At 71.1% G+C, this 56,713-nt stretch carries 48 protein-coding genes and 1 tRNA gene (2 of these 49 cut by a window edge); 27 read left to right on the plus strand and 22 right to left on the minus strand.

Annotated features, from left to right (window positions below):
- From pbpC to ACFO6Q_RS14035, 6 genes are all read right to left on the minus strand, one after another.
- Positions 1–74: the start of a penicillin-binding protein 1C gene (gene pbpC / locus ACFO6Q_RS14010; RefSeq protein WP_380021725.1), read on the minus strand. 2,335 nt of this gene lie to the left of the window's left edge; only the first 74 of its 2,409 coding nucleotides appear in the window; it begins with the start codon at positions 72–74; its stop codon lies off the left edge, out of view.
- A gap of 79 nt (positions 75–153) precedes the next feature.
- Positions 154–5,133: an alpha-2-macroglobulin family protein gene (locus ACFO6Q_RS14015; RefSeq protein WP_380021726.1), complete on the minus strand. Its 4,980-nt coding sequence runs from the start codon at positions 5,131–5,133 to the stop codon at positions 154–156.
- A 113-nt stretch (positions 5,134–5,246) separates the two neighbouring features.
- On the minus strand, positions 5,247–5,861 hold the full coding sequence (locus ACFO6Q_RS14020) for an NUDIX hydrolase (RefSeq protein WP_380021727.1): 615 nt from the start codon (positions 5,859–5,861) through the stop codon (positions 5,247–5,249).
- A gap of 147 nt (positions 5,862–6,008) precedes the next feature.
- The gene (locus ACFO6Q_RS14025) at positions 6,009–8,270 is read right to left on the minus strand and encodes a YncE family protein (RefSeq protein WP_380021728.1); all 2,262 of its coding nucleotides are present in this window, start codon (positions 8,268–8,270) and stop codon (positions 6,009–6,011) included.
- Between the two features lie 166 nt (positions 8,271–8,436).
- Positions 8,437–9,258 (minus strand): ferritin-like domain-containing protein, encoded by an 822-nt coding sequence (locus tag ACFO6Q_RS14030; RefSeq protein ID WP_380021729.1) that lies wholly within the window; start codon positions 9,256–9,258, stop codon positions 8,437–8,439.
- 86 nt (positions 9,259–9,344) lie between these two features.
- The gene (locus ACFO6Q_RS14035) at positions 9,345–10,190 is read right to left on the minus strand and encodes a 23S rRNA (adenine(2030)-N(6))-methyltransferase RlmJ (RefSeq protein ID WP_380021730.1); all 846 of its coding nucleotides are present in this window, start codon (positions 10,188–10,190) and stop codon (positions 9,345–9,347) included.
- Between the two features lie 114 nt (positions 10,191–10,304).
- Here ACFO6Q_RS14035 and ACFO6Q_RS14040 point away from each other — a divergent pair, with 114 nt between their 5' ends.
- The 9 genes from ACFO6Q_RS14040 to ACFO6Q_RS14080 all read left to right on the plus strand — a co-directional run bounded on the left by ACFO6Q_RS14040 (position 10,305) and on the right by ACFO6Q_RS14080 (position 21,587).
- Positions 10,305–12,131: a DUF885 domain-containing protein gene (locus ACFO6Q_RS14040; protein ID WP_380021731.1), complete on the plus strand. Its 1,827-nt coding sequence runs from the start codon at positions 10,305–10,307 to the stop codon at positions 12,129–12,131.
- A gap of 220 nt (positions 12,132–12,351) precedes the next feature.
- Positions 12,352–12,534, plus strand: a complete 183-nt coding sequence (locus ACFO6Q_RS14045; RefSeq protein ID WP_380021732.1) for a hypothetical protein — start codon at positions 12,352–12,354, stop codon at positions 12,532–12,534.
- A 97-nt stretch (positions 12,535–12,631) separates the two neighbouring features.
- Entirely contained in the window at positions 12,632–13,042 is a 411-nt protein-coding gene (locus tag ACFO6Q_RS14050; protein WP_380021733.1) for a ketosteroid isomerase-related protein, read from the plus strand.
- Between the two features lie 26 nt (positions 13,043–13,068).
- Positions 13,069–15,444, plus strand: a complete 2,376-nt coding sequence (locus ACFO6Q_RS14055) for a winged helix-turn-helix domain-containing protein (protein WP_380021734.1) — start codon at positions 13,069–13,071, stop codon at positions 15,442–15,444.
- A 192-nt stretch (positions 15,445–15,636) separates the two neighbouring features.
- Positions 15,637–17,355, plus strand: a complete 1,719-nt coding sequence (locus ACFO6Q_RS14060) for a hypothetical protein (RefSeq protein WP_380021735.1) — start codon at positions 15,637–15,639, stop codon at positions 17,353–17,355.
- 84 nt (positions 17,356–17,439) lie between these two features.
- Entirely contained in the window at positions 17,440–18,711 is a 1,272-nt protein-coding gene (locus tag ACFO6Q_RS14065) for a TIGR03862 family flavoprotein (RefSeq protein WP_380021736.1), read from the plus strand.
- Positions 18,712–18,720: 9 nt separating this feature from the next.
- Positions 18,721–19,317, plus strand: a complete 597-nt coding sequence (locus ACFO6Q_RS14070; RefSeq protein WP_380021737.1) for a GNAT family N-acetyltransferase — start codon at positions 18,721–18,723, stop codon at positions 19,315–19,317.
- A gap of 2 nt (positions 19,318–19,319) precedes the next feature.
- Positions 19,320–20,201: a carbon-nitrogen hydrolase family protein gene (locus ACFO6Q_RS14075; protein WP_380022210.1), complete on the plus strand. Its 882-nt coding sequence runs from the start codon at positions 19,320–19,322 to the stop codon at positions 20,199–20,201.
- Positions 20,202–20,516: 315 nt separating this feature from the next.
- Positions 20,517–21,587, plus strand: a complete 1,071-nt coding sequence (locus ACFO6Q_RS14080; protein WP_380021738.1) for a hypothetical protein — start codon at positions 20,517–20,519, stop codon at positions 21,585–21,587.
- A gap of 42 nt (positions 21,588–21,629) precedes the next feature.
- On the opposite strand, the gene ACFO6Q_RS14085 is transcribed toward ACFO6Q_RS14080, so the two are convergent.
- On the minus strand, positions 21,630–22,175 hold the full coding sequence (locus ACFO6Q_RS14085; RefSeq protein WP_380021739.1) for a phosphatase PAP2 family protein: 546 nt from the start codon (positions 22,173–22,175) through the stop codon (positions 21,630–21,632).
- Positions 22,172–23,314 (minus strand): glycosyltransferase family 4 protein, encoded by a 1,143-nt coding sequence (locus ACFO6Q_RS14090; protein WP_380021740.1) that lies wholly within the window; start codon positions 23,312–23,314, stop codon positions 22,172–22,174. Before ACFO6Q_RS14090 ends, ACFO6Q_RS14085 begins: the two co-directional genes overlap by 4 nt.
- A gap of 135 nt (positions 23,315–23,449) precedes the next feature.
- Here ACFO6Q_RS14090 and ACFO6Q_RS14095 point away from each other — a divergent pair, with 135 nt between their 5' ends.
- The 4 genes from ACFO6Q_RS14095 (at position 23,450) to phoU (ending at position 27,519) form a co-directional block, all read left to right on the plus strand.
- Positions 23,450–24,538, plus strand: a complete 1,089-nt coding sequence (locus tag ACFO6Q_RS14095; RefSeq protein ID WP_380021741.1) for an ABC transporter permease subunit — start codon at positions 23,450–23,452, stop codon at positions 24,536–24,538.
- Complete coding sequence (locus tag ACFO6Q_RS14100) at positions 24,535–25,791, plus strand: PstA family ABC transporter permease (RefSeq protein ID WP_380021742.1); 1,257 nt, start codon at positions 24,535–24,537, stop codon at positions 25,789–25,791. Before ACFO6Q_RS14095 ends, ACFO6Q_RS14100 begins: the two co-directional genes overlap by 4 nt.
- A gap of 10 nt (positions 25,792–25,801) precedes the next feature.
- Positions 25,802–26,608, plus strand: coding sequence for a phosphate ABC transporter ATP-binding protein PstB (pstB, locus tag ACFO6Q_RS14105; RefSeq protein WP_417323385.1), 807 nt, complete (start codon positions 25,802–25,804; stop codon positions 26,606–26,608).
- A 200-nt stretch (positions 26,609–26,808) separates the two neighbouring features.
- Positions 26,809–27,519, plus strand: a complete 711-nt coding sequence (phoU, locus tag ACFO6Q_RS14110) for a phosphate signaling complex protein PhoU (protein WP_380021743.1) — start codon at positions 26,809–26,811, stop codon at positions 27,517–27,519.
- A 64-nt stretch (positions 27,520–27,583) separates the two neighbouring features.
- Here the strand turns inward: phoU and ACFO6Q_RS14115 are convergent, their stop codons facing one another.
- The 3 genes from ACFO6Q_RS14115 to ACFO6Q_RS14125 form a co-directional block, all read right to left on the minus strand.
- Positions 27,584–28,051 (minus strand): phasin family protein, encoded by a 468-nt coding sequence (locus tag ACFO6Q_RS14115; RefSeq protein ID WP_380021744.1) that lies wholly within the window; start codon positions 28,049–28,051, stop codon positions 27,584–27,586.
- 76 nt (positions 28,052–28,127) lie between these two features.
- A complete protein-coding gene (locus tag ACFO6Q_RS14120) occupies positions 28,128–29,393 on the minus strand; it encodes a patatin-like phospholipase family protein (protein ID WP_380021745.1) in 1,266 nt (421 codons plus the stop codon).
- A gap of 19 nt (positions 29,394–29,412) precedes the next feature.
- Positions 29,413–29,847, minus strand: a complete 435-nt coding sequence (locus ACFO6Q_RS14125; RefSeq protein ID WP_380021746.1) for a polyhydroxyalkanoic acid system family protein — start codon at positions 29,845–29,847, stop codon at positions 29,413–29,415.
- Between ACFO6Q_RS14125 and ACFO6Q_RS14130 the strand changes: the two genes are divergently transcribed.
- On the plus strand, positions 29,818–30,630 hold the full coding sequence (locus ACFO6Q_RS14130) for an FHA domain-containing protein (RefSeq protein WP_380021747.1): 813 nt from the start codon (positions 29,818–29,820) through the stop codon (positions 30,628–30,630). The two genes, ACFO6Q_RS14125 and ACFO6Q_RS14130, sit on opposite strands and share 30 nt — an antisense overlap.
- On the opposite strand, the gene ACFO6Q_RS14135 is transcribed toward ACFO6Q_RS14130, so the two are convergent.
- Positions 30,627–31,277: a protein-methionine-sulfoxide reductase heme-binding subunit MsrQ gene (locus tag ACFO6Q_RS14135; RefSeq protein ID WP_380021748.1), complete on the minus strand. Its 651-nt coding sequence runs from the start codon at positions 31,275–31,277 to the stop codon at positions 30,627–30,629. The genes ACFO6Q_RS14130 and ACFO6Q_RS14135 overlap by 4 nt on opposite strands.
- Entirely contained in the window at positions 31,277–32,272 is a 996-nt protein-coding gene (msrP, locus tag ACFO6Q_RS14140) for a protein-methionine-sulfoxide reductase catalytic subunit MsrP (protein WP_380021749.1), read from the minus strand. Before msrP ends, ACFO6Q_RS14135 begins: the two co-directional genes overlap by 1 nt.
- Positions 32,273–32,470: 198 nt before the next feature.
- Here msrP and serC point away from each other — a divergent pair, with 198 nt between their 5' ends.
- The 7 genes from serC (at position 32,471) to ACFO6Q_RS14175 (ending at position 41,681) form a co-directional block, all read left to right on the plus strand.
- Entirely contained in the window at positions 32,471–33,553 is a 1,083-nt protein-coding gene (gene serC / locus ACFO6Q_RS14145; protein WP_380021750.1) for a 3-phosphoserine/phosphohydroxythreonine transaminase, read from the plus strand.
- A 101-nt stretch (positions 33,554–33,654) separates the two neighbouring features.
- Positions 33,655–34,821, plus strand: coding sequence for a phosphoglycerate dehydrogenase (locus tag ACFO6Q_RS14150; RefSeq protein ID WP_380021751.1), 1,167 nt, complete (start codon positions 33,655–33,657; stop codon positions 34,819–34,821).
- 7 nt (positions 34,822–34,828) lie between these two features.
- Entirely contained in the window at positions 34,829–35,947 is a 1,119-nt protein-coding gene (gene pheA, locus ACFO6Q_RS14155; protein WP_380021752.1) for a prephenate dehydratase, read from the plus strand.
- On the plus strand, positions 35,944–37,077 hold the full coding sequence (gene hisC, locus ACFO6Q_RS14160; protein WP_380021753.1) for a histidinol-phosphate transaminase: 1,134 nt from the start codon (positions 35,944–35,946) through the stop codon (positions 37,075–37,077). The genes pheA and hisC overlap by 4 nt, the downstream gene beginning before the upstream one ends.
- Positions 37,074–37,616 carry a hypothetical protein gene (locus ACFO6Q_RS14165; protein ID WP_380021754.1) on the plus strand — a complete coding sequence of 181 codons (543 nt, stop codon included), beginning with the start codon at positions 37,074–37,076 and terminating at the stop codon, positions 37,614–37,616. The genes hisC and ACFO6Q_RS14165 overlap by 4 nt, the downstream gene beginning before the upstream one ends.
- A 7-nt stretch (positions 37,617–37,623) precedes the next feature.
- Positions 37,624–38,931 (plus strand): 3-phosphoshikimate 1-carboxyvinyltransferase, encoded by a 1,308-nt coding sequence (gene aroA / locus ACFO6Q_RS14170; RefSeq protein ID WP_380021755.1) that lies wholly within the window; start codon positions 37,624–37,626, stop codon positions 38,929–38,931.
- Positions 38,932–38,939: 8 nt separating this feature from the next.
- On the plus strand, positions 38,940–41,681 hold the full coding sequence (locus ACFO6Q_RS14175) for a M16 family metallopeptidase (RefSeq protein ID WP_380021756.1): 2,742 nt from the start codon (positions 38,940–38,942) through the stop codon (positions 41,679–41,681).
- 70 nt (positions 41,682–41,751) lie between these two features.
- On the opposite strand, the gene ACFO6Q_RS14180 is transcribed toward ACFO6Q_RS14175, so the two are convergent.
- Positions 41,752–41,838, minus strand: a tRNA-Leu gene (locus ACFO6Q_RS14180).
- A gap of 320 nt (positions 41,839–42,158) precedes the next feature.
- On the opposite strand from ACFO6Q_RS14180, the gene ACFO6Q_RS14185 reads away from it, so the two are divergent.
- The 4 genes from ACFO6Q_RS14185 to ACFO6Q_RS14200 are packed head-to-tail and all read left to right on the plus strand — an operon-like array spanning position 42,159 to position 43,806.
- Positions 42,159–42,521, plus strand: a complete 363-nt coding sequence (locus ACFO6Q_RS14185; protein ID WP_380021757.1) for a hypothetical protein — start codon at positions 42,159–42,161, stop codon at positions 42,519–42,521.
- A 59-nt stretch (positions 42,522–42,580) separates the two neighbouring features.
- On the plus strand, positions 42,581–42,727 hold the full coding sequence (locus ACFO6Q_RS14190) for a DUF3309 family protein (RefSeq protein WP_380021758.1): 147 nt from the start codon (positions 42,581–42,583) through the stop codon (positions 42,725–42,727).
- 26 nt (positions 42,728–42,753) lie between these two features.
- Positions 42,754–43,314: a cysteine hydrolase family protein gene (locus ACFO6Q_RS14195; protein WP_380021759.1), complete on the plus strand. Its 561-nt coding sequence runs from the start codon at positions 42,754–42,756 to the stop codon at positions 43,312–43,314.
- A gap of 18 nt (positions 43,315–43,332) precedes the next feature.
- Positions 43,333–43,806: a DUF421 domain-containing protein gene (locus tag ACFO6Q_RS14200; RefSeq protein ID WP_380021760.1), complete on the plus strand. Its 474-nt coding sequence runs from the start codon at positions 43,333–43,335 to the stop codon at positions 43,804–43,806.
- Between the two features lie 19 nt (positions 43,807–43,825).
- Here ACFO6Q_RS14200 and ACFO6Q_RS14205 read toward each other — a convergent pair whose 3' ends face one another.
- Entirely contained in the window at positions 43,826–45,940 is a 2,115-nt protein-coding gene (locus ACFO6Q_RS14205) for a TonB-dependent copper receptor (protein WP_380021761.1), read from the minus strand.
- A gap of 269 nt (positions 45,941–46,209) precedes the next feature.
- On the opposite strand from ACFO6Q_RS14205, the gene ACFO6Q_RS14210 reads away from it, so the two are divergent.
- On the plus strand, positions 46,210–46,752 hold the full coding sequence (locus tag ACFO6Q_RS14210; protein ID WP_380021762.1) for a DUF1232 domain-containing protein: 543 nt from the start codon (positions 46,210–46,212) through the stop codon (positions 46,750–46,752).
- On the opposite strand, the gene ACFO6Q_RS14215 is transcribed toward ACFO6Q_RS14210, so the two are convergent.
- Positions 46,749–47,423, minus strand: a complete 675-nt coding sequence (locus ACFO6Q_RS14215) for a class I SAM-dependent methyltransferase (RefSeq protein WP_380021763.1) — start codon at positions 47,421–47,423, stop codon at positions 46,749–46,751. The two genes, ACFO6Q_RS14210 and ACFO6Q_RS14215, sit on opposite strands and share 4 nt — an antisense overlap.
- A gap of 146 nt (positions 47,424–47,569) precedes the next feature.
- Here ACFO6Q_RS14215 and ACFO6Q_RS14220 point away from each other — a divergent pair, with 146 nt between their 5' ends.
- The gene (locus tag ACFO6Q_RS14220) at positions 47,570–48,058 is read left to right on the plus strand and encodes an FKBP-type peptidyl-prolyl cis-trans isomerase (protein WP_380021764.1); all 489 of its coding nucleotides are present in this window, start codon (positions 47,570–47,572) and stop codon (positions 48,056–48,058) included.
- A gap of 49 nt (positions 48,059–48,107) precedes the next feature.
- Here the strand turns inward: ACFO6Q_RS14220 and ACFO6Q_RS14225 are convergent, their stop codons facing one another.
- The 6 genes from ACFO6Q_RS14225 to ACFO6Q_RS14250 form a co-directional block, all read right to left on the minus strand.
- Entirely contained in the window at positions 48,108–48,605 is a 498-nt protein-coding gene (locus ACFO6Q_RS14225) for a C40 family peptidase (RefSeq protein WP_380021765.1), read from the minus strand.
- Between the two features lie 57 nt (positions 48,606–48,662).
- Entirely contained in the window at positions 48,663–48,974 is a 312-nt protein-coding gene (locus ACFO6Q_RS14230; protein WP_380021766.1) for a hypothetical protein, read from the minus strand.
- Positions 48,975–49,035: 61 nt separating this feature from the next.
- Entirely contained in the window at positions 49,036–52,113 is a 3,078-nt protein-coding gene (locus ACFO6Q_RS14235) for a CHAT domain-containing tetratricopeptide repeat protein (protein ID WP_380021767.1), read from the minus strand.
- 58 nt (positions 52,114–52,171) lie between these two features.
- A complete protein-coding gene (locus ACFO6Q_RS14240; protein WP_380021768.1) occupies positions 52,172–53,746 on the minus strand; it encodes a serine/threonine protein kinase in 1,575 nt (524 codons plus the stop codon).
- Positions 53,739–54,296, minus strand: coding sequence for an RNA polymerase sigma factor (locus ACFO6Q_RS14245; RefSeq protein WP_380021769.1), 558 nt, complete (start codon positions 54,294–54,296; stop codon positions 53,739–53,741). The genes ACFO6Q_RS14240 and ACFO6Q_RS14245 overlap by 8 nt, the downstream gene beginning before the upstream one ends.
- 75 nt (positions 54,297–54,371) lie before the next feature.
- Positions 54,372–56,713, minus strand: partial view of a choice-of-anchor Q domain-containing protein gene (locus tag ACFO6Q_RS14250; protein WP_380021770.1) — the 3' portion only. The gene runs 127 nt beyond the window's last position; 2,342 of the gene's 2,469 nt are visible here — the last part of the coding sequence; its start codon lies off the right edge, out of view; the stop codon is at positions 54,372–54,374.

The following is a 56,713-nucleotide window of genomic DNA, read 5'->3' on the forward strand; positions in this document are numbered from 1 at the left end:
TTCGACTTGCCGCGCGGCTGTTCGACGGCGTCGTCGTGTTCCTGCGCGGGCGGCGGAAGTGGTGCGGGGGCCATGCGGCGATGATGCCGTGCGGTCACGGCCGGCGGACCGTCGGTGCGGCAGGGGACGGGGCGGCGCCCCGTCCCCGCGGCGTCACGGTTCGACCACCTTGACCGACTCCGGCAGGCTCTTGCCGATGCCGCGCACTTCCGGCTTGTACATGTCCTCCACCAGCGGCGGCGGAACGCGGAACGTGCCCGGCGAGACCGCGCGCACGAGGTAGAACACGTGCGCGGCCTGTCCCTCGTCGAGCTTGAGCGCGGCGACGTAGCGGTCGTCGCGGAACTCCTCGTGGCGCACCTCGGCGGCCTGCGCGCGGTCGGTGATGGTGATGCCGTCGACGACCACGTCGGCCCACTGTTTGGCGTCGGTCAGGTTGAAGTTCTCGATCTCCAGGCCGCCGGGCAGCAGGTCGACCAGCAGCGCATCCGGCATCGCCTTGCGCGCCTCCAGCCGCAGGCCGACGATCAGGCTGTCGCCTTCCTTGAGCGGCTTGGGCTCCCACGGCTTGCCGTCGAGCGTGTAGTAGCGGCGCTGGATCGCGACGTAGCGGTCGTCCGGCGCCGGCGCGGCTTTCGGCACGCCGGCCACGTCGGTGGCGACGTACAGCGGCAGGTCGCCCTGCGGTGCGAAGCGCACGCCGGCGGCGATTTCCGCGCCGCCGAACGAGCGGCTCCACAGGCGGTCGGGGCTGATCTCGGTCGAGGCCGGGCCGATCGCCAGCGTGCCGGAGACGACCTTGTCGCCGTCCTTGATCAGCGTCTTGCCGAGGCGGCCGATGGCGATCTGTTCCTGCGTGCTGAGGTACAGCGAACGCCAGCCGTAGCGGCGCTGCGCGTCGTCGGCCTGGCGCTGCTCGTTGGTCAGCGTGCGCGCCAGGTCGAACACGCGCGCGTCGTATTCGGGCTTGGACAGGCCGTAGCGGTGCACCAGCGCGATCATCAGCGAGGTGTCGCGCAGGTCCGAGCCGTAGTCACCGAGGTACCACGGGCGCTCGAACTTCTTCGCGAACGCCTCCTCGATTGCCTTCTCCGCGCGCGGCTGGTCGCCCATCAGCTTCAGCGCGACGCCGAGATGGACCAGCGGCAGGGCGGTGATCGACTTGGCGCGGTCGTTGTCGAACAGCGCGCGCAGGGTGCCGAGCGGGGCGCGGTTCACGCGCGCCAGCACGAAGCCCGAATAGGCCTGGTCGGCGAAGCGCAGGTGGTCGCTGTGCTCGTAGTTGTAGTACGGATGGCCGCCCGACAGCAGGTCGTCGTTGAGGCGCTTGAGCGCGCGCTGCAGCATCTCGTCGGGCACCAGGAAGCCCTCGTCGCGCGCGTCTTCGAGGAATTCGACGACGTACGGCGTGAGGTACTCGTTGACGTAGCTGTCGCCGCCCCACATCGAGAAGTGGCCGGACGGGATCTGCATCGAGGCGATGCGGCCGATCGCGCCGTCCACGCGCGCCTTGCGCTGGTCCGCCGGCAGGCCGTCGACGTGCAGGTTGGCGGCGGTCTGCTCGTCCAGCAGCAGGGCGCCGAAGCCCTTGCTGGTGGTCTGCTCGATGCAGCCGTACGGATACTTCAGCAGGTCCTTCAGCGCGGCCGCGAACGGCAGCGGCGGCAGGCTCGACACGGTGAGGCGGGCGTTGATCGAGTCGGCGAGCAGGCCGTCGATCGCCTCGCCGCCGAGGACGATCGGATCGAGCCGGTCGAGCGAGCGCGCGCTCGAACGCAGCACGTTCGGCCAGGCCGCGCGCACGACCATTTCGAAGTGGCGGTCGATCTTGATCTCGCCGCCCGAGGTTGGAGGGGATGAGGCCGTGACGTTGATCTTGCCGACGCCGTAGCCGTCGAGCGCGGTCAGCGGGAAGTTCAGCGTGGTCTTGGCGCCGTCGGCGAGCTTGACCGTGCGTTCGCCCTGCGCGACCGCCAGCGGCTTGTCGGCGGCGACCTTCACCGCGAACTCGCGTTCGCTGCCGGAGAAGTTCTGCAGGTCCAGCGTCAGCGCGCTCTGGTCGCCCGGAGCGAGCACGCGCGGCGTGGAGATCTCGGCGACCAGCGGCGCACGCACGATCGTCTCGGCGTCGCTGCCGCCGTACTGGTTCTCGCCGAATACCAGCGCGGTCACGCGCACCGTGCCGTTGAAGTCGGGCATCGCCAGCTGCACCTGCGCCTCGCCCTTGGCGTCGAGCTCGACCACGCCGGAGAACAGGTCGACGGTCAGCACCTTGGCGGTCGGCCGGCGCGCCTGCGGCAGCGCCGCCAGCGCCATGTCGCCGCCGTAGCGCAGCTTGGCCGAGCTGCCGTCGAAGCTCTCGATGACGCGGCCGTACAGGTCGTAGGCGTCCACGCCGAGCGCGCGCTGGGCGAAGAACCACGCGTTCGCGTCCGGCCGCGCGAAGCGCGTAATGTTGAGGATGCCGACGTCGACCGCGGAGACGGTCACGTAGGCCTTCTTGCCGGCCAGCGCCGGCGCCTTCACGGTGACCGGCAGTTCCGTCTCCGGCTTCATCTGCGCCGGCGCCTGGATCGTCACGTCGATCTTGCGTTCGCTGCGGTCGATCGGTACGTAGGCCTCGCCGACGGCGCGCGCCGGCGTGACCTTCTCCACCGCCGAGCCGCCGCGCAGCACCAGCGCGGTGACGTAGACGTCGTGGCGCTCCCAGTCCTTGGTCACCGGGATCTCGAAGGTGGCGCCGGGCCGGGCGTCGATGTTCTTCGTGTAGAGCAGGCGGTCGGACTCGACGATCAGCACGCCCGGTCCGGCCTGCGGCGGCGTGACGGTGACCTTGAGCGTGTCGCCGGCGCGGTAGCTCGGCTTGTCCAGCGCGAGCTTGATCTTGTCCGGGCGCGCCTCCTTGCCGCGGTTGTCGTCGTTCCAGCTCCAGCCGGCGAAGAACGGCAGGCGCGTGGTCAGGCCGGTGGCCGGATCGAGGATCTCGACGCGGTAGTTGCCCCATTCTACCGGCACGTCGAACTTCAGCGGCTTGCCGGCCTCGACGTCGAGTTCGCGCGCCTCGGCGTTCTCGTAGCGGTCGGTGTAGTCGAAGTGCCAGCCGCTGGCGCTGTCGAAGGTCCAGCGGTAGTCGCGGTGTTCGCGCACCAGGGTCAGCTTGAGCTTCGGACCGGCGAGCAGCTCGCCCTTGGCGTTGCTGCGGATTACTTCGAAGCCGGCGCGCGCGCGCGCGTCCGAGCCGTCCTTCAGGTCGAACAGCGGGCGCACGCCGACCAGCGCGTCGGCCGGCCAAACGGTGCGCTTGAGGCTGCGCGTGACGGTGCGGCCGCCGCTTTCGTAGACGCTGCCGGAGACGATCGCCGCGACCGGCGCGCCCGCCTTGGCGGCGTCGGCGAGTTCGACGTCGAGCTCGAGCTTGCCGTGCTCGTCCAGCGCCTGGTCGGCGACGTCCTTGGCTTCCTTGGGCAGCTCGATCGCCGGATCGCCGAAGTAGTAGTCCTTGTGCGCATCGACCGGATGCTGGTCGGCGGACAGGGTCAGGCGCGCGGTGAAGCGGTTGCCGGAGGCCGGCGCGCCGTAGAGATAGGCGCCTTCGACGGCGAGCGCGAGCGGTTCGCCGGGCTTGAGCGTCTCCTGCGCGGCCGACAGTTCCAGCTTGAGCCGCTCGGGCAGGAATTCCTCGATGCGGAAGGTGAGGCCCTGCGTGGCCTCCTGGGATTTGGGATCGGTGCGGAATTCGACCTGCCAGCGGCCGGTCGGCGCGTCGGCGGGGATTTCCTTCGACCACTCGAAGTAGTTCATCTCTTTCGGGTCGAGCTGCGCCTGCGCGTACGGGCGGCCGTCGGGCTGCTTCAGGGTCACGAACAGCGGCTGCGGCTTGATCGCATTGCCGTCGTAGTCGCGCAGCAGCGCCGACAGGCGGATCGTCTCGCCGGGACGGTAGAGGTCGCGGCTGGACCAGCCGAACACGTCGAACCAGGCCTGCTTGCGGCCGGATACGGCGAAGTCGGAAAGATCGAGCGCTGGCTGGTTGAACGGCAGCAGCGAGACGTCCTTGCCGCTGCGCGCGACCAGCACCTGCTCGGCCTTCAGCGCGTAGGCGAGCTGCGCGTTGCCGTCGTCGCCGGTCTTGCCGGTGACCACGGCCTCGCCCTTGGCGTCCAGGACGCTCAGCTCGACGCCGACGATCGGCTCGCCGGACTTCAGCGACGCGGCGTGCACGAACAGCGTGTCCTTGTAGGCGCGCGTGTGCAGGCCGATGTCGCTGACGAAGAAGAAACTGGTCTCGTACTGGCCCTCGAAGCTGCCGGCGCGCTTCATCACCGCGAAGTACAGGCCGGGCTGGCCCAGTTCGGCGATGTTCTGGATCGGCAGGTAGTTCAGCGTGCGCTCGTTCTCCTTGCCGGTCAGGCTGAAGCGGTTGGAGTAGACCGATTCGGCGATCTGCGCCACCGGCTTGCCGTTGCGGTACCAGTAGCTCGAATCCAGCTCGTAGCTGCTGCGCTTGCCGTTCTTCTGGTAGGCGGCGAAGAAGTTGGCGATTTCCTTGTCGCGCACGCGCAGGAACTCGACGTCGACTTCCTTGACGTTGACCGACACCACCGGCAGGCCGCGCGTCTCGCGCGCCGGCAGCACGCTGCCTTGCGAGGCGAAGCCGACGGCCGGCTGCATCGGTCCGGTGTAGATCTCCTTGCTGACCTCGCTGCCGAGCGTCTTGCCGTCGGCGGCGGCGAGTTCGCCCTTGAGGCGCAGGTTGTAGTTCTGGTCGGCCTGCACGTAGGGGAAGCGCAGCGTCTTGCCGTCCTCGTCCAGCGCCCAGCTGCCCTGCACGGCGGCGCCCTTGGCGTCGTTGACGGCGATCAGCGTGTCGAACGCCTGCGTGCCGACCAGCGCCTGCGAGAATTCCAGCGTGATCGCGAGCTGGCCCTGGTACTGCTCCGCGCGCGCCGAAACGACGGCGAAGCCCTGCGGCGATTCGGCCTTCTTCGCCGGCTCGGCCGCCACCGGCGCCTTGCCCTGGACTTCCGGCACGCCGTCGTCGTGGCGGCGGCAGGCCGACAGCAGCAGCGACGAGGCGACGAAAAGCACGCAGAAGACGTACCGCAGCGAGCGTGCGGGTGAACGCAGTTCCATTGAGAACTCCCCGGTTGGATGGCGGCGCCAGTATAGCCGCGCATTATGGCGGCCTTCGGGCGCGGTGGCGGCGCAGGCGTGTCGCCGCGGGCCGCCGACGGCAGCCCGGGTCGTCAGTCGCCGCTGCAGTCGACGGCCGTGTGGATCACTGAGAACGGACGGCGGATCGCGTAGCGGCCGCCCGGCGGGTTCTCGCGGTAGTCCACCTCGTAGCTGCCGCTCCAGAACGCATCCGGATCGGCCTGGAAATGGCGCAGCAGGATTTGCGCGACCGGGTAGGGCGTGGCCTCGGCGGCCTTGCCGGGCGCGAACCAGCGCACGTCGAGGCAGTCGGGGCAGTCCGGCGGCAGCTTCGTTTCTCCGCCGGCGTATTCGGCGGTGAACCAGTGGAAGACCACCGACCGGTCGCGGCCGGCGAAGAACTGCTCGAAGGTGCCGACGTGGCGGATGCGCCGCACGCGCAGGCCGTAGTCCGCGGCCATGCGCGTGACGAAGCGGAACGGGGAGAGCCCCGGCTCGACGCTCTGTCCCGGCACCTCCCACAGGTGCTTCCAGTCGACCAGCAGATCGCCGCGCCCGGCATCGCGCACCAGCAGCTTGGCCCGCTGCTCGACCGGCCGCTGCGTCGCCTCGTCGGACCAGGTGCACGAGGCGGGCGGGGCGGCGGCCGCCAGGTTCGCAGCGGCGGCGGCGAACAGAGGAAGCAGGCGGCGTACACGGTTCTTCATCGCGGGAATTTCCGCAGCGGGAGCTGCCGCAACATCGCCCAACGGCGGCGCAGTGACAAGCCCTGCGCACGCCGCATGCGTTCGCGGTCACGCTGGCGCCCGCCCGCACGGCGGCGCATTCCGCACGGAACGCGCCGCCGTCGCCGGCTACTGCACGGTCAGGCTGACCGGCACCACGACGATGCGCTGGTCCGCATCGTTGCTGCGCACGCACAGCGTCGCCGAGTAGCTGCCCGCGTCCAGCGTGCCGGCGTCGAAGCCGACGTCGACCGGCGTGGTCGCTCCGGCGGCCGTGCTGCCGGAGGTGACCGCGAGCGTCAGCCACGGCACGTCGGCCGGCACCGCGCACGGGCTCGGCGGCAGCGCGATGGCGAAGGCGGCGATCTGCGCCGCGGCCGGGTCGGCCGAGATGCCGCCGACCAGGGTCGCGTGTCCGGTAGCGGTGTCGAGGGTGTACATCTGACCCGGCTGCGAGAACACGCTTTCGTCGTTGACGGCGGCGAAGTACAGCACGTTGCTCGACGGATCGAAGTCCAGGCCCTCGGCGAATTCGGCATTGAAGCCGAGCGCGCCGATCGCGGTGGCGGCGCCGCTCGCCTTGTCGATCGCGATCAGCACGTCGCCGTCGATGTCCACGCCGTAGAGCTGGCCGCCGACGTCGGCGGCGATCTCGATGACGCGCCCGCCGCCGGCGATCGCGCCGACCGGCGTGGCGGCACCGGTGAGCGGATCGATCGTGTACAGCGTCGAGGACAGGCTGCCGCTCATCAGCGTGCTGCTCGCGTAGAGCGTGCCGTCGGTCGGATCGAGCGCGAGTCCGCTCCAGTCCTCGCCGTTGAGCGTGGCCGCGACGCCGACCGCGGCGATGCCGGCGTCGGCGGTGTTCACGCGCACCAGTTCGCCGCTGTCGAAGTCCAGCGAATACAGCGTCCCGAAGTCGCCGTCGAGGAAGGCGCCGCCGACCAGGGTGCGCTCGACCGCGCCGACCGGCGTGGTCGAGCCGGGAGCGGCCGCGTCGAAGCGGACCAGCGTGTTGCCGTCGATCGAGTTCAGGTTGACGCCGAAGGCCGGCACCGCGGCGCCGGCCGGCGCGTCGCCGCCGCGGTTCGCCGGCAGCAGCGAGGAGGCCAGCGTGCGCGGCGCCAGCGCGGTGGTCGAGGACGGCGCTGCCGCGGCCGGCGGCGCTGCACGCGAGCGTGCCGCCGGCGCCTGCGCTTCGCTCAGGCTCCAGGTCAGCTCGGCGTCGCCGTCGTTGCCGATGCCGAGCGAAACCTGCGTCGTCGCGCCGGCGGCGACGGTCGCCGACAGGCTGGCCGGATCGACGACGATGTCCGGGCTGCCGGCGGTGACGGTCACGCTGGCGCTGGCCACGTAGCTCGTCATCGGCGTGGGCACGAAGCGGATCGCGCTGCCGGCGGCGACCGCGGCGACGTTGTACGAATACTGATTCGCGCGCGCACCCTGGTTCAGCCCGATCGTCGCCGACAGCCCGCCGTCGAACTCCTCGCCGTCCATGTCGACGTCGGCGTACTGGAACACGATCTCGTTGCTGCCCTCGTGCAGGATCGCCTCGAACGTCGCTGGATCGCTGGCGGTGCCGGAGGAGACGTAGTGCACGCGCTGGTTCCACTGCACGACCAGGCGCCGCTCCGGCGCCTCGCCGAGGGTCTGCGCGAAGACGCCGCCGCCGGTCGCGGCGAAGTCGTCCCAGAACGGCAGGATCGCCGGTCCCAGCGTCGCGTTGGGCAGCGGCAGGTTGTTGTATCCGACCTCGCCGGTCTCCACGCCGAACAGCATCGCGCCGTTGTTGCCGACGCGCACGACGTTCGCGCTGTGGCCGTAGAACGTGAAGTCGAAGCCGATGGGCACGGTGGCCTCGCCGTCGTCGGCGAGGTTCAGGTCCGTGCCGGTCGCGCTGATGTCCTCGAAGGCGTACGGCGGCGGCGCCGCGCCGCCGTCGAAGCCGTCGCCGAAGAGGCGGTCCGGATCGCCGGCGGCGCTGGTGTAGTCGGCCAGCGCGGTGGCGGCGGTCCAGGTCGACAGCAGGGTCTGGCTCTCGCCGACGATGCGCACGTCGTTGTACTGGAAGCTCTCGCCGGGCGCGACGTCCTGCGCGTGGTCCTGCAGCAGCACGCCGTTGCGGTCGTCGACCAGCGTGTGGAAGGCGAGGGTGTCGGGACTGGCGTTGCCGATCGTGTAGCAGAAGTTGACCGGGTCGCCGGCGGTCACCTCCAGCGACTGCGCGTCGCCGCAGCTGCCGGGCGTGAGGTCGGTGGAGACGGTGACGGCGAGCGTCAGCGGATCCTGCCCCTGCGGGGCGGATGCCGGCGCCGCGCAGGCGTGCGGATCGAACAGGGTGGCGAGAAGACAGAGGCCGGCGGCCGCTGCGAGCGGGCGATGACAGGACATGGTTGCACCTCGTCGCGTGGACAGTGCAAGTCCCTTCCCTCGTTGCCTGTGGTCGCCGCTCACCCCGGCTTGCCGGTCCGCTATAGCCAGCGGCGGCTGGGCTGTCAAGTGCGGCGGGCGAGGGCGGTGACGCAGCGGAGCGATCCGCCGCGCGCCGGCGCGGTGCTCAGTTGAGGAACAGCCGCTCGGTCAGGCGCGCCAGCGGCGTCTCCAGCGTGCGCAGCAGGCGCGCGGGCAGGTCGAGTGGCTTGAGCAGCATCTTGACCGTCATGTCGGCCGGGATGTGCCGGCGCAGGAGATCGCGTGCGCGGCTGGTGACGCGGTCGCACTCGGCCTTGTCGGCCGCGCGCTCCGGATAGCGGGCGACGAAGACGTGGCGCAGCGCGATGTCGCTGTCCTCGTCGCGGATCTCGAGCACGCGCTTGAGCACGGTGCGGAACACGCGGAAGCGGCCGATCGACTCGCGCTCGCGGTAGCGGGTGAAGTGCTGGTAGAAGTGCTTGTAGTGGCGAACCTCGTCCTTGCGGATCTGGTCGGTCAGCGCCCGCAGCACCGGTTCCTCGGCAATCGCGTTCAGCGCGCGGTAGAGGCTGGCCGTGCCGGTCTCCACCACGCAGCGGGCGGCCAGCTCCAGGCCGCGGCTGTCTTCCAGCTGCGCCGCCGTGCACACCGCGCCGTATTCGTCCCAGAACGCCTTGAAGCCGCCGTCCCAGTCGAACTCCGGCCAGACGCGGCGGACGTAGGCGGCGAGGGCGCGGCCGTGCTGCAGTTCTTCCTGTTCCCAGTGGTCGGCGAGCCAGCCCTGCAGCTCGGCGTCGCCGTCGAAATGGTCGATCAGGTTGCGCGTGTACAGGTCCGAACCGCTCTCGACGAAGGACGAGCTGGTGAGCAGGAAGAACAGGTCTTCGTTGGGACGGATGCGTTCGATCTCGATGCGATCGAAGCCGATGTTTTCCAGTGTCCAGGGCAGAGGCTGCGCGTAGCTCATCAGGGCCGATGACAGTCGGGGCGGGGAAATATTACCGATTCGCAACAGAAAACATACATCTCCGCCGCCCTGCGCGGCGGCACGGCTCAGCTGCGTCGCAGCCATTCCAGGCGCCAGTCGCCCGCCGGGTCCGCCGCCAGCAGGCGATGCGCCGCCGGCAGCCAGTCCTCCACGGCGCGGTCGAACTGCCACGGCGGATTGACGATCGCCGCGCCGCAGCCGTTCAGGCGCAGCGGCGAATGGTCCGGGTGGATCAGCAGTTCGGCCACCAGCACGTCGGCGTGCGCGCCGCGCAGCCAGCGGTGGAACGGCACGATCGCCTCGCGGCGCTTGATCGGGTACCAGATCGCGTAGATCGCGTTCGGCCAGCGGCGGAAGGCTTCGCCGAGCGCGTCCTGGATCGCCGCGTACTCGCCGGCCTGCGCCTCGAACGGCGGATCGATCAGCACCAGGCCGCGCTTCTGCGGCGGCGGCAGCAGCGCCTTCAGCGCGGCGTAGCCGTCGCGGCGGTGGATCGCGCAGCGCGCGTCGCCGTGCAGGGCCGCGCGCAGGGCGTCGGCTTCGTCTTCCTGCAGCTCGCACAGGATCGCGCGGTCCTGTTCGCGCAGCAGCGCGCGCGCCAGCAGCGGCGAGCCGGGGTAGCGCACGATCTCGCCGCCGGCGCCGGCATCGATCGCGCGGACGCGCTCGAGGTAGTCGCGCAGCGCCGCGGGAAGCGCGTCGGCGGCGAGCAGGCGCTGCACGCCGTCGGCGGCCTCGCGCGTGCGCGCGGCTTCCTCGCCGCGCAGGTCGTACAGCCCGCGCCCGGCGTGCGTGTCGACGTAGCAGAACGCGGCCGGCTTGGCGCGCAGCGCCTCCAGCAGGCCGATCAGCAGGGTGTGCTTGAACACGTCGGCGAAATTGCCGGCGTGGAAGGCGTGGCGGTAGTTCATGGGGCGCGCAGCTTGCGGCCGTCCGCGCGCCGCGTAAAGCCCATGACTTCCGCGCGATGGCCGGGCGCGCGGCGAACGGCTAGGCTGGCGTTTTCCACCGGGGAGGGGATGCGCGTGCGGACCGTACTGAAGTGGCTGTTCCGGCTGATCCTGCTCGGCGTGCTGGTGTGCGCGCTGCTGTTCGTGCACGTGTGGTACTTCAAGCCGTACAAGATCGACTGGTTCTACGCGCGCGTGTTCGGCCAGTTCGCGCTGCAGAGCCCGGAGATGCTCAGCAGCATGCGCATCCTGCCGGCCTGGGCCGATTTCTACGGCAGCAAGCTCGACGACGCCTCGCCGGCGCAGGAAGACGCGATGGCGGCGATGCTCAAGGCCGACGTCGACACCCTGCATCGCTACGACCGCGACGCGCTCGACCGCGAGGGGCGGCTGTCCTACGACGTGCTCGACTACTTCCTGACGATCCAGGTCGAGGGCGAGCGCTTCCGCCGCCACGATTTCCCGGTCAACCAGATGTTCGGCGTGCAGTCGAGCCTGCCCAACTTCATGGCGCAGACCCACCAGGTCAAGAGCGAGGCGGAGGCGAACGCCTACGTCGCGCGCCTGGACCGGTTCCCGGCCAAGTTCGCGCAGGTGATCGAGGGGCTCAAGCTGCGCGAGGCCGGCGGCGTGGTGCCGCCGAAGTTCACCGTCGACGGCGTGCTCGAACAGATGAACGGCTTCGTCGGCGTGCCGGCGAAGCAGAACATGCTGTACCTCACGTTCAAGGAGAAGCTCGACAAGATCGCGCCCGAGACGATGCCGCAGGCGACGCGCGACGCGCTGCTCGGCCGCGTCGAGACGGCGATCGACAACAGCGTGTATCCGGCCTACCGCAGCCTGATCGACTACTTCACCGCGCTCAAGCCGAAGGCGCAGAAGAACGAGGGTGCCTGGAGCCTGCCGGACGGCGACGCCTACTACGCGTGGTGCGTGCGCATGCACACGACCACCGACATGACGCCCGAACAGGTGCACACGCTCGGCCTGGCCGAGGTCGCGCGCATCACGGCCGAGATGGACGCGATCCTGCGCGGCCAGGGCCTGACCGAAGGCACGATCGGCGCGCGCGTGCAGCAGCTGGCGCGCGCGCCCGACGCGACCTTTCCGAACACGCCGGAAGGCAAGGCGGCGATGCTCAAGCAGTACCAGGCGATCCTCGACGAGGTGAACGCGGGACTGGGCGACGCCTTCGACGTGCGGCCCAGACTCGGCGTCGAGGTCAAGGCGGTGCCGGAGTTCTCCGAGAAGACCGCGCCGGGCGCCTACTACGAGCCGGGCGCGTTCGACGGCTCGCGGCCGGGCGTGTTCTACGCCAACATGCGCGACGCCACCGAGACGCCGAAGTTCGCCATGCGCACCTTGGCCTACCACGAGGGCATTCCGGGTCATCATTTCCAGATCGCGATCCAGCAGGAGCTGCAGGGCGTGCCGTTCTTCCGCCGCGTGCTGCCGTTCACCGCCTACTCGGAAGGCTGGGCGCTGTACGCCGAACGGCTGGCCTGGGAACTGGGCTTCCAGAAGAACCCGCTCGACGACCTCGGCCGGCTGCGCGACGAGATGATGCGCGCGGTGCGCCTGGTCGTGGATTCGGGCATCCACTACAAGCGCTGGACGCGCGAGCAGTCGATCGCCTACATGATGGACAACACCGGCATGGCCGAGTCCGACGTCACCGCCGAGATCGAGCGCTACTTCGTCGCCCCCGGCCAGGCGCTCGCCTACAAGGCCGGCATGCTGAAGATCCTCGAGCTGCGCGAGCGCGCGAAGGAAGCGCTCGGTCCGAAGTTCAAGCTCAGCGACTTCCACGACCAGGTGCTGACGCACGGCGCACTGCCGCTGTCGCTGCTCGAACGCGTCGTGGACGAATGGTCGCGGCCATCTTCCGATGGCCGAGGATGAGGCAGGTCGAACGCCGCCGTCGGGCGGCGTGAGGGAACGGGGAGCGCTCCATGGGAAGCGCTCCACGCACACACTCCCGTGAAGCGCTTGCGCCACTCCCATCCGTCACCCGGCGGCGCATGACAGTCGTCACCATCGATCCCTGACGCCCGCTTCTGCCCGTGGGCGTCGCCGATCGCGACGATGCTCCCGCACCGCTGGAGGTGCGGGAGGAAGCGCCATGAACATCTCGATTCCGGGTCTGTCGCCGTCGCAGCGCGAGCTGCTCGACCGCTACCTGCCGGCCGTGCTGGCCCTCGTCGTCGCCTGGCTGGTCGCGCGCGGTCTGAAAAAGCTGTTCTGGAACGCCTTCGGCCTGTACTGGGCCTTCCAGGCGCTGCACGTGTCGCGCGCGTTCTGGTGACGCCGGCGCGACCGGCCGCGACCCGATGCCGCAGACGGCGCGGCGCGGCGCGAGGTTGCTACCATGGCGGGCCATTCCATCCGCCGAGGTCGCCGCCATGTCCGCGCAAGACACGATCGCCCTGATCGAGAGCTACTACGCCGCATTCAACCGCGGCGACTGGGAAAGCATGCTCGCGCACCTGACCGACGACGTCGCCCACGACCTCAACCAGGGGCCGCGCGAAGTCGGGCGCGAGACGTTCCGCGCGTTCCTCGCGCGCATGGACCGCAGCTACGCCGAGCGGCTGGAGAACATCGTCGTGTCGTCCGCGCCGGACGGCGCCCGCGCCGCGGCCGAATACGTCGTGCACGGCACCTACAAGGCCGACGACGAGGGCCTGCCGGCGGCGAACGGGCAGAAGTACGTGCTGCCCGGCGGCGCCTTCTTCGACATCCGCGGCGGCCGCATCGCGCGCGTGACCAACTACTACAACCTGCAGGACTGGATCGCCCAGGTCGGCGGCTGATCGGCAGCCGGCGGGGGGAGGCGCCGATGGCACGTCCGGTCTATCGCTTCGGCGAGTTCCGGGTGGATCCCGTCGCGCGCGAATTGTGGCGCGGCGACCAGCTCGTCGCCCTGCCGCCGCACGTGTTCGATTGCCTTGCCTACCTGATCGCGCGGCACGATCGCGCGGTCGGCCGCGACGAGCTGGTCGCGGCCGTGTGGGGCCGGACCGAGGTCAGCGACACCCTGCTCGGCCAGACCGTGCTGCGGATCCGGCGCGAGCTGGGCGACGACGGCAAGGATCCGCACGTTCTGCGCACGATTCCGCGCTTCGGCTATCGCTGGGTCGCGCCGCTGCGGATGGCGGAGGATGACGCCGACGCGGCGATCGCCGCGCCGGCTTGCACGCTGGAACCGGCCGAAGCCGTCGAGGTGGACGATCCGCCGGCGCCTGCGCCGCCGCCCCGTCGCACCCGCCCATTGGCACGGCCGGCGCTGGCGGCCGTGCTTGCCGCGCTCGTCGCCGTCGTTGCCGTGGCGCTCGTGCAGCGCGGGCGCCACTCCGCGCCGCCGGCGGCGATGCCGGCAGCGCCGGCGGAAACCGCCGCGGTGATGCCGGCCGCGGTCGAGCCGGGCGCGGAATGGGCCTGGATGCGCCTGGGCGTCATGGACGTCGTGGCGACGCGGCTGCGCGGCTCGGGCCTGCCGACGGTGCCGAGCGAGAACGTCATCGCCCTGCTGAACGCGCCGCCGGCGCATCGCGCCGGTTCGCTGCGCGAGGCGGCCGCGTTCCGGCTGCAGGTATCGCCGCGCGTCAGCCGCCGCGGCGACGCCTGGGAGGTGAGCCTGGATGCCGACGACGGCGCCGGGCAGCGCTTTTCCGCGCAGGCCAGGGCGCGCGATGCGACCGAAGCGGCGCGCGAGGCCGCCGATCGTCTGCTCGTCGCGCTCGGACGCAGCTCGCCGCCGCGCAAGGGCGAGCCCGCACCGCAGTCGGAGCTGCTGCAGCGCATCGACGCCGCGATCCTCGCCGACGACCCGGACACGGCGCGCGGCCTGATCGAGCAGGCGTCCGTCGACCGGCATTCGCCGGAGCTGCAGCTGCGCCTGGCCAAGATCGATTTCCGCGCCGGCCACGTCGACGCCGCGCAAAAGCGCCTGGAGGGACTGCTCGCCGACGCCCCGGCGTCGACCGCGCCGGTGCTGCGCGCGAGCATCCTCAACGGGCTCGGTGCGGTCGCCATCCGCAGCGATCGTCCGCAGCAGGCCGAACAGGCCTTCGCGCAGGCCGGTGCCTTGCTCGCCGGACAGGCCGAGCCGGAACAGCTCGGCCAGGCCTATCTCGGCCGCGCCGGCGCGGCGGCCATGCAGCGGCGATTCGAGGACGCCTCGGCCGACTATGCGCGCGCACGCGTCGCGTTCCGCGAGGCGAACGATGCGCGCGCGCTGATCCGCGTGGATGCCAACGAAGGCTTCCTCGATCTCGACCGCGGCCGGCCGGCGCAGGCCCTGCCGCAACTGGCCGCCGCCGCCGACGGCTTCGCGCGCTGGGGAGCACTCAACGAAGCCGTGTTCGCGCACATCGGGCAGATCAGCAGCCGCCTCGCACTGCTCGAAGGCGCGGCGGCTTCGGCCACCGCGGATGCCGCGGCCGCGCTGGCCGAGCGGGTCGGGAACGTCTCGACCAAGGACTCGCTGACCATCGCACGCGCGCGGGCGCTGTCGGCGGTCGGGCGGCTGGGCGAGGCGAGGGCGTCGCTGCAGCGCCTGCGCGAGGCGAACCCCGACCCGGCGGACGTGACCGCAGCGGCCGCCGCCGTGCCGCTGGCGCGGATCGAGCTGGACGGCGGCAACGACGCGCGCGCCGCGGAACTGGCCGCGTCCGCGGTGGCCGTGCTGACCGACGCCGGCTACGCCGGCCTGCGCGCCGATGCCTGGCTGACCCAGGTGCGCGCGCTGGCCAGGACGAACGACCGCGCCGGCGCCGCCGCGCAGGCCGCCGCCTTCCAGGCCTGGGCCGCGCAGACCGGCGGTCGCGCGCCGACGCTGGCGCAGCTCGCGCGTGCCGACGTCGCCTGGCGCTTCGTCGAGAGCGGCTGGCGCGGCGAATTCGACGCCGCGCGCACGCTGGCCGACGCCGGCGGCGTGCCGGCCGACGTCGCCCAGGTCGCGATCGACCACGCCGGTGCGCTGATCGCCGTCGGCGAGCTGGACGCGGCGGAAGTCGAGGTCGGCCGGATTGCGCGCTGGTCCGGGCAGGATTTCGCCTGCGCCGTGCTGGAAGCGCGCTTCTATGCCGCCCGCGGGCGCGACGCGGCGCGCCAGACGGCGCTGGCCCGCGCCCGCGAACTGGCCGGCGAGCGGCCGATCCCCGCCGAGGCGACCGCCGTCGCGGTGTCGGCGCGCGAGGCGTCCGCGCATTGAGCGGCGCGGCGCCGGCGGCCCCGGGCCGCTGCGCGCCAACGGATCCCGAATCGATCCCGAATGGAGCGCGAATGGTCCGTGCCGGCCCGGCGCGGCCACGATGCCTGCGTTCCGGTCGTCGCCATGCGCCGTCCCCTCCGTCCGGATCCGCCGTCACCGGCGCCGGCGCCCGATATTCTGAAGGAGAGAGGCATGCGTCATTCCGTTTGGGCCGGGTGGATCCCGGCCCTGTTCTGCGCCGCGGCCACCGCCGGCACGCTCACCACCCTCGACGATGCGCAGAACGGATATCTGTCTTCGATCTCGCGCAACGGCCGCATCGCCACCGGCTCGTACGTCACCGACGTTTTCGCCGGCGCGTTCCGCTGGCGCAAGGGTGCGGGCAGCGAGAACCTCGCGTTCGGCTCGGGCATGGGCATGACCTCCTGGGCGCAGCCGATCGCCGGCTCGGCCACCGACGTCGACGGCAACATCGTCGCGGCGCTGGCCTATTCCGATTCCGAAGCCAATGGGCCGTTCCTGATCGGCGCCTTTCCCGGCTCCGCGCCGCAGGACCGCTTCTACAGCCAGGCCTACGGCATTTCCGACACCGGCGTCGTCGTCGGCCTGGCGCGGGATCCGTCCGGCAACGCGATCGCGTTCCGCTGGAGCGCGGCCGAAGGCATGAGCCGGCTGGCGGTGAACCGCCCCGACACGTTCTCGCGCGCCAACGGCATCAGCGCGAACGGGCAGACGATCTACGGCTGGAACGACCAGCCCAGCGGCTACCGTTCCGGCGTGATCTGGGTCAAGGGCACGCCGATGGACCTGCACAACCCCGGACCGTACGGCGACGCCTTCGGCTCGCCGCCGGGCGAGGCCTTCGGCAGCAATCGCGACGGCAGCGTCGTGGTCGGGCAGGGCTATTACACCGAGGACCCGGTCATGAGCCAGGGCTGGCGCTGGAGCGCGGCGACCGGCCTGCAGCCGATCGGCATCATCGCGCCGCCGCCCGAGCGCGGCATCCGCGAGGCGTTCGCGCGGCTGCGCCCGCCGGTGCGCCCGCATGCGGAGCGCTCGCCGCGGCCGGACGGCTTCTTCTATGCGCCGCAGGCCAATCCGCTCGGCGTCAGCGACGACGGCAGCATCATCGTCGGCAACACCGGCGACGGCCAGGTGCAGCAGGCCTTCATCTGGACGCCGGCCGACGGCATGGTGCTGCTGAGCGACTACGCGCCCGCGCACGGCATCACGATCCCGGACGGCATGTTCCTGATCTCGGCCAGCTCCATCAGCAGCGACGGCAAGATCCTCGGCGGCATCGCGATCGATCCGACGCAGAGCTACGTCGTGTCCTGGATCATGGACTTCCACGATGCGGCGCCGCGCGAGACGATCCTCACCGCGCAGGGCAGCATCGCCGCCAACGACCTGGCCGAAGGGCCGTTCGCCGGCTATCCGGTCGGCGCCGCGGTGTCGATGACGTTGCGCTTCGCCTCCGACGGCAGCACGGTGGTGCCGGGACACGAAGCGGTCTACACGGTCGCGCCGGACAGTTTCCGGCTCACCGCACGCTACCAGGATCCGGTCGATTTCTCGCATCATTCGGCCACCGAGACCCTGTCGGGCGCGGGCGCGCTCCTGCGCATCCGCAACGACGATCCGCGTGCCGACGGCGTCGAGCTGTCGCCGGCCGCGGTGGCGACGGACGGGCAGAGCGTGGAGCTGTCGCTGTCCGATGCCGCCGGTGCGCTGTTCGACTCGGAAGAGTCCACCTACATCAACCGCACCTTCGGTCCGCCGCAGCTCGACGCGACGGACTGGTCGCTGCGCGGCAGCGACGGTCGCGCGATGACGGTGTCGCTGCAGTGGGTGAACATCGCCGACGTGGCGGAGGACAAGCTCTTCGAGGACGGCTTCGACGGCGGCTGATCGACGGCATAATCGCGCTTTCGCCAGTCGCCCGAGGAGTGGCGTGACGCGTCGCCGCTGCGATGCGTCACGCGTCGCGTCACCATGGCAGAACGCGTTTCCAGTGTGGCCGTCGTCGGCGGCGGACCCGCCGGCCTGATGGCGGCCGAGGTCGCCCGCGCGGCCGGCGTCGAGGTCGACCTGTACGACCGCATGGGCTCGGTCGGGCGCAAGTTCCTGATCGCCGGCAAGGGCGGGCTCAACCTCACGCACTCCGATCCGTTCGAGGCGTTCGTTTCGCGCTACGGCGAACGGGCGCGCGAAGTCGAACGCTGGCTCGCGCGCTTGGACGCCGACGCCCTGCGCGAGTGGGCGCGCGGACTGGGCGTGGAGACCTTCGTCGGCAGTTCCGGGCGCGTGTTCCCGGCCGATCTGAAGGCGGCGCCGCTGCTGCGCGGCTGGCTGCGGCGCCTGCGCGCGAGCGGCGTGCGCTTCCATGTCAACCACCGCTGGCTCGGCTGGGACGATTCCGGCGCGCTGCGGTTCGAGCAAGCGGGCGGCGAGGTGCGCGTGCACGCCGGCGCGACCGTGCTCGCGCTCGGCGGCGGCAGCTGGCCGGTGCTCGGTTCGGACGGAAGCTGGACGCACGCGCTCGCCGCGCGCGGTGTCGCGCTGGCGCCGCTGCAGCCGGCCAACTGCGGCTTCGACGTGGCCTGGAGCGCGCATTTCGCCGCGCGCCACGCCGGCGCGCCGGTGAAGCCGGTGGTGATCCACTGGCGTAGTGAGGACGGCACCTCGATCCGCCGCCAGGGCGAGTTCGTGGTCGGCGCGAACGGCGTCGAGGGCAGCCTGATCTACGCGCTCGGCGCGCCCTTGCGCGAGGCGATCGCGCGGCACGGTTCGACCACGATCCGGCTCGATCTCGTGCCGGGCCGCGACGCCGCCCGGCTCGCGCGCGATCTTGCCCAGCCGCGCGGCAGCCGCTCGTTCGGCGAGCACCTGCGCCGCCGCGCCGGCATCGACGGGGTGAAGGCCGGCCTGCTCTACGAGGCGCTGCCCAGGCACGACTGGCAGGACGTGGAGCGCCTCGCCGCGACGCTGAAGTCGCTGCCGCTGACCCTGCTGCGGCCGCGCCCGCTGGACGAGGCGATCAGCACCGCCGGCGGCGTGCGCTTCGATGCGCTGGACGAATCGCTGATGCTGCGCGCGCTGCCCGGCGTGTTCGTCGCCGGCGAGATGATCGACTGGGAGGCACCGACCGGCGGCTACCTGCTGACCGCCTGCTTCGCCAGCGGCCTGGTGGCGGGCGAGGGCGCGGCGCGAAGGGCTGCGGGCGCGACCACGCGCCGCTTTGCGCAGGGCGATCCGAACGGCTAACGTAGCCGGATGATCGACGTGCAGACCTACGCCGGCGCCGCCGTCGCGCCGTACCTCGACGCGGTGGCCGAGCTGCGCATCGCGGTATTCCGCGACTGGCCGTATCTGTATTCGGGCGACCACGAATACGAGAAGAACTATCTGGCCACCTACGCGCAGTCGCCGGAGAGCCTGTTCGTGCTCGCCTTCGACGGCCCGCGCGTGATCGGCGCCTCGACCGGCATCCCGCTGACCGACGAGACCTCGGCGTTCCAGCAGCCGTTCCTCGACCGCGGCATCGCCCTGGCCGACGTCTTCTATTTCGGCGAATCGGTGCTGCTGAAGGAATACCGCGGCCACGGCCTGGGTCATCGTTTCTTCGACGAGCGCGAAGGCTACGCGCGGCAGCTGGAGCGGTTCTCGATGACCGCGTTCTGCGCGGTCGAGCGCGGCGAGGACGATCCGCGCCGGCCCGCGGATTTCCGCGCCAACGACGTGTTCTGGAACAAGCGCGGCTACCGCCGCCAGGACGACATGTTCTGCCGCCTGGAGTGGCAGGAGATCGGCAGCGACGGTCCGAGCTGCCATCGCCTGCGCTTCTGGCTGCGCGAGCTGGAGCGGGCATGAAGCTGAAGATCGCCGCCGCGCAGTACGGCATCGGCGCGCCGTCGGACTTCGCCGCCTTCGGCGAGCGTGTCGCCGCGCGCGTGGCCGAAGCGGTGAAGGCCGGCGCGCAGCTGCTGGTACTGCCCGAGTACCTCGCGCTGGAAGCCGCCGCCACGCTCGACGCCGCGACGCGCAGCGACTTCGCGCGTTCGCTGGCCGGACTGCAGGCGCATCACGACGACTACCTCGCGCTTGCGCGCGAGCTGGCCTCCCGGCACGCGGTCCATCTCGTCGCCGGCACCTTCCTGCTCGACGTCGGCGGCGGGCGCTACCGCAACCGCGCCTACTTCGTCTCGCCGGACGGCAAGGTCGCGTTCCAGGACAAGCTGACCCTGACCGGCTTCGAACGCTCGGCCGGCATGATCGAGCCCGGCGACGAACTGAAGGTGTTCGACACCGACTTCGGCCGCATGGGCATCGACGTCTGCTACGACGTCGAATTTCCGCTCTACGCGCGCGCACAGGTGGAAGCCGGCGCGCGCGTGATCCTGGTGCCGAGCTGCACCGACACCGACGCCGGCGCCAGCCGCGTGCGCGTCGGCTGCCAGGCGCGCGCGCTGGAGAACCAGGTCTACGTCGCCTGCGCGGTGACCGCCGGCGTGGCGCAGTGGAGTCCGGCGCTCGACGTCAACACCGGCGCGGCCGCGCTCTACACGCCGATCGACCGCGGCTTTCCGTCCGACGGCGTGCTCGCGCGCGCGCGAGAAGGCGAGGACTGGGCGATCGCCGAACTCGACCTCGCCGCGCTCGATGCGTTCAAGCGCGAGGCGCAGGTCGCCAACGCCAACGACTGGTTCGCGCAGCTGCGGCCGGCGGTGGTGCGCGCGCGCGTCGAAACGCTCTAGGAAGCCTCGACGCCCTCGGCGTCTGCGCGGTCGTGCGCCGGCGAAGTTGGAGCGGCGCGAACCTTGCGCGCAGCAGCGCTGCCCGTCGTCCACGTGCATTTTCCGCTGCGCGAAGGAGCGCAGGGGGAATCCTGCGCCATCAGCGCTTCTCGTCCACGGCGAACTCGCCCTGGGGCAAACCCGAGCTAGGGTTTCCTCGAATGTAAACGTTTACATCCGGGGGAGTAGCGTAACTGGGCGATTCTGCGACGAGGCGGCCGAGGCCGGCTTCGCGCATCCGCGGCCAATCCGGTTCACGCGATCAGGAGGCGAGTCATGAGCGATTCGACAGGCGGTGTAGGCGGCGCCGGAGCGGGCGGCGGCGCGAACGTTCACGGCAGCAACGACACGCACGACACGCGCGGCGCCGACAGCGCCGGGTCGGCCGACGCGGGCGGCGCATCGGCGGCCGGGACGGCGCAGGCGTCGGCACCGGCAAGCGGCACGGCCGCGTCGGCGCAGGCCTCGGAAGACAGTGCGCGCGCGCATCCGGAGGCGCATTACTCGTCCGAGGCGCCCAATCCGACCGGCCCGACGCAGGACCAGGTCGACAGCCTGACCAGCGCCAACGTGACGACGCCGATGTCGATGCAGGCGCAGATGTCGGCGATCTCGCAGACCACGGCGGCGGTGCAGAAGGCGGCCGAGTCGGCCGCCGCGATCGGCTTTTCGCCGTCGGCGTCGGAGACGGCGCCGGCCGAGAGTTCGTTCTCGATCGCCAATTCGCCGGCGACCCTCGACGGCCGCCCGAAAGTCGATCCGAAGACCTCGCTCGGCGAGCTGGGCCCGACCTTCAGCCAGACGGTCGATGCCGACAAGCCGTCGGTGACGATCACCATGAAGAACCCCGGCATGCTCGCCGCCGGCGACGGCGTGACCGTTTCGGCGGTGCTGCACGACGCGGCGGCGCCGAAGAAGACCGGCGTTCCGAGCCTGGACGTGACGGCGACCTACAACAGCGTGCTGGCGACGCCGGCGCAGGACGAAGCGGTCAAGTCGGTGCCGGCGCAGGTTCCCGGCGTGCAGTTCGGCCTCGGCCTGACCGCTGTCGGCACGCCGAACATGGCCGTCAACGCCGACGCCGTGCTCAAGGGTTTGGACCGGTCGGTCGAGGTGAAGGCGGGCTACAACTTCCAGACCAAGGCGGTCTCGCTGGACGGCAAGCTTTCGGTCAAGTCGGTGGACGTCATCGCGCACCAGGACTGGACCGCGAACGGCGCGTCCAACACCAGCGTCGGCGTGCAGTACAACTTCACCGACAACTTCTGGGCCAAGGTGGAAGTGCGCAACAAGGCCGGGGCCGGCAGCAGCTTCTACGGCGGCTTCGGCCTCAAGGGCAAGTTCTGATCGGGCCGCCGACGCGCCCGGTCGCGGGCGCGCCGGCCGGTTTCACGCCAGCCAGCTGGCCGGCACCAGCCACAGCGACGAGCCGGCCAGCGCGCAGCCGATCAGCGTCGCCGCCAGCACGTCGCTCGGATAGTGCATGCCGAGCACCACGCGCGACATCGCCACCAGCACGGTGAAGGCGATCAGCGGCGGCGCCAGCAGCGGGAAGTAGGCCAGCGCGATCAGCGTGAAGCTAACCGCGTGCAGCGTGTGGCCGGAGGGGAAGCTGAATTCGTCCAGCGGCGCGACGTACGGCGTGATGTCGGCGTGCGAGCGGAACGGCCGCGGCCGGCGCGTCCAGCGCTTGAGCACGCGGTAGAGCGTGGCGGCGATCACGCCGACCGCGGCCATGTGGATCGCCGCGTGCAGGCCGCGCGTGCCGCCGAACGCGGCGAGCAGGGCCATCAGCGCGTACCAGAACACGCCGTCGCCGAGGCGGCTGATCACGCGGAAGAACCGGGTCAGCGCGCGCCGCGCGCCCCAGCGGTTCATCGCCAGGCACAGGCGGCGTTCGCCGCTGCCGATTTCCAGTCGCTGCCAGGTCGTCATGCTGCCGCCCTCCGCATCGCAAGTTCGCCGAGCAGTTCGGCGAAATGGGTCGCCACGCTGGCCGGACTCAGGGCCGCCACCGCATCGCGTGCGGCACGGCGCAGCGGCGCCGCATCGCTCGCCACGCGGTCGGCCAGCGCGGTCGCGGCGTCGACGAAGGCGGTCTCGTCGCCCAGCGCCACGCAGGTGCCGGCCAGCGCGTCGTGGATGTGCTCGTGCGCGGCGCCGTAGTCGAACGCCACCACCGGCACGCCGCTGGCGAGCGCTTCGAGCGTCACGTTGCCGAAGGTTTCGGTCAGGCTCGGGAACAGGAACAGGTCGCCCGAGGCGTAGTGGCGGCCGAGGTCGTCGCCGCGGTGCACGCCGGCGAAGATCAGATCCGGGTGCTGGGCGGCGAGCGCGGCGCGCGCCGGCCCGTCGCCGACGATGACGAAGCGCGCGCGCGGATGGCGCACCTGGATCGCGCGGAACGCGCGCACGGCGAGGTCGAGGTTCTTTTCCGGCGCCAGGCGGCCGACGTGAACCACCACCGGATCGTCTGGCGCGGCGCCCCATGACGCGCGCAGCGCGGCGTCGCGGCGGGCCGGATCGAACACCGCGGTGTCGACCGCGCGGCGCAGCAGGCGCACGTTGCGGAAGCCGTGCCCGCCGAGGAAGGTGGCCAGTTCCGCGGTCGGCACCAGGGTCGCCGAGGCGCGGTTGTGGAAGCGGCGCAGGTAGGCGAACACGACCGGCGTCAGGAAGCCGAGCCCGTAGTGGGCGGCGAAATCATCGAAGCGGGTGTGGAATCCGGTGCAGGCCGGAATGCCGAGCCGGCGCGCGGCGCCGAGCGCGGTCAGGCCGAGCGGCCCTTCGGTGGCGATGTAGAGCACGTCGGGCCGGCGCCCGGACCAGCGCCGCTGCAGCGAACGGTGCGCGGGCAGGCCGAAGCGCAGGCCGGGGTAGCGCGGCAGCGAGGCGCCCGGCAGCAGCACCTGGTCGAAACCGTCGGCGGTTTCCGCGGTCTCCTCCAGCTGGCGCGGACGCACCAGCTCGACCGTATGGCCGAGCCCGGCCACGCCGCGGGCGAGCGCCTGCACCGTCAACGCGACGCCGTTGATCTCGGGCGGCCAGGTTTCGGTGACGATGGCGACGCGCATGCGCATACGGGTCCGGTGGTTTCGCGCAGGCTGGGCTGCCTGCTTGAAGCGCGTATTGCGTCGGCGTGGCGATTCGATGACAGTCCCGTCGGTGGCCGTAACGTTACTGTCACAATTCGGACCTAGCGTGCACGAATGCCCGGCAATCCAGTCACTTGCGATCGTTTCCTGAGCCGCGACCTCGTTCTGGCCGCGGCGCGCCGGCGCGCGCGCCTGGAGCGGCTGCGCGGCGGTTTCGTGTGGGCCGGAACCGCGATCGTGCTGACCGGACTGCTGGCGATCCCGCTGTACCTGGTCGGCGCGCTGCTGCCGTGGTCGAACCTGCCCGACGGCGCCGGCGCGCGGCTCGGCGTGCTGCTTGCCGGCACCCTGCGCGCGACCGCGTGCGCGATCGCGGTGGCGCTGCCGCTGGGCCTGGCGACCGCGATGTTCACCGCCCACTACGCGGCGCCGCGGCTGCGCGCGTGGATCAAGCCGGCGCTGGAGATCCTCGACGCGGTGCCGACGGTGGTGTTCGGCCTGGTCGCCGCGGCGACGCTGGCGCCGTGGCTGAAGCAGCACGTGGCGACCGTGCTCGCGCTGATCGCGATCGTGCCGGTCGCGCTGCTTGCGGCCGGCATGGCCTTCGGCGCGCGCGTGCGCCGCGCCGGCTGGCTGCCGCTGTGGCTGCTGCCTGCGCTCGTCGCGGTGGCGGCGCTGGCGGTGGCGATCGCCGCGCGGCAGGAAACGCCCCTCATCGCGCCGCCGACGCCGTGGAACGCGATGCTGATCGGCCTCGCCCTCGGCGTCGCCGCGCTGCCGACCGTCTTCTCGGTGGCCGAGGACGCGCTGTTCCTGGTGCCGCGCGCGCAGTCGCAGGCGGCGTTCGCGCTCGGCGCCACGCGCTGGCAGGCGCTGACCACCGTGCTGCTGCCGGCGGCCGGTTCGGGCCTGCTCGCCGCCGCGCTGCTGGGCGTCTCGCGCTGCTTCGGCGAGACGATGATCGTCCTGATGGCGAGCGGCAACACGCCGATCGGCGGCTTCGATCCGCTGCTCGGGCTGCGTTCGATCAGCGCCGAACTCGCGCTCGGCCTGCCCGAGGCGGCACCGCACGGCGAGGCTTATCGCAGCCTGCTGCTCGCGGCGCTGGCCCTGCTCGTGCTGACCATGCTGCTGAGCCTGTGCGCCGACGTCGTGCGCGAGCGTCTGCGCCGCCGCCTGCGCGGCAGCGGAGGGGCGGCGTGAGGCGCCGGCTCGACCAGGCGGGCACCTGGCTGATCGCCGGCTGCGCGGCGGTCGCGCTGGCCGTCATGCTCGGCCTGCTCGGCGTGCTGCTCGGTGCCGGCTTCGCGCCGTTCTGGCCGGCGCCGGTCAGCCAGCTGCAGTTGCGCGACGGCAGCGCGCCGCTCGGCGAGATCGTGGCCGCGGACGCGAAAGCGCTGGCGATCCGCACCAGCGAACTCGAGCGCATCGGCGGCGGCTACCGGCGCGTGGCGATCGAGGAGATCGTCGCGCGCTCGCAACCAGCCGACGCGGTCGTGGTCGCGCTCGACGACGGACGCCGCCTGTACGCCCGTGGCGAAGCGGACGCGGACGCGCTGCTGGCGCAGGCGGGCGGTGCCGCCGAGCGCACGCGCCTGCAGCCGAACGCGCTCGGCTTCTTCGCGCGCATCGACGCGTTCGTACGCGAGATCGGCCACTTCCTCGGCAGCGCGCCGGTCGCGTCGAACCTCGCCGGCGGCGTGCTGCCGGCGCTGATCGGCACGGTGATCCTGGTGCTGCTGATGAGCCTGGTGGCGATGCCGCTCGGCGTCGCCACCGCGATCTACCTGCACCAGCGCCGCGGCTTCGGCGTGCGCCTGGTGCGCGGCGCCATCAACCAGCTCGCCGGCGTGCCGGCGGTGGTCTACGGCGTGCTCGGGCTGGGCCTGTTCGTGCACGGCATCGGCGCCGGCATCGATCGCTGGTTCTACGCCGACCGCCTGCCGCTGCCGACGTTCGGCAGCGGCGGCCTGCTGTGGGCGGCGCTGACCCTGGCGCTGCTGACCTTGCCGGTGGTCGTGGTCAGCGTGGAGGAAGGACTGTCGCGCATTCCGTCCAGCCTGCGCGAAGGCTCGCTGGCGCTCGGCGCGACGCGCGACGAAACCCTGTGGCAGCTGCTGCTGCCGGCGGCGCGGCCGGCCCTGCTGACCGGACTGGTGCTCGCCGTCGCGCGCGCGGCCGGCGCGGTGGCGCCGCTGATGCTGGTCGGCGTGGTCAAGATCGCGCCGGCGCTGCCGCTCGACGGCACGTTCCCGTACCTGCATCCGTCGCAGCAGTTCATGCACCTGGGCTTCGCCGTCTACGACGCCGCGCTCGCCAGTCCCGACGCGATCCGCGGCGTGCCGCGGGCGTATGCTTGCGCGGGACTGCTCGTCGCCGTGGTGGTCGCGCTGAACCTGTCGGCGATCCTGCTGCGCAACCGCCTGCGCCATCGCTATCCCGCGCTGGAGAACTGATTTGAATGCCGTGCCCGAACCCGCGCCGCTGCCGGCCGCGCCGTCTTCCGTCGTCGACGCTTCCGAGGTCGCGCTGAGCACCCGGTCGCTGTCGCTGTGGTACGGCCCGCGGCAGGTGCTGTCGGAGATCAGCCTGGACGTGCCGGCGCGCCGCATCACCGCGCTGATCGGGCCGAGCGGCTGCGGCAAGTCGAGCCTGCTGCGCTGCCTGAACCGGCTCAACGACGAGATCGCCGAGGCGCGCGTCGCCGGCGGCGTGCGCGTCGGCGACACCGACGCGTACGCGAAGGACACGCTGGTGCACGACCTGCGCCGCCGCGTCGGCATGGTGTTCCAGAAGCCGAACCCGTTCCCGCTGTCGATCCACGACAACGTCGCCTACGGCCTGCGCCTGCTCGGCGTGCGGCGCCGGCGCGAACTCGACGAGCGCATCGAGGCGGCGCTGCGCTTCGCCGCGCTGTGGGACGAGGTCGCCACGCGGCTGGACGACAGCGCGCTGGAGCTGTCCCTCGGCCAGCAGCAGCGGCTGGTGATCGCGCGTGCGATCGCGGTCGAACCGGAAATCCTGCTGCTCGACGAGCCGGCCTCGGCGCTCGATCCGGCGGCCACGCTGCGTTTCGAGGAACTGCTGCACGAGCTGGCGCAGCGCTACACGCTGCTGCTGGTCACGCACAACATGCAGCAGGCGGCGCGGGTCTCGCATTTCTCCGCCTTCCTGCACGGCGGCCGGCTGATCGAGTTCGGCGACACCGACGCGCTGTTCACCAATCCGGGTCAGCGGCAGACCGAGGACTTCATCACCGGACGCTACGGCTGAATGCGCGAATCGCGAACGGGGTATCGAAAACCGCCGATGCGGCCCGCATCGACTTCTACGCGCTGCAATGATCCTTGACGACAATCCGGTCGCCCTACATCTTCGTTCCCGATTCCCGATTCCCGATTCCCGATTCCCGATTCCCGATTCCCGATTCCCGATTCCCGATTCCCGATTCCCGATTCCCGATTCCCGATTCCATGGACCGCCTGCATCTCAACCAGCACATTTCTCGTCAGTTCAACAGCGAGATCGAGGACGTGCGCCGCCAGGTGCTGGCCATGGGCGGACTGGTCGAGGAACAGATCGCCGCGGCGCTGCACATCCTGGTCGAACGCGACGCGGCGGCCCTGGCCGAGATCCGCGAGCGCGAGCGGCAGATCAACGCGGCGGAACTGGCGATCGACGAACGCTGCGCCTTCATCCTGGCACGGCGGCAGCCGGCAGCGTCGGATCTGCGCCTGGTGCTGGCGGTCATGAAGATGCTGGCCGACCTGGAGCGCATCGGCGACGAGGCCAAGCGCATCGCCAAGATGGCGGAGAAGCTGGTCGGCGAGGAGGGCGGCACCGAGGTGACCGGCGCGCTGAGCGAACTGGGCCTGCTCGGGCGCGGCATGCTGCGCGGCGCGCTGGACGCGTTCGCGCGCTTCGACGAGCACCTCGCGCTTGAGGTCATGCGCCGCGACCGGCGCATCGACGAAACCTACCGCAGCCTGTTCGCGGTGCTGGTGGCGCGCATGCAGCAGCAGCCGGAACAGATTCCGGTCGAGCTGGACCGGCTGTGGTGCGCGCGCTCGCTGGAGCGCATCGGCGACCGCTGCAAGAACCTGTGCGAGTTCGTGCTGTACCTGGTGCGCGGCAAGGACGTGCGCCACTCGGGCCTGGCCAAGGGCGACGCGCCGCCGTTCTGAGCGGGCGAAAAAAAAGCCGGCGTCCGCTTCGCGAACGCCGGCCCCGGTGACGGCTTGCTGGGGCTTACTTGGCGCGCTTGGCCGGCGCCTTCTTCGCCGCCGGCTTGGTGCCGAGCTTGCGCACTTCGCGCGACAGTTCCTCGACGCGCCTGGTCAGCGTGGAGAGTTCCTCGTGGCTGGGGATGCCCAGGCGGCCGAGCGCGCGCGAGACGCGGTCCTCGAACACCTTCTCGAGCTTGTCCCAGGTTTCCTGGCTGCGCTCGCGCACCTGGCCGATGGTCTGCTCGATGCTGCCGCGCGCTTCGTCGACCTTGGCTTCGGTGAACTTGCGCGTCTTCGCGTCGAGCGCGGCGCCTTCCTTCACCAGCGACTCGAACAGCTTGGTGCCTTCGGACTGCGCCTTGGCGAACGCGCCCAGGCCGGCCAGCCAGATCTGCTGTGCGGAATCCATGACGGTCTTGCCGACGCGGCGGGCGTCGCCGGCGGCGTTGGTTTCGGCGTTCGTGCGGTTCTTCAGTTTGGGCTTGGCCATGGTCGGCTCCGATGCAGGGATGCGGCGGACGCCGCGGGTGTGCGGGACTGTCGTGCTTCGAGCTAGAGCAGACACACTAGGCCTGCGGCGGCGGCGCCTTGCGGCGGCGTGGCGGGCGCGGCGGTGGCAGGCGGTCGCGCAGTTCGTCGAGCACGCCGTCGAGGCGCCGCGTCGTGCGCGTGCGTCCGGCCGGCCGGCGCAGGCCGTCGAGCAGGCTGCGCGGCGGCGCGTCGAGCACCTCGTCGCGCAGGCGCAGGCCGTGCCGTTCGAACAGCGGCGCCAGTTCGTCGCGCCGCTCGTGCAGGTCGGCGAACGTGCTGCGGTAGGCGTGTTCGGCGACGCGCCGGCGGCTGGCGAAGCTGAAGACGTTGGTGAAGAACATCTCGACGTCGTCGGCGTTCGGTTCGAACAGGACCCGGTCGGCGTTGGCGTAGCGCTGCGGGTAGCGCGAGGCGCCGGCCTGCGCGCGCGACTGCAGCAGCGCGCGGAAGGTCTGCGACAGCACCGCCGGCAGGCCGCCGTCGAGCAGGGTCGGCGGCGCGCGCTTGCCGCTGGCCTGCGCGCGCGCGGTGTCGATCGGCACCAGCGGATTCACGCCGAGCACGAGGTCGGCGCCGGCGTCCAGCGCGACCGAGGCATGCAGGGTGTGGCGCAGCGCGCCGTCGACGTAGTAGCGCCCGCCGATGCGCACCGGCGGATACAGGCCGGGCAGGGCGGCGCTGGCCTCGATCGCCAGCGAGATCGGCACGTCGTCGCGGCCGGGCGCGCCGAAGCGCACGGCCTCGCCGCTGTCCAGGTCGGTGGCGATCACGTACAGGCGGCGCTCGAGCGCGCGGAAATCGTCGCTGCCGCCGTGCGCGCGGAACAGCTCGGCGAGGAAGCGGCGGATCGCGCCGTTGTCGAACAGCCCGGTCGGCAGCAGGCTGCCCAGGCGCAGCAGCGCGTCGGAAGTGTTGATCGCGAACGGATTGCGCACGACGTCGCCGAACCAGCCGAACAGGGCGCGCGGCAGTTCGGCGGCGCGGCGCAGGTATTCGGCGTAGGCCGGGCGCAGGAAGTCGTCCGGGCGGAAGCGCGTGCGCTCGGCGTCGCCGCCGACGAAGATGCGGCACAGCTCGGCGGTGCCGATGCGGTTGGCCAGCCCGGCGGCGAGGAACGCGCCGGCGCTGATGCCGACGTAGACGTCGAGCGCGCGCAGGTCCAGCCCTTCGACCGCCTGCTCGAGCGCGCGCAGCGCGCCGAGTTCGTACATGCCGCCGATCGGGCCGCCGCCGGCGACGGCGAGGCCGATGCGCGAGGGGCGGCGACGGCGCGCGCGGCGCGCGGCGTGGATGACCAGCATGCGGCGAGGTGGCCCGCGATCAGGCGATGTACTGGTCGAGCTGGCGTTCGATCTCGCGTTCGATGACCGGCTTGAGCGCGCCCATCAGGAAGCCCAGTTCGGCGCGCACGCGCACCTCGTTCTTCGCCACCGTGATGCGGCCCTTGACCCCGCTGCGGTCGAAATGCAGCTCGTTGCCGTCCCAGTGGTGGTCGATGCCGTATTCCTTCGCGATCGCCTTGGCGACTTTCTCGACCGCGGCCTTGGTGTTCTTCAGACTGCTCGTATGCGAGCGTTGGATGTCGATGACGGCCATGATTTCCTCGCCAAGCGTGATGGTGCCCGGCGCAATGATGCCCGAGCCGGGGCGGCGCGCGAAGCGGTCCGCCGATGGGCGCGCCGGCCGCTGTGATAAGCTGCGCAATCCTCCAACCAAATCAAGGCGATGCGACTCAGTTTTGGCAACGGCGAACACGCCGATTTCGTCGTGGAGGAGGGCGCCGTCAGTCTCGGCCAGGCCGAGGGAAACACGTTCGTGCTCGCCGCGCGCGACGTCGCCGCGCATCACGCGCGGCTGACCGTCGACGCGCGCGGCGCCGTGCTCGAAGTGCTCGACCCGCGCGCACGCACGCACGTCAACGCCCGGCCGGTGCGCGAGAAGGCGCTGCTGCGCAGCGGCGACGTGGTCTGCCTCGGGCAGGTCACGATCGTGCTGAAGGCCGATCGCGACGATCTCATCCAGACCTCGATCCCGGACGAGCCCGAGTCCGTCGCACCGGCGCAGCATCCGCCGCGCGTGATCCTGCGCGGCGTCGCCGGCGGCCACTACGGCAGGACGATCGCGGTGAACCACCAGCTCACCGTCGGCAACGCGCCCGATCGCGGGCTGGTGCTCGACGAAGCGCGCATCGCCGCGCGGCACGCCACCATCGAGCACGTCGGCAGCGCGATCTACCTGCGCTCGATGTCGGGCAAGGAGAGCATCGTCAACGGCGTGCGCGTGCGCGACGCGGTCATCCATCCGGGCGACCAGATCGCGTTCGAGCGCAGCCATTTCGTCGTCGAGGCGCCCGGCCTGCCGTTGCGCGGCGCGGACGCCGACGAGGCCGCCGCGCGCGCGCAGGTGGCGGACACCCGGCCGCGCGACGCGGCCGCCACCGACGAGGCCGCGCAGGGCGGCATCTGGTGGCTGATCGGCGCCGCCGCGCTGATCGCGGCGGGCATGGCGCTGATGATCTGGCGCGGCGCCGGATCCTAGGCGCCGCGCGGCGGCAGCGTGCGGCGGCGCAGCCAGCCCGGCACGCGCGCGGCGAGCAGGAGCAGCACGATCGCGAGGTAGACCACCGGCTCGCGCACGGCGATCGTGTTGCCGGACTTGACCAGCCACAGGAAGTGCAGCGCGCCGCAGAGGCCGACGACGTAGACCAGCCGGTGCAGGCGCAGCCAGTTCGCACCGAGCCGGCGCATCATCGCCTTGGTCGAGGTGACCGCCAGCGGGATCATCAGCAGCCAGGCGGCGAAGCCGACCGTGATGTACGGCTTCTTGGCGATCTCCTCGAAGATCTGCGACCAGAACCCGCCGAGGTCGACGACCAGGTAGATCGTCAGGTGCACGCTGGCGTAGAAGAACGCGAACAGGCCGAGCATGCGCCGGTAGCGCACCAGCCAGTGCCATTTCGTCAGCAGGCGCAGCGGCGTGATCGCCAGCGTTGCCAGCAGCAGGCGCAGCGCCCAGATGCCGCTGCGGTGCTCGAGCCGGGCGACCGGATCGGTGCCGAGCCGGCCGTGCAGCGTGTCCCAGGCCAGCCATGCCAGCGGCAGCAGGCACAGCGCGAACACCAGCGGCTTGCTCGCGGCGATGCGGTCGATGCGCTTTCGCGGCCGCGCGGCGACGGTCGCTTCCATCAGAAGTTCCGGTGCAGGTCCATGCCCGAGTACAGCGACGCCACCTGTTCGGCGTAGCCGTTGAACGGCAGGGTCACGAGGCGGTTGCCGAACAGGTTGAAGCCGCCGTCGCCGGCGATGCGGCGCTCGGTCGCCTGGCTCCAGCGCGGATGGCTGACGTCCGGGTTCACGTTGGCGAAGAAGCCGTATTCGCCCGGTGCGGAGAGGTTCCACGAGGTCTTGGGTTCGTGCGTGGTGAACTCGATGCGCACGATCGACTTGATGCCCTTGAAGCCGTATTTCCACGGAACCACCAGGCGCAGCGGCGCGCCGTTCTGGTTCGGCAGCGCGCGGCCGTACAGGCCGACCGCGAGCAGGGCCAGCGGATGCATCGCCTCGTCGATGCGCAGGCCTTCGCGGTACGGCCAGTCGAGCACCGGATAGGAAAGCCCCGGCATCTGCGCCGGCCGGCGCACCGTGGTGAAGGCGACGTATTTTGCTTCCGAGGTCGGCTTGAAGCGCTTGAGCACGGCGCCGAGCGGAACGCCGACCCACGGGATCACCATCGACCACGCTTCCACGCAGCGCATGCGGTAGACGCGCTCCTCCAGCGGGTGCGGCTTGAGCAGGTCTTCCAGCGCGAAGCGGCCGGTGACTTCGGCGGCGCCGGCGATCTCCACCGTCCACGGCTGCGGCTCGAAGCGGCCGGAATGCTTGGCCGGATCGTCCTTGTCGGTGCCGAACTCGTAGTAGTTGTTGTAGTGCGTGGCGTCCTGCCAGCGGGTCTGCGCGTCGGGCGTGGTGTATTCGCCGCGCTTGGCGATCGTCAGTTCCTTGGGCAGCGTCGCCGGATCGGCGGCCGCGGCGGGAGCGGCGCCGCCGTTGCGGCCGCAGCCGGCGAGCAGGGCGGCCGGCGCGGCGAGCGCGAACTGCCTGAGCAGCTCGCGCCGGCGCCGGTAGACGCTTTCGGGCGTGATCTGGGAAGGGCGGATGTCGGCGGGGCGACGCAGAAACATGGGCGGATCCTCTCGGCGCTATTCCTCACAGACCGCCGTTGCGGCGAAAGGATTTCGCCGCGGTACGCCGATTCCGCCGTCGCGATCCGTGCGCAAGGCCCGCGGCGATGTGCCCCAGCGCGCCTGTTGCCAGTTTGTTGCGGCGCGGCATAATGGACCGAAGCACCGGTTTCCCCATTCTGCCCCAGGGAGTGTCGAGTGAGTCGCCAATACAACTTCAGCGCCGGCCCCGCCGCGCTGCCGGAAGACGTGCTGCGCCAGGCGCAGGCCGAAATGCTGGAGTGGAGCGGTGCGCATGCTTCGGTGATGGAGATCAGCCATCGCGGCAAGGAGTTCATCGCCCTGGCCGAGGCGGCCGAGTGCGACCTGCGCGAGCTGCTTGACGTGCCGTCCGGCTACAAGGTGCTGTTCCTGCAGGGCGGCGCCACGCAGCATTTCGCGCAGATCCCGTTGAACTTCGCGCGCCGCGAGCAGAGCGTGGACTACGTGCTGACCGGCGACTGGAGCGAGAAGGCGGCCAAGGAAGCCAAGCCGCTGGCGAAGGTGCGCATCGCGGCGAGTTCGGCGGCGACCAACTACGACCGCATTCCGCCGCGCGTGGAATGGGATCTCGACCGCGACGCCGCCTACCTGCACATCACGCCGAACGAGACCATCCGCGGCGTCGAGTTCCACGAGATTCCCGATGCCGGCGGCGTGCCGCTGATCGGCGACGTATCCTCGACGATCCTGTCGCGCCCGCTCGACGTGTCCAGGTACGCGATGCTGTACGCCGGCGCGCAGAAGAACATCGGCCCGTCCGGACTGGTCGTGGCGATCGTGCGCGACGACCTGCTCGAACGCTGCCCGAAGGACATCCCGAAGATCCTCAGCTACGCCGAGCACGCCGCGCAGGGCTCGATGCTGAACACGCCCAACACCTGGGGCTGGTATCTCGCCGGACTGGTGTTCAAGTGGGTCAAGGCGCAGGGCGGCGTCGCCGCGATGGCCGAGCGCAACCGCGCCAAGGCCGAGCTGCTGTACGGCTACATCGACGCGTCGGGCTGGTACCGCAATCCGGTCGAGAAATCGGCGCGCTCGTGGATGAACGTGCCGTTCACGCTGCCGCGCGAGGAGCTCGACGCGCCGTTCCTCAAGGAGTCCGAACAGGCCGGCCTGCTCGCGCTCAAGGGCCACCGCGCGGTCGGCGGCATGCGCGCCTCGATCTACAACGCGATGCCGCTGGAAGGCGTGCAGGCGCTGGTCGACTTCATGAAGGACTTCGCGCGGCGCAACGGCTGAGCCATCGGCGGTCCGCTTCGTCGCGCCGGCGAGTGCCCGTGCGGCGAAGGACGGGCTTTTTCCGAAATCCCCATTCCCCATTCCCAAATCCCGGCCCTCCCATGTTCACCATCCAGACTCTCAACAACATCTCGCGCAACGGTCTCGATCGCCTGCCGACGGCGCGGTACGCCACGGCCAACGAAGTGGCCGAGCCGGACGCGGTGCTGGTGCGTTCGGCCGACATGCACAAGAGCCCGATCGCGGCCAGCGTGAAGGCGGTCGCGCGCGCCGGCGCCGGCACCAACAACATCCCGGTGGCGGAGCTGTCCGCGCGCGGCGTGCCGGTGTTCAACGCGCCCGGCGCGAACGCCAATGCGGTCAAGGAACTGGTGGTGGCCGGCATGTTGCTGGCCGCGCGCAACATCGCCGACGCGCTCGCCTTCGTCCGCGGCCTGGAGCCCGGCGAGGACCTGCACCACAAGGTCGAGGCGGAGAAGAAGCGCTTCGTCGGCAGCGAGCTGGCCGGCAAGACGCTCGGCGTGGTCGGCCTCGGCGCGATCGGCGTGAAGGTCGCCAACGCGGCGCACGCGCTGGGCATGCGCGTGGTCGGCTTCGATCCGCACATGACCGTCGACGGCGCCTGGCAGCTGTCGTCCGAGGTGGCCAAGGCCGGCTCGCTCGCCGAGCTGTACGCCGGCGCGGACTACCTCAGCTTCCACGTGCCGCTGAACGACAAGACGCGCGGCGTGTTCGGCGCGCAGGCGCTGGAGATCGTGCGTCCGGGCGTGGTGCTGCTGAACTTCGCGCGCGAGGGCGTAGTCGACGCGGCGGCCCTGCGCAAGGGACTCGCCGACGGCCGCATCGGCCGCTACGTGTCGGACTTCCCCGACGTCGACCTGCTTGCCAACCCGCGCGTGATCGCACTGCCGCACCTGGGCGCTTCCACCGGCGAGGCGGAGGAGAACTGCGCGGTCATGGTGGTGGACCAGCTGCGCGACTTCCTCGAGCACGGCAACGTGCACAATTCGGTGAACTTCCCGGAAACGCGCATGGCGCGCGCCGGCCTCGCGCGCATCTGCATTGCCAACAGCAACCGGCCGAACATGATCGGCCAGCTCTCGCACGTGCTCGGCGAGGCCGGGGTCAACATCGCGCAGATGCACAACGCCTCGCGCGGCGAGCTGGCCTACAGCCTGATCGACGCCGATTCGCCGGTTCCCGACAGCCTGGTCGCGGCGATCGCGGCGATCGACGGTATTCTCTCCGTTCGCGTGATCCAGGGTTGAGCAGTCGATGGCCGCCAAGCAGAAGAAAACCGAAACTCTCGCCGCTGTGCCCGCGCTGTCCGAAGTGCGCGCGCGCATCGACGGCATCGACCGCCAGATCCAGGCGCTGATCGCCGAGCGCGCGGGATTCGCGCTGCAGGTCGGCAAGGCCAAGGGCAAGCTCGCCGCGGCGGTGGACTACTACCGCCCCGAGCGCGAGGCGCAGGTGCTGCGCATGGTGGTCGACCGCAACGAAGGACCGCTCAGCGACGAAGTGCTGGTGCACGTGTTCCGCGAGATCATGTCGGCCTGCCTCGCCCAGCAGGAGCCCTTGAAGGTCGGTTATCTCGGCCCCGAGGGCACCTTCAGCCAGCAGGCCGTGATGAAGCACTTCGGCCGCTCCGCGCACGGCCTGCCGATGGGCAGCATCGAGGAGGTGTTCCAGGAGGTCGAGTCCGGCAACGCGGATTTCGGCGTGGTGCCGGTGGAGAACTCGGGGCAGGGCACGATCCAGGTCACGCTGGACATGTTCCTGACCTCGAACCTGAAGATCTGCGGCGAAGTCGAGCTGCGCGTGCACCAGTACCTGCTGTCGCGTTCCGGCCGCATCGAGGACATCGAGCGCATCTACGCGCATCCGCAGTCGTTCGCGCAGACGCAGGCGTGGCTGCGCGGCAACCTGCCGAAGGTGGAGAAGATTCCGGTGTCGAGCAACGCCGAAGGCGCGCGCCGCGCGCGCAACGCCGACGACGCTGCGGCGATCGGCGGCGAATCGGCCGGCCACGTGTACGGCCTGAAGAAGGTCATCATGAAGTCGATCGAGGACCACGCCGACAACACCACGCGCTTCCTCGTGCTCGGCCGCCAGATCTTCCCGCCGTCGGGCCACGACCGTACCTCGGTGCTGGTCTTCATCAAGGACCAGCCCGGCGCGCTGTTCAACGTGCTGAGCCCGTTCGCGCGCCACGGCATCAGCATGAACCGCATCGAGTCGCGGCCCTCGCACCATGCGAAGTGGGAATACGGCTTCTTCATCGACCTTGCCGGACACGTCGAGGACGAGGCGATGAAGAAGGCGCTGGCCGAGCTGGAGACGCACGCGGCGCAGATCAAGCTGCTCGGCTCCTACCCGGTCGCGGTGCCGTGAGCGCGCAGCCGCAGCGCCGCGAGCCGCCGTTCGACGCGACGCGCCTGGCCAATCCGGCGACGGCCGCGCTGCGCGCCTACGATCCGGGCCACGACCTGCCGGCGCTGCGCCAGCGCTTCGGCGTGACGATCGCCGAACTCGGCTCCAACGAGAACGCGCTCGGCCCCAGTCCGCGCGCGCTCGAGGCGATGCGCGCGGCGCTGGCGGAAAGCTATCGCTATCCCGATCCGCGCGGCGCCGCGCTGAAGGCGGCGCTGTCGGCGCAGCTGGGCGTCGATACGGGGCGCATCGCGCTCGGCAACGGCTCGCACGAGCTGCTGATGCTGCTGGCGCAATGCTTCGCCGATCCGGCGCATTCGGTGGTGTTCTCGCAGTACGGCTTCGCCGTGTTTCCGATCGCCACCGCGGCCGCCGGCGCGCAGCCGATCCGCGTGCCGGCGCTGCCGCGCGAGCACGCGTCGGCGCCGTTCGGCCACGACCTCGACGCACTGGCGCAGGCGGTGCGCGAGGACACGCGCCTGGTGTACCTGGCCAATCCGAACAACCCGACCGGTACCTGGTTCGGCGACGCGGCACTGGCCGCCTTCCTGGCGCGCGTGCCGCGCGAGGTGCTGGTCGTCGTCGACGAGGCCTACCACGAATTCGCCGACGCGCCGGGACTCGGCACGGCGCTGCAGCTGGCCGGGAGTCATCCGAACCTGATCGTCACGCGCACGTTCTCCAAGGCCCACGCGCTGGCCGGCCTGCGCGTGGGCTATCTCGTCGCCGATCCCAGCGTGGTCGCCGTCGTCGAGCGCCTGCGCGAATCGTTCAACCTCAACAACGTCGCGCTGGCCGGCGCCGAGGCCGCGCTGGCCGATCGCGAACACCTGCAGCGCTCGCGCGCGCTCAACGCGAGCGAGCGCGGATGGCTGGTCGCCGAGCTCGCGCGTCGCGGCTACGTCTGCCTGCCGTCGCAGACGAACTTCGTGCTGGTCGATCTGGGCCGCGACGCCGGCGAACTCGAACGCCATCTGTTCGAGCGCGGCGTGATCGTGCGGCCGATGGGCGGCTACGGCCTGCCGCAGACCCTGCGCATCAGCGTCGGCAGCCGCGACGAGAACGAGCGTCTGCTGAGCGCGCTGCCGTGACGTTCGGGCGCATCGCCGGCGCCGCCCTGCAAGCGATCGGTGTCGTCGCGCTGCTGGCCGGCGCCGCCGTGGCGTACCGGACGTACGGCCCTGCTTCGGTGGCGGAACGCCCGTCGGCGATCGTCGAGCCGCTCGATCGCGCCGACCTGCGCACCGCGCTGGCGAGAGCCGGGGTCGACGCCGCGCAGGACTGGTCGGTCATCGCCTCGCTGCACTCGGAATCCGGCCTGGTCGGCCGCGGCCGCTTCGACTACGCCTGCGTCCAGCTGCAACGCTTCGAGCCGTCCGCCGACGTCGCGAACGACTGGGCGCGCGAGCCGGAAACCAATCCGCTGCTGCTGCAGGCGCTGACCGCAGCGCTGGAGCAGGCCGGCGCACACGGCGCGCGCTGCCTGCCCGAAGCCGCCCGCGCCAACACGGCCGAATTCGCGCGCAACTTCGCCGCCGTCGAGTTCGACCGCCGCCTGCCGAACGCCGCCGCGATCTTTCTCTACGAATGGGCGACGCGGCGCCTTTACTACGTCGATTTCGCGAGCTGAGCAGAACATGGACTGGACCAGTTCCCCGGCCTCCGCCCTGCACGGCGAGCTTGCCGTTCCCGGCGACAAGTCGATCTCGCATCGCGCGATCATGTTCGCCGCGCTGGCCGAAGGCACCTCGCGCGTCGACGGCTTCCTCGAGGGCGAGGACACGCGGGCGACCGCGGCGATCTTCGCGCGCCTGGGCGTGCGCATCGAGACGCCGTCGGCTTCGCGCCGCGTCGTGCACGGCGTCGGCCTGCACGGGCTGGCCGCGCCGGACGGCGCGCTCGACTGCGGCAATGCCGGCACCGGCATGCGCCTGCTGGCCGGACTGCTGGCCGGACAGCGCTTCGATTCGGTGCTGAGCGGCGACGCGTCGCTGTCGAAGCGGCCGATGCGGCGCGTGATCGAACCGCTGGCGGCGATGGGCGCGCGCATCGAATCGGAGCCGGGCGGCCTGCCGCCGCTGCGCATCCGCGGCGGTTCGGACCTGCGCGGCATCGACTACGAACTGCCGGTGGCGAGCGCGCAGGTGAAATCGGCGGTGCTGCTCGCCGGCCTCTATGCGCACGGCGAGACGGCGGTGCGCGAGGCGCATCCGACGCGCGACTACACCGAGCGCATGCTCGCCGCGTTCGGCTGGCCGATCCGGTTCGAGCCGGGCAGGGCGCAGCTCTCCGGCGGACACCGCCTGCGTGCGACCGACGTCGTGGTGCCGGCGGATTTTTCCTCGGCGGCGTTCTTCCTCGTCGCGGCGAGCCTGGTGCCGGGATCGCACGTGCTGCTGCGCGCGGTCGGTCTCAATCCGCGCCGCACCGGCCTGCTCGACGCGCTGCGCCTGATGGGCGCGGATATCCGCGAGCTTGACGCGCGCGAGCAGGGCGGCGAACGCGTCGCCGACCTCGAAGTCCGGCACGCGAACCTGCACGGCATCGAGGTGCCGGTGGCGCTGGTGCCGGACATGATCGACGAGTTCCCGGCGCTGTTCGTGGCCGCCGCGGCAGCCAAGGGCACGACCACGATCCGCGGCGCGGCGGAGCTGCGCGTGAAGGAGTCCGACCGCATCGCGGTGATGGCCAGGGGGCTGCGCGAGCTGGGCATCGCGGTCGACGAAGCGCCGGACGGCGCCGTCATCCACGGCGGCCGGCTGCGCGGCGGCGAAGTCGACAGCGCCGGTGACCACCGCTGCGCGATGAGCTTCGTCGTCGCCGGCGTGATCGCCGCGGCGCCGGTGCGCATCCTCGATTGCGCCAACGTCGCGACCTCGTTCCCGGATTTCACCGGGCTGGCGCGAGGCAGCGGCCTCGACGTCGCGCCGGCGGCTCCGCGCTAGGCGCGCCGATGGACCTGCCGTCGATCGCGTTCGAGAAGTTCCGGCTCGACAACGGCCTCACCGTCATCGTGCACGAGGACCGCAAGGCGCCGCTGGTCGCCGTGTCGGTGTGGTATCGCGTCGGCTCCGCCGACGAGCCGCCGGGCAGGAGCGGATTCGCGCATCTGTTCGAGCACCTGATGTTCTCCGGCTCGGAGCATCATCGCGACGGCTACTTCGCGCCGTTCGAGCGCGTCGGCGCGACCGACGTGAACGGCACGACCTCGTTCGACCGCACGAACTACTTCCAGACCGTGCCGGCGAGCGCGCTCGATCTGGCGCTGTGGATGGAATCGGATCGCATGGGCCACCTGCTCGGCGCGATCGGCCAGCACGAACTCGACACGCAGCGCGGCGTGGTGCAGAACGAGAAGCGCCAGCACGAGAACCGCCCCTACGGGCGCGTCTGGGAAGCGCTGCTGGAGCACGCGTTCCCGCAGAATCATCCGTATCGCCACACGACCATCGGCTCGATGGACGATCTGAAAGCCGCCTCGCTCGACGACGTGCGGCAATGGTTCGGCGAGTACTACGGCGCGGCCAACGTGACGATCGCACTGGCCGGCGACATCTCGCCGGCGCTCGCGCGCGAGAAGATGCAGGCGTACTTCGGCGACGTTGCGGCCGGTCCCGCGCTGCGGCATCCGGCGCCGTGGATCGCGCCGCGCACGGCTTCCACGCGCAGCGTGCAGATCGACGCGGTGCCGCAGCGGCGCCTGCTGCGGCAGTGGAACGTGCCCGGCCTCGCGCACGCCGACGCGCCGCTGCTCGAACTGGCCGCGTTCGTGCTCGGCGGCAGCGTGGCCTCGCGCCTGTACCGGCGCCTGGTGCATCGCGAGCGGCTCGTCGACGAGGTCTCGGTCGGCCTCAGCGCCTACGCGCTGGCCGGCCTGTTCGTGGCGAGTGCCAATCTTCGCGAAGGCGTCGAGACGGCGCAGGTCGAGGCGGCGATTTCCGAGGAATGGGAACGGTTCCTCGCCGAAGGCCCGGACGAGGACGAGCTGCTGCGCGCAAAGACCGTGCTGCGCCTGGGCTTCGTGCGCGCCATCGAGAAGATCGGCGGCCGCGGCGGCAAGGCGGCCGTGCTGGCCGAAGGCGAGATCTATCACGGCGACCCGGCGGCATATCGCGTCGACCTGGAGCGCTGCGCATCCGCCACGCCGGCCACGGTGCTCGCGGCGGCGCGACGCTGGCTCGCGCGCGGTGACCACACCTTGCTGGTGACGCCGGAGCGGGAGGCTTCCGTCGCCGATGCGCCGCCGTTGCCGCCGGCGTCCGCGCCGGATCCGGTCCCGGCCATGGACGCGGCGTACGCGACCCGTGCGAGCGGCATCGACCGCCGCCTCGGCGCTCCGCAGGTGCAGCACTTCCCGCAGGTCGTGTTTCCCGAAGTCCGCCGCGCGCGCCTGCGCAACGGCATCGAGGTGGTGCTGGCCGAACGTGCGGCGATTGCGCTGACCCAGGTGCGCCTGCAGCTGGACGCCGGCATCGCGGCCGACCGCGGGCGTGGCGCCGGCACGGCGAAACTCGCGTTCTCGATGCTCGGCGAAGGCACGCGGCAGCGCGATTCCCTGGCGATCGCGCTGCAGCGCCAGCGGCTCGGCGCGCAGTGGCGTGCCGAGACCGGGCTGGATGCCAGCCACGTCGGCGTCGATGCGCTGAACAGCGGCCTTTCCGGTGCGCTCGAACTGCTCGCCGAGATCGTGCGCGAGCCGGCGTTCCGGCAGGCCGATCTCGAGCGCCTGCGCGCGCAGTGCCTGGCGCGCATCCGGCGCGAGCGCGCCGATCCGGCCGCGCTCGGCTTCCGCGTGCTGCCGCGGCTGCTGTACGGCGCGGATCACGCCTACGGCATCCCGTTCTCGGGCCTCGGCTCGGAAGCCGCGATCGCCTCGATCTCGCCCGACGCGCTGGCGGCGTTCCATCGCGATTTCGTGCGTCCCGACCGCGCGGCGATCTTCGTCGTCGGTGATACGAACATGGAAACGGTGTTGCCTCTGCTCGACGCCGCATTCGGCGACTGGGCGGCCCCGGACTCGCCGGCACCGATGGTTTCGCGCGGAGAGGTTCCGCCGCAGGGGCCGCCGCGTCTGTTCCTGGTCGACCGCCCCGGCGCGCAGCAGTCGCAGATCTTCGCCGCGCGCACGACCTCGCCGACGATGGCGCCGGATCATCTGTCCACGCAGCTGGCCAATGCGGTGTTCGGCGGCGCGTTCACCTCGCGCCTGAACATGAATCTGCGCGAGGACAAGCACTGGTCCTACGGCGCGCACAGCACTCTCGTCGAAGCGCTCGGTCCGCGGCCGCTGCTGATCTCCGCACCGGTGCAGACCGACCGGACCGCCGAGGCGATCGGCGAGATCCTCGGCGAGCTTCGCGCGATCGGCGGCGATCGCCCGCCGACGGACGCCGAGATCGCCAAGGTCAAGGCGCAGCGCACGCGCGCCTTGCCCGGCAGCTACGAAACCGGCGGCGCGGTGCTGTCGGCGCTGGCGAACAACCGGCTCTACGGCCGCGGCGACGACTACGTCGCCTCGCTGGCTCGCGCCGTCGAGGCGCAGACGACGGAGCAGGTCGCGGCCGCCGCGAAACACCTGTTCGCGACCGGCGCGTACACGTGGCTGGTGGTCGGCGACCTGTCGAAGGTCGAAGCGCCCGTGCGCGCGCTCGGTTTCGGAGAACTGCACATCCTCGATCCCGACGTCGCGGCCTGAGCCGGGGCGCCGCCGGCACGATGCCGGGATGTCCGCGCACGAAAAACCCGCCACAGGGGCGGGTTTCATTTGGTGCCCGGACCCGGAATCGAACCGGGACGGCCTTGCGGCCGAGAGATTTTAAGTCTCTTGCGTCTACCAGTTTCGCCATCCGGGCCGTCGTCCGCGACGCGGTTGCCGCGCATGGTAGCGGCTGGGACGCGGCGCTACCAATCGCCGGCGTGCGGGGTACGCCGGGGAGGTCCTCCCATTCCCGCAGGAGTCCGTCGTGCGATGCAGCGCACACCGGCAGAAGACGCGAAGGAGCGTCCAGCAGGAGCACGCGACCGGTGACGCTCACGACCCGGTGCATCGGGCTCAATCCAGCCTCCGTTCGATCCGGACGTCCTCGAACGAGGCGCGCATCCGTTTCGCTTCCAGTCAACTGCCGGCGCTCACCATAGGGAAGCATCGATCCGTTCATCGAAGGAGAACGTCATGCCACGTGGCGACAAGTCGAGCTACAGCAGCAAGCAGAAACGCCAGGCCGAGCACATCGAGGAAGGCTACGAGAAGCGCGGCGTGTCGAAGAAGACGGCACAGAAGCGCGCCTGGGCGACGGTCAACCGGCAGGATGGCGGGGCGAAGGGATCGTCCGCAAAGAAGAAGACCGCGAAGAAGTCGACGGCGAAGAAAACGAGCGCGAAAAAGGCGGCCGCGAAGAAGGCGCCTGCAAGAAAGGCGGGCGCGAAGAAGAAATCCCCCGCCAGGCGCGCGGCGAAGAAGACCACGAAGCGGACCTCGGCGAGTCGTTCGGCGGCGGCGAAGAAAGCGGCCAGGACGCGCGCCCGCAAGCGCTGACGAAGCATCCGGCACATCGACGAAGGCGACGCTGCGTCCGCCATCCACGAGGAGCGAGCATGCGTGCGATTCTGTTGATTCTTCTTCTGCTGCTGGTCATCGGCGCCCTGCCGACCTGGCCCTACAGCGCAGGGTGGGGCTACTACCCGAGCGGCGGCGGCCTGCTGCTGCTGATCGTCCTGCTGATCTTGTTGTTCCGGCGGTAGCGGAGCGGTACGGAGGAGGACGCGGCATGACCGAACGCGACGCGGCCGTCCTGGCGATCGACCTGATCCATCCTTTCGATTTTCCCGGCGCGGTCGCGCTGCTGCGGGAAACCCGACGGGTGGTGCCCACGATCCGCCGCGTATTGCACCGCGCGCGGCGCGCAGGCGTGCCGGTGCTCTACTGCAACGACAACTTCGGTCAGTGGCGCTCGGACTTCCGCGGCAACGTGGATCTGTGCGCCGGCGAGGGCGCGGCCGGCGCGCAGGTCGTGCGGGAGGTGCTGCCGTCTCCCGACGACTATTTCGTCCTGAAGCCGAAGCATTCGGCATTTTTCGAAACGCCATTGCGCAGTCTTCTCAACCAGCTCGGCGTGAAGCGGCTCGTGTTGATGGGCATCGCCGCCGATTCGTGCATCCTCGCCACCGCGCTGGATGCGCACCTGCTCGAGTACGAGGTCGCCGTCGTGCGTGATGCGGTCGCCTCGCAGACCCTGGCGCGGACCCGTCGCGCGCTTCACATCCTGCGGACCGATCGTCCGGTTCGCGTGGTGGCGGCGCGCGCGGCGCTGTCCTGGATCGGGGCGTGACGCCGAAGGAGGTCCTGCGTGGACGAACTGCTCCGATTCTCGCTGTCGCCGCTGGAACTGCTGGTGCGCGGAACCGCGATGTACTGGTTCCTGCTGTGCATCTTCCGCTTCGTGCTGAGGCGGGATTTCGGCACGGCCGGCGTTCCCGACCTGCTGTTCGTGGTGCTTCTGGGTGACGCCGCGCAGAACGGAATGATCGGCGAGGGCCATACCCTGCTGGACAGCGCATTCCTGATCGCGGTGCTCGCCGCCTGGAACTACGCGCTCGATTTCCTCGCCTATCACGTCCCGTTCGTGTCGCGCCTGACGGATCCGCCGGCGCTGCTGCTCGCCAAGGACGGACGGCTCGTGCATCGCAACCTGCGAAAGGAGCACATCACGCCGGACGAGGTCGAGTCGGCGCTGCGCAGCGAGGGGCTGGACGGGCTCGCCCGCGTGCGCCGGATGTATCTCGAGCCCGACGGCAAGTTCACCGTGCTCAAGCGGCGATGAGCCCCGGCCGCAGCGGCGCTCAGAAGCGGAAGTTCGCCTTCAGCCAGACCGTGCGTCCGGGCTCGTTGACGCGCGTGGTCTCCACGTATCCGGCCAGGTCCTGGTTCGCGGCGTTCACGTGTTCGGCGTAGGTCTTGTCGAGCACGTTGTCGATGCCGGCGGTCAGCACGAGGTTGCCGCTCAGGCGATAGCCGCCGTTGAGCGAGAGCACGCCGAAACCCCCGCTCGGGCCGAGGTCCTGTCCGACGATGTTGCCTTCGCCGACGGCGACGCGGTGCTGTGCGGTCGCTGCGCGCCAGAGCGCGCCGACGGACCACGCGCCGGCGTCGTAGGTCAGGCCCAGGCGCGCTTCGAGCGGCGGCAGCTGCGGCAGCGGCCGGTGTCCGGTGTCGTTGCGTCCCCAGGCGCAGGCGAGGGAGGCATCGAGTTTCCAGTTCCCGCCCGGCGCGTACTGCAGGCCCGCTTCGCCGCCGGCGATCGTCGCCGCGACGCTGGACGCGTAGGCCCTTCCCATCGGGTCCGCCGGATAGTGCAGCAGGATGAAGTCCGACACGTGTCCGACATAGCCGGAAACCCAGGCCTTGAGGCGCCCGTCGCCGTAGCGCGCACCGACGTCGAGCTGGGTCGTGCGCTCGGCATCCAGGCGCACGAACGAAGACACCGACGCGTCGACGTGCTGTCCGAACAGCTCCCAGTAGTCGGGAAAGCGTGCGACGTGCCCAACGCCGGCGTACAGCGTGGTCGGCGACGAGGTCAGGTCCCGTTCCCAGCGCACGAAACCCGAGGGCAGCGTTTCGCCGCGGCTGGCTGCCACGCTCGGCCGCGGCTCGTCCATGCCCATGCCGCCCGCTCCGTCGCCCGCGGCGAGCGCATAGCCGCGCGCGTGCGCACGATCCAGCCGCAGGCCGGAAACGATGCGCTGACGATCGTCGATCTTCGACACGGCTTCGGCGAAGGCTCCCGCCGTCGACATGCGCGCATCGCGGACGCGCGGCACGCGGCGGTAGTCGCCCATCGCGCTGCCCGGCGGTCCGCCGTTGCGGACGCTGTGCACGTTCTGCGAGACATCCACGCCGGCGACCAGCCGCAAGTCGCGCCACTCGAACGTGCCGGCGACGCGTCCTCCGGTCGTGCGGCGATCGACGTCGCTGGCCATCGGCATCGGCATCATCGAGGCCGGATCGGGATCGCGCAGCGTGTAGTTGTCCATCACGTGGTCGGCGTAGTGGTGGTACGCCTTCGCTTGCAGGCGCGTGAAGACCTCGCCGAGGTTCCGCTTCTCGAACTCGAGGCCGAGGCTTTCGCGCAGGAACCGCGCGCCATCCATCGAGCTGAAGGCGTACGCGGCGTGGCCGTCGCCCCGGCCGGCACCGAGCGCGAGGCGCGTGTCGTCGTCGGGTGTCCAGCCGAGCGAAACGTCGGTGTTCCAGCGTTCGTAGGACGAGTGCACGCGGTCGCCGTTGCCGTCTTCGTAGTCGCCCGAGCGCACGTGGTTCGCCGACAGCGTGGCGTAGCCGTCCGGCGTTCCGGCCGAGACGTCGAGCGTCTCGTCGGCGCGTCCGTGCGAGCCGCCGATCAGGCTGCCGTCGAGCGACCAGCCGCTGTCCGCGCGACGCGCGTGCTCGCGCTCGAACAGCACGGTGCCGGCGGAATTGCCCGGGCCGTGGATCACGGTCTGCGGTCCCTTGATCACCGTCACGCGATCGAACAGCTCCGGCGCGATGTAGGCGGTCGGCGGATCCATGCGCGACGGGCAGCCGCCGGCGAAGGCGCCGCCGTCGACGAGGATGTTGAGGCGCGAACCCGCCATGCCGCGCAGGACCGGGTCGCCGTTGCTGCCGCCCTTGCGGATGGTGGAAAAACCGGGGATCGATTTCAGCAGGTCGGCGCCGTCGCTGGCCGGCACCGGCTGGCGCGGCGCCTTCGGATCGACGACCACGGTGAGCGGTGCGTCTTCGGGCGTGCCGGTGACGACCACCGGTTCGAGCCGCTCGACGTTGTCCAGCGGCTCGGCGGTCGCCGCTTCACCCGCGGCTTCGGTGCCGGCACGCGCCGGCGGGATCGCGGCATTCGCCGCGACGAGCAGCGCGACGCAGGCGGACGCAGCCGGCAGGCTGCGCGTCGTGTGCTTCATGTCGAACCCCCGTTCGGTCGAGCCGGCGATTAGAGGCGTGTCGCGAGCCGGTGCACAGGGACCGGTTGTCGCACGCGTCGCGTACCGGCGGCCGGCGCCGGCGGGCCGTCTTCGGTATGCTGGAGCGCGCTGCCCGCGGCATCGCGGGCTTTCCGCGGCACTTTCGCAGGCGCTACTCTTCCGGCGGCAATGAGAACCATTGGACATTTCGCCAGTGCACGGACGGCGCCCCGGTGCCACCGTGCCGCGACGACGGACGAGCGTCGCTGATGCGCATCACCTTCGAACTCGAACCGGCGGACATCGAGCGCTTCCACGCGGCGCTCGCGCGCGCGCGGCGCACCTCGCGCTGCGCGGACGAGGTCGACGTCGTCGACGCGGCGAAATACGCGCTCGACAACCTCAGCGTCGGCACGGCGCCGGCCTACGTGCGCAAGCGGCTGGCCGAAGTGCAGCGGCTGATCGGCATGCTCGAGGACGAGGCCTGGGCCTTGCCCGATCCGGACCGCTCGGATGTGATCGCGACGCTGGTCTACTTCAGCGATCCGGACGACCTGATTCCGGACGACATCGAGGTCATCGGCCTGCTCGACGACGCGATCATGCTCGAGCTGCTGCTGCGCCGGCTGCGCCACGTGCGCAAGGCGTATGCGCAGTTCTGCGCCTATCGCGCGGAACTGGGCAACGGTGCGGCCGACGCGGCGGAGCGGCAGCGCATCGCGCGCGAGCTGGCGCTGCGCCGCGCGGCATTGCAGGCGCGCATGAGCCGCGCGCGCAGGCGCGCCGAGGCCGCCTCGGCCTCGCCGCGCTAGGCCTCGCCCGGCACTGGACGGCGCGCGACCGCCAGGAAGCTGTTGAACGGCGTGCTGCCCCACAGCGGGCGCAGGTCGATGACGAGGCCGGCTTCGTGCAGCGGCCGCTCGATTTCCTCGCGCTCGGGGTAGTGCACCGCCGGGCTGCGCATCCAGCGCGTGGCGTAGAGCAGGTATTCCTCCAGCACCGTCGCGCGGAATCGCCAGCTCCGCTCGCGCAGCACGTTGCGCAGGATCAGCGCGGCGCCCGGCGCGACGCGCGCGGCGGCCTCGCGCAGCAGGTGCTGCTGCGCGGCGGCGGGCAGGTAGTGCAGCACGTCGAGCACGGCCACGTGCCCGGCGAACGGCGGCAGCGCGCCGGCGTCGGCGTCGTCGAACGCCAGCTGCACCTGGCAGCGCGCCGCCACCTCGCGCGCGACGGCGATCTTCTTCGCATCGAAATCCAGGCCGCGGTACGCCGCGCGGAAGCCGCGCTCGCGCAGGTAGAAGCCGAGCAGGCCGAGGCCGCAGCCGACGTCGAGCAGGGGCGTGTCGCCGGCCGCCACGACGGCCGCCGTCGCCGCGTAGACCGGATCGAAACGCAGCTTGTTGCGCACGTAGTCGCGGTGCCAGGGACGGCGGAAGCGCCCGGCGATCCGCCGCGCGATGGTTCGGTTGTCCGGTTCCTGCATCGGCCGTGCTGCGAGGGGAGGCGGCGGATGCCGCCGGTGCGAGCATAGCCCAAGCCCTCCGCCGGACCCGGGAAAAGCCGCACGGGCATGACGGAGCGCGCGCGGCCTGCTAAGCTCGCCTGCTTTTTATTTTGCGGAGCCCCGTGGTGAAAGTCGAAGCGAACAAGGTCGTCTCCTTCCATTACAGCGTCAGCGACGGCGGCGGCGAGCCGGTGGATTCCTCGCGCGAGCGCGGCGAACCGCTGGCCGTGCTGATCGGCGCGCAGAACATCATTCCGGGTCTGGAGGCGGCCATGCTCGGCCGCGAAGCCGGCGAGCGCTTCCAGGTCGAGGTCGCGCCGGCCGAGGCCTACGGCGAGCGCCGCGCGGACTTCGTGCAGCGCGTGCCGAAGAAGTATTTCCAGGGCCCGGAGAAGCTCGTTCCCGGCATGAGCACGGTGCTGCAGACCAAGGAAAACGGTCCGCGCATGGTGGTGGTGCTGAAGGTCGGCTCGAGCGTCATCGACGTCGACCTGAACCATCCGCTGGCCGGCAAGACGCTTTCCTTCGACGTGGAGATCACCCAGATCCGCGACGCCTCGCCGGAAGAGATCGCACACCGCCACGTGCACGGCGACGGCGGCCACGAGCACTGAGCCCCCGCGACACCCGGAAGGGCGAGCCTGCGCTCGCTCTTCCGCTGCTTCAGCGCTCCAGTGGGCGTTTGCCGTAGACGAAATTGTCGCGCCACCAGGCGCCGTCGAGGCTGTCCAGCCGCACCGTGCCGCCGCTGTTGGGCGCGTGCACGAAGCGCCGTTCGCCGACGTAGATGCCGACGTGGCTGACCTTGCGGCCGGCGGCGAAGAACACCAGGTCTCCGGCCTGCAGGGCGTCGACGGCGAGCTTGCGACTGCCCACCTCGCTCATCTGCGCCGAGGTGCGCGGCAGGCCGACGCCGGCCGCGTCGCGGAACACGTAGCCGACCAGCCCGCTGCAGTCGAAGCCGCCTTCGGGCGTGTTGCCGCCGTAGCGGTACGGGGTGCCGACCAGGGCGATGGCGCGGAACAGCACGGCGTTGGCGGCGTCCGCGCGCGGCGTGCCGGCGATCAGCGGAGGTTCCGCGCGCCGCGGCGCGCTGCCGCAGGCGGCGAGCAGCAGGGCGACGGCGAACAGGGTGGGCAGACGCGGGGGGACGATCCTCACCCGGCTACGTTCGCCGAGCCCGCGTCGCGCTGTCAATGCGGCGCAAGTGACGGCGGTTCAGGCCGCGCCGCCGCAAAGTGTCAATTTTGGACGCGAAGGTACCGGAGCGACGCATTCCAGCGCCGGGGCGACCAGTAGCGAATGCAGTTCCTCGACGGTCTTCTCGAACTGCGCCAGGCGTTCGTTGGCCGCGTCCGTGACCGCCAGCGGCACCGAACCCTGATCGAGCAGGCCGCGCACCAGATTGCGCTGCGGTTCGCCGAAATCCGGATCCTGCAGCGCTTCGTCGAGAGCGCAGATCAGCGCGGCCAGCCAGCCGGCACCGGGGGCGCGCAGCGCGAGCAGCAGTTCGTTCGTCGAGACCTTCATCGGATCGCCTTGAGTCGGTGGATTCTTGTATTTTTTCTCCTGCAGGTTTGATGCCAATCCCCTAGCGCCAGGCGCCGGCGGCGACGAAGCCGGCCCAGTACAGCGGATGCGGGGACTCGCCGCGGCGGCGGCGCGCTTCCAGCGTCGAGCGCATCGCCGCCTGCATCGCGGCCGGCGTGTCGAGCCGCTCGACCAGGCGTGCGCGGTACAGCTCGCGCATGAACTGCGCGGTCGCCGTGTCCTCGACCTTCCACAGGCTCATCACGACCGTGCGCGCGCCGGCGAGGCGGAACGCGCGCCGCAGGCCGAACACGCCTTCGCCCCCCTGCGCCTTGCCGAGCGCGGTCTCGCAGGCGGACAACACGACCCAGTCCACGCCGGAGAGGTCCAGCGTCGTCACTTCCTCGCTGGTCAGCAGGCCGTCGTCGGCGACGGCGCCGCGCGTGTCCGGCAGAAACGCCAGCGCGGACAGATTCGGCAGGTCGGCGAGGTCGGCGGGTTTGCCATCGGCCTGCGGCAGGTCGAGGGAGATGCTGCGCAGCGCGTCGGCGTCGGCGCAGTGGTCGCCGAATGCGAAGGCGTGCGTGGCGAGGTGGATGATCGAGTTGCCCGGCATCGCCGCGCGCACGGCCGATTCGGTCGCACCGGCGCCGCTGACCACGGTGATCTTTCCGGCGCGGTCCTGCGCCAGCTCCTGCAGTGCGGCGAGTTCGCTGGCGGCGCCGGGCAGGGCACCGAGGGAGCCCGGGCCGAGGCCCGGGCAGGCTTTGCGCATCTGCGGGCCGAGAACGCCCGTCGAGATCGAACCTGTGGCAGCGCCTGCCAGCAGCAGGCCGTTCGTGCGAGCCTGCGGGCGCGGCAGCAGCAGCTCGCGCTCATGATTGAGCAGGTGAAAGCTCGGCCCGGTTTCGACCAGGTAGCGGCCGTCCTCGTTCGACAGGGCGGCGAAGTTGATGCGGCTCAGTGCAGCCGACGGAATCACGAAGAGGCGCTGCCGTTTTTCGCTCAATGCCAGCGGATCGAGCAGGCGCCGGCGCAGCGCCTTGGCCGCGGCGGCCTCGCTCGACGCCGCGCGAGGGTTCGAGGCGATGGCGTACCACGCGTCGATCTCGGCCTTGATCTGCGGCATCGAGCCGAGATCGACGGCGCGCGCCGGTTCCGCGCGGCCGCGCACGAGGGCGTACAGATGGCCGTTCCCCGCAGCCGGGTTGCGCTGATAGTGGTCCGGCGCGAAGTCGGGCACTTCCAGGTAGCGGACCAGGGCCGCATCGTCCGGCAGATCGGCGACGGCGGCGGCGAAATCGCCCTGTTCGGCGAGCAGGCTGCGGCTTTCGGCGATGTCCACCCCGGCCAGTCGGCGTTCGACGCGATCGAGTGCGTCCTGCGCCCGGTCGACGGCGGCGATCGCCTCGGCGGAAGGCGTCTTGGTCGCGCCGACGCGTGCGCTCGACAGCGCCGCGCTGGTATCGCGCCACTCCTGCCAGAGGTCGGCGTGCGTGCGCTGCATCGACGCCAGTGCGATGCGCTTGGCCATGGCCTGGGTGACGAATCCGCTGGTTTCCAGAACGGCTTGCCAGGCTTGTTCGACCAGGGCCGGATTGCCGCTCGCCGCGGCGATGGCCACGGCCAGATCGGAATCGTCGCCGCGATCGAAGGCCAGCATCTGACGTTCGCTGAGCTGGTCGAGCGCGGTGTTGCGCACGCGGGCGGCCGACCGGCGGGTCGTTCGAATCTGCGCCAGCGCTTCCTCGAGACGGCCTTGGCCCCACAGCGCAGCGGCGAGTCCTGCGGCGTCGCGCTGGTTGATTCGCTGGAAGTCGTAGCCGTCGCCCAGCAGCAGCAGAAAGCGCCGGTACAAGGCCTCGGCCTCGACGTAGCGGCGTTGCCACAGCCGGGCGATCGCGAGATTGGTGTAGGACTGCAGCGGGCGCTTGCCCGAGATGGCGGCGGGATCGCGCTCGTAGGTGGCGACGCGGTCCTCCAGGATCGACGCGGCCTCGTCGATGCGGCCGGTGGTCAGCAAGGCCGAGGCCATGTTGTCCTGAATCAGCCGGACCGAGCGGCTGTCGGGGCCGAACACGCGCACGTAGACCGGCAATGCGCGCTCGAGATAGGTGGCGGCCGTTCGCCAATCTCCCTGGCGCCCGTGCAGGACGGCGAGGCCGTTCAGCAGCAGGCCGTACGAGGCGCCGTTGCCGGTCGGTTTGCGCTCCTCGATCGCCAATGCGCGCAGGTACTCCGTTTTGGAGTGCGAGAAGTCGCCGAGCATGCCCAGGCGCTGTGCGAGGTTGTTCAGCGCCTCGACGTGCAGCGACTGCCGGTACGGGCGGGTCTTGCCCAGCAGGGTGACGCTTTCCCGCAGCGTTTCCAGGCCGAGCGCGTACTGTCCCGATTCGCTCAGACTGAACCCCAGCCAGTTCATCGCTTCGCCGTGGCGCGCGCTGGCGGCGCCGAAATTCTCGCGCGTGTAGGCTTCGTATTCGCGCGCGGCGCGAAGCGTGTCCTCGGGGCGCTGGCTGTTGAGATGGATTCTCACCACGTGGCGCAAGGCCCTGGCGAGCGCGCGCGGACGCGCGATCGGCGGCTGCCTGAGCCGCTGCACCGCCGCCGCGACCAGGGCTTCGCCTTGCGCAGGCTGGTTCTGCAGGAAATAGAGATTGCTGCCGGCGATCAACTCGATCTCGGCGCGGTCGAGGTCGTCCGCCGGCAGCACGCGCGCGGCGATGGCGGCGGCTTGCGTCACGATCGGGACGGAGGCGGACGTCTCGGACCGGGAACGCAGCAGGTTGGCCTTGCGCGACAGGGCGCGCGCGTACTCGCGCGATTCCTTCCCGTTCAGCGCGGCGGCCAGGTCGATTTCGCGATCGATCGAAGAGGCCAGGTCGGCGGTCTCGATCCAGTCGCCGTCGAGTGACACCTCGACCAGCGCGTCGATCGCGCGCAGCGCCTGAGCGGAGTCCCTGCCGTGACGGCGCTCGGCGTCGGCAAGCTGCGCGCGCGCGAGCTTCTCGGCCCGTGCGTAGTCCTCGGTTCGCAGCGCCTGCTCGATCGGCCCCGGTGACGCGACGGGCGCCGCATGCGCGTCGGCGGCGACGCCGAAGGCTGCGCCGAGCAGGACGCCTCGAGCCCATGCGTTCATCAGCCCTCCCCGGAAGGCGCGCAACGCCCGCAATGCCTCGCGTTGCCGACGACGCATCCTAGCGCGATTGCACGCCGTCCGCCGCGGTGAGGTCGGTGCGACGCAGGCGCAGCCAGTGCATCTCGACGGCGGCCTGCTGTTCGTGCAGCCGTGCCGCCAGCGCGTCCAGGCCGGCGGCAAGGGCCGGCGGCGGCGCCGCGACGACGGCATCCACGCCGCGATAGCGCTCGCCTTCGGCGAGGGCGAGCGGGTTCGCGTCCGTCGTCTCGAGTGCGGACACGGCAGCGTCGGCGACGACCAGCAGCACGCGTTCTTCGCTGCCGCTGGCCGGGCCGATGCGCCAGTGACGGTCGCTGCCTTCGATACGGCCGGGCAGGCGCTGCGCCGTGCCGGCGGTTTGCGGATTCGCACGCGTCGTGGGCAGCGGAAACAGCGTGGACACTTCGCGCGTGCCGTCTTCGGCGAAGACATAGGCCCAGCACGCACGCGTGCAGCGCAAGTCCAGGTACAGCGTATCGCCCCGGCGCACGCCGGCACCGTCGTACAGCGGCGTGGCGTCGCCGCGCGACCAGCGCACTTCGCTGGCGAGCACGCCCGGCGCGGGCGCGTGCAGGGCCAAGCCGACCAGCACGAGCGCCGCCGCCGCCATCGCCGCGAATGCGAATGGGCGCCATTTCGCCGGTCGTGAGGCCAGCGCCGCCTCGAACGCGCCGGCGCCGGCGAAGCGTCGCGCCGGATCGGGATCGACCGCGCGCTCGACGGCGGCGACGAGTTCGCCGGGCAGGTCCGGACGCAGCTCGCGCAGGCGGTGGCGCTTGCCGATCCGGTGCGCCGCGGCGAGCTGCTCGAGGTCCTCGCCCTCGACCGGCGCGCGGCCGCCGAGCAGGTGGAACAGAGTGGCGCCGAGCGCGTAGAGATCGCTGGCCACGCCGGGCCGGCCGCCGGCGAGCACCTCCGGTGCGAGATAGAGCGGACTGCCGGAGGCGAGCGCGCGCGTTTCTCCGCCGCGCAGCGGCACGGCCGAGCCGAGATCGCACAGCACGTGGCGGCCGTCGCGCGTGCGCATCACGTTGGAGGGCTTCACGTCGCCGTGCAGGAAGCCGGCGGCGTGCACGGCGGCGAGGGCGCCGCACAGCGCGGCGCCCAGGCTGCGCGCTTCCTCGGCGCCGATCCGGCCGTCGCGGTGCATGCGGGTTTCCAGATCCTCGCCGTCGATGTACTCGCTCCACACGCCCAGCCGGCCGCCGGCGACGTCGGCGCCGAGCACGCGCAGCACGTTGACGTGGTCGATCCGCGCGAGCGCGCGCGCCTCCTCCAGCAGGCGCGCCTCGCGCTGAAGGTCGGGCGCGCCGGTGCCGCGCAGCTTCAGCGCGACGTCGCGTTCGAGCAGCGGGTCGTGCGCGCGCCAGACTTCGCCGCCGAAGCCGCCGCCGATGCGTTCGTGCAGCAGCAGGCGCTGGAAGCGGTGCGTCGGATCGTGGTCGTCGAAGCGGCGGTAGGCCGAGACGATGGATTCGACGCGGCGCAGTCCGCGCAGCTGGCTCGCGCCGAGGCGGCGCTCGGCGGTGTTCCAGTCCAGCGCCTCGCGGTCGGCCAGGCGTTCGACGAAGCGGCGCAGTTCCTCGTCATTCATCGCCGAGCACGCCGGCCAGCTGCGCCAGCGCGCGCGATACGCGCATGCGCGCGGCGTTCGCGCTGGGCGCTCCGATCGCCTCGGCCAGTTCCTCGTGGCTGAGGCCGAACTCGACGCTGAGCACGACCGCCTCGCGCAGGTCCTGCGGCAGCGTCTCCAGCGCGCTGTGGTAGTTCGCCAGGCTGTCCGCACCGACCGCGTCGACGATCTCCGCCGGCACGCCCGCGTCCAGCTCCAGTCGCGGCGCCTGGCCGCCGCGCGCCTTCGAGCGGCGCAGCTCGTCGAGCACGAGATTCTGGAAGATGCGGCGCAGCCAGCTGGTGAACGCGCCGGGATGACGCGGATCGAAATCCTCCAGGTGCGAGACCGCGCGCAGCAGGGTCAGCTGCACGAGGTCGGAGGTTTCCGACAGGTCGCGCGCGTGGCTGGGCAGGCGGCCGTGCGCCCAGCGCGTCAGCGCGCCCTGGTAGCGGCGCAGCAGGGCATCGCGTGCCCGGGTGTCGCCGTCGCGCGCGCGATCGAGCAGATCCTGCGTGTTGGCACTGTCCATCCGCTTCACGGCCCGGGTTTCGCGGCGAGTATAGCCGCGGCCCCGAAGCGGCACTGCGATGGTCGACGCCGATGTTCACGGCAGCGCAACTTCGAAGCCGTCGGTGAAGATCACGTCGCTGTAAGAATAGGTGCGACAGGGCGAGAACTCCGAGGTGCTGCCGTTCTCCGCGCGCGCGATCGCGGTGATCGCCTTGCCGTCCAGGCTGCCGGCGCTGATCGGGATGTCGAACGCTGCGCTGCTGTAGATGCCCGGAAGCGGCGAGACCGGCGTGGTCGCGCTGCCGCGGCCGACCAGCCGCTGGCCTTCGCCGTTGCCGGTCGCATCGCAGGCGTCGGAGGCGTAGATCTCGATCGCGTAGGTGCGCTCGGCCGCCGCCGTCAGCGCGCCGCTGACGCTGCCGCTGTCGAAGCCGCCGCCGGCGCGCGCCAGCAGCGGGAAGTTCTGCACGCCGTCGGGGTTCGTGCCGCCGTTGTCGTTCGGCGTCACGCCGTCGCGGCCGATGTCGATGCCGAGGCCGTCGTTGCGGTAGATGAGGTTGTAGACCAGCGCATTGCGGTTGGCGGCGGTTTCCTCGACGTAGCCGTAGCCGTTGCCCGCGATGCGGTTGCCGTTGAAGACGTTGTCGTCCGCGCCGGCCTGCACCAGCACGCCGTGCAGGGCGTTGCCGGCGAGGATCTCCGAACCGTTCGGCGGCGTGAGGCAGCGCGGGCAGCGGCCGATCTGGTTGCCCAGGACGAGGTTGCGGTCCGCGTTGCCCTTCAGGACCAAGCCGTCGTTGGCGTTGCCGCTGATCCAGTTGTTCCAGATCCAGTTGCCGCGCGCATTGTTGATGACGAGGCCGATGCCGTTGCCGAGCGCGCCGATGCCGCTCGACCTGACGCCGACGTAGTTGCCGTAGACGCGGAAATTCGCCGGCTCCGCGCTGGCGGCGCCGATGTCGATCGCGGCGCCGGTCGACTGGTTGAAGACGTTGCCCTGTTCCGGCTCGAAGCCGCCGATCGTGCTGTCGCTGGCGGCGAAGCCCGCGAGCACGCCGCTCTGCAGGATGCCCAGGGACACCCGGTTCGCGACGGGGCCGATCGCGTCGCCGAACTGGTTGCCGGTGACGACGTGGCCGCTGCCGCTGAGCAGGGTCACCGCCGCCGCGCCGCTGACCAGCGCCGTGCCACCGAAGCCGAGGCCGGACACGTCCAGGCTGGCCGGCGAGCCGAGCGCGATCGCCAGCAGCTTGGACAGCTGGCCGTTGCCGGTCACGCCGACGCAGAGCGTGCGCTCCGGCGGTGCGCCGCGAACGCTGCCGGGCTGGCTGTAGCCTTCGATGCGCACGCTGTCGGTGATCTCCGGCAGCGGCTGGCCCGACACCTGGGTGATGAGGCGCGGGCAGCCGCCGGGAATGTTGAAGCGGATCACCTGCGTGCCGGACAGGTCGTTGGACTGCTGGACGGCCGCGGCCAGCGAGCCGGCGCCGGACGCCGCGGCGGTGGTGACCAGCAGCACGCTCGCACTGGAGACGTCGGTTTCCCACGCGCCGCGGTCGACGTTCGCGCCGATCACACGCGGGCCGCCGGTGATGTCGCTGCCGGGCAGGCCGCCGGTCGGTGGGTTGAAGCCGCTGTCCACCGCCGGCGAGGTGGTGAACAGGCGATAGTCGCGGCCGGGTGCGTCGAGGAACTGCGGATCGAGGAAGTCGTTGCCGACGTAGACCACCGGTTCCACATTGAACACCGCGCCGTCGAAGGTGTTGTGGCGCACGCCGACGTTGGCCGCGGCCGTGTTCGTCACCTCCAGGCCCCATTCGTTGCCCCAGAAGATGTTGTTGTCGAGGTCGAGCGGGGCCTGGGCATCGCCGTTGATGCACAGTGCGGTGCCGTCGTTGGAGGCGATCGTGCTCTGCTTGATCACCACCGCATCGTCGTCGTACGACGAGATGTAGGCGGCGCATTCGCCGCTGCCGTCCCGGTTGTTCGCGATCACGACCTGTTGCAGCGTCACGTCGGCATCGCCGGCGGTCCAGACGTCCAGCGCCCTGTCCACCCATCCGCTGCCGGCATTGAGCGTGCCGCCGGAGTTCTCGATGCGCACGCGGTCCAGCGTCCATTGGTCGTCGGCGCCGAAGGTCGGGTCGGGTGATTGGATCGTGATCCCCTTGCCGTAGCCGCGGAAGGTCAGCGATTTCAGCAGCAGGTTGCCGTCGATCTGGAAGTAGAACCCGGCCACGTTGGCGCCGGCGCCGGCCTGCAGGATGGTCAGCGAGGGATCGAGCGAACGGCCCGCTTCCGCGCAGTTCGGGTCGCTGTAGCCGCCGAGGATGGTGAGGTCGTTGTTGATCGGATTGTTCGGGTTTTCGCCGATCACGTCGGTGGTGACGTAGGTGCCCTGGCGCAGGCGGATCGTGCTGTCGCCGGTCCAGTCCA

This window comes from Dokdonella ginsengisoli, from assembly GCF_042652785.1.
Lineage (GTDB): Bacteria > Pseudomonadota > Gammaproteobacteria > Xanthomonadales > Rhodanobacteraceae > Dokdonella_A > Dokdonella_A ginsengisoli.

Coding starts and splice junctions, on each gene's coding strand:
- phoU (WP_380021743.1), top strand. CDS start 26,809: ATGGACCGCCTGCATCTCAACCAGCACATTTCTCGTCAGTTCAACAGC.
- ACFO6Q_RS14175 (WP_380021756.1), top strand. CDS start 38,940: ATGGACCTGCCGTCGATCGCGTTCGAGAAGTTCCGGCTCGACAACGGC.
- pheA (WP_380021752.1), top strand. CDS start 34,829: ATGGCCGCCAAGCAGAAGAAAACCGAAACTCTCGCCGCTGTGCCCGCG.
- ACFO6Q_RS14120 (WP_380021745.1), bottom strand. CDS start 29,393: ATGCTGGTCATCCACGCCGCGCGCCGCGCGCGCCGTCGCCGCCCCTCG.
- ACFO6Q_RS14205 (WP_380021761.1), bottom strand. CDS start 45,940: ATGAAGCACACGACGCGCAGCCTGCCGGCTGCGTCCGCCTGCGTCGCG.
- ACFO6Q_RS14080 (WP_380021738.1), top strand. CDS start 20,517: ATGAGCGATTCGACAGGCGGTGTAGGCGGCGCCGGAGCGGGCGGCGGC.
- ACFO6Q_RS14015 (WP_380021726.1), bottom strand. CDS start 5,133: ATGGAACTGCGTTCACCCGCACGCTCGCTGCGGTACGTCTTCTGCGTG.
- ACFO6Q_RS14185 (WP_380021757.1), top strand. CDS start 42,159: ATGCCACGTGGCGACAAGTCGAGCTACAGCAGCAAGCAGAAACGCCAG.
- ACFO6Q_RS14210 (WP_380021762.1), top strand. CDS start 46,210: ATGCGCATCACCTTCGAACTCGAACCGGCGGACATCGAGCGCTTCCAC.
- aroA (WP_380021755.1), top strand. CDS start 37,624: ATGGACTGGACCAGTTCCCCGGCCTCCGCCCTGCACGGCGAGCTTGCC.
- ACFO6Q_RS14230 (WP_380021766.1), bottom strand. CDS start 48,974: ATGAAGGTCTCGACGAACGAACTGCTGCTCGCGCTGCGCGCCCCCGGT.
- ACFO6Q_RS14090 (WP_380021740.1), bottom strand. CDS start 23,314: ATGCGCGTCGCCATCGTCACCGAAACCTGGCCGCCCGAGATCAACGGC.
- ACFO6Q_RS14240 (WP_380021768.1), bottom strand. CDS start 53,746: ATGAATGACGAGGAACTGCGCCGCTTCGTCGAACGCCTGGCCGACCGC.
- ACFO6Q_RS14055 (WP_380021734.1), top strand. CDS start 13,069: ATGGCACGTCCGGTCTATCGCTTCGGCGAGTTCCGGGTGGATCCCGTC.
- ACFO6Q_RS14215 (WP_380021763.1), bottom strand. CDS start 47,423: ATGCAGGAACCGGACAACCGAACCATCGCGCGGCGGATCGCCGGGCGC.
- ACFO6Q_RS14245 (WP_380021769.1), bottom strand. CDS start 54,296: ATGGACAGTGCCAACACGCAGGATCTGCTCGATCGCGCGCGCGACGGC.
- ACFO6Q_RS14150 (WP_380021751.1), top strand. CDS start 33,655: ATGTTCACCATCCAGACTCTCAACAACATCTCGCGCAACGGTCTCGAT.
- ACFO6Q_RS14195 (WP_380021759.1), top strand. CDS start 42,754: ATGACCGAACGCGACGCGGCCGTCCTGGCGATCGACCTGATCCATCCT.
- ACFO6Q_RS14045 (WP_380021732.1), top strand. CDS start 12,352: ATGAACATCTCGATTCCGGGTCTGTCGCCGTCGCAGCGCGAGCTGCTC.
- ACFO6Q_RS14115 (WP_380021744.1), bottom strand. CDS start 28,051: ATGGCCAAGCCCAAACTGAAGAACCGCACGAACGCCGAAACCAACGCC.
- ACFO6Q_RS14065 (WP_380021736.1), top strand. CDS start 17,440: ATGGCAGAACGCGTTTCCAGTGTGGCCGTCGTCGGCGGCGGACCCGCC.
- ACFO6Q_RS14130 (WP_380021747.1), top strand. CDS start 29,818: ATGCGACTCAGTTTTGGCAACGGCGAACACGCCGATTTCGTCGTGGAG.
- ACFO6Q_RS14095 (WP_380021741.1), top strand. CDS start 23,450: ATGCCCGGCAATCCAGTCACTTGCGATCGTTTCCTGAGCCGCGACCTC.
- ACFO6Q_RS14025 (WP_380021728.1), bottom strand. CDS start 8,270: ATGTCCTGTCATCGCCCGCTCGCAGCGGCCGCCGGCCTCTGTCTTCTC.
- ACFO6Q_RS14050 (WP_380021733.1), top strand. CDS start 12,632: ATGTCCGCGCAAGACACGATCGCCCTGATCGAGAGCTACTACGCCGCA.
- ACFO6Q_RS14030 (WP_380021729.1), bottom strand. CDS start 9,258: ATGAGCTACGCGCAGCCTCTGCCCTGGACACTGGAAAACATCGGCTTC.
- ACFO6Q_RS14035 (WP_380021730.1), bottom strand. CDS start 10,190: ATGAACTACCGCCACGCCTTCCACGCCGGCAATTTCGCCGACGTGTTC.
- ACFO6Q_RS14085 (WP_380021739.1), bottom strand. CDS start 22,175: ATGACGACCTGGCAGCGACTGGAAATCGGCAGCGGCGAACGCCGCCTG.
- msrP (WP_380021749.1), bottom strand. CDS start 32,272: ATGTTTCTGCGTCGCCCCGCCGACATCCGCCCTTCCCAGATCACGCCC.
- ACFO6Q_RS14020 (WP_380021727.1), bottom strand. CDS start 5,861: ATGAAGAACCGTGTACGCCGCCTGCTTCCTCTGTTCGCCGCCGCCGCT.
- ACFO6Q_RS14190 (WP_380021758.1), top strand. CDS start 42,581: ATGCGTGCGATTCTGTTGATTCTTCTTCTGCTGCTGGTCATCGGCGCC.
- ACFO6Q_RS14135 (WP_380021748.1), bottom strand. CDS start 31,277: ATGGAAGCGACCGTCGCCGCGCGGCCGCGAAAGCGCATCGACCGCATC.
- ACFO6Q_RS14235 (WP_380021767.1), bottom strand. CDS start 52,113: ATGAACGCATGGGCTCGAGGCGTCCTGCTCGGCGCAGCCTTCGGCGTC.
- ACFO6Q_RS14060 (WP_380021735.1), top strand. CDS start 15,637: ATGCGTCATTCCGTTTGGGCCGGGTGGATCCCGGCCCTGTTCTGCGCC.
- ACFO6Q_RS14070 (WP_380021737.1), top strand. CDS start 18,721: ATGATCGACGTGCAGACCTACGCCGGCGCCGCCGTCGCGCCGTACCTC.